Origin of the sequence: Nonomuraea sp. NPDC049625 (assembly GCF_040675285.1) — a bacterium.
Classification (GTDB): Bacteria; Actinomycetota; Actinomycetes; order Streptosporangiales; family Streptosporangiaceae; genus Nonomuraea; species Nonomuraea angiospora_A.
Map to the genome: position 1 here is coordinate 173015 of NZ_JBFAOQ010000004.1, position 57671 is coordinate 230685.

At 70.5% G+C, this 57671-nt stretch carries 45 protein-coding genes and 2 pseudogenes (2 of these 47 running past the window's edge); 14 read left to right on the forward strand and 33 right to left on the reverse strand.

Annotated elements, in window-relative coordinates; translation table 11 throughout:
• Window positions 1-106, reverse strand: partial view of a type VII secretion-associated serine protease mycosin gene (gene mycP / locus AB0J87_RS19240; RefSeq protein ID WP_363966872.1) — the 5' portion only. 1055 nt of this gene lie to the left of the window's left edge; only the first 106 of its 1161 coding nucleotides appear in the window; it begins with the start codon at window positions 104-106; its stop codon lies off the left edge, out of view.
• A gap of 127 nt (window positions 107-233) precedes the next feature.
• Between mycP and AB0J87_RS19245 the strand changes: the two genes are divergently transcribed.
• Genes AB0J87_RS19245 through AB0J87_RS19255 form a run of 3 tightly spaced genes read left to right on the forward strand, consistent with a single transcriptional unit; the run spans window position 234 to window position 3767 of the window.
• Window positions 234-866, forward strand: coding sequence for a hypothetical protein (locus AB0J87_RS19245; RefSeq protein WP_363966874.1), 633 nt, complete (start codon window positions 234-236; stop codon window positions 864-866).
• Between the two features lie 10 nt (window positions 867-876).
• Window positions 877-2073 (forward strand): hypothetical protein, encoded by a 1197-nt coding sequence (locus AB0J87_RS19250; protein WP_363966876.1) that lies wholly within the window; start codon window positions 877-879, stop codon window positions 2071-2073.
• Window positions 2070-3767: a protein kinase gene (locus AB0J87_RS19255; RefSeq protein WP_363966878.1), complete on the forward strand. Its 1698-nt coding sequence runs from the start codon at window positions 2070-2072 to the stop codon at window positions 3765-3767. The genes AB0J87_RS19250 and AB0J87_RS19255 overlap by 4 nt, the downstream gene beginning before the upstream one ends.
• 6 nt (window positions 3768-3773) lie before the next feature.
• Here the strand turns inward: AB0J87_RS19255 and AB0J87_RS19260 are convergent, their stop codons facing one another.
• The 4 genes from AB0J87_RS19260 to AB0J87_RS19275 form a co-directional block, all read right to left on the reverse strand.
• A complete protein-coding gene (locus AB0J87_RS19260; protein ID WP_363966880.1) occupies window positions 3774-5981 on the reverse strand; it encodes a transglutaminaseTgpA domain-containing protein in 2208 nt (735 codons plus the stop codon).
• 170 nt (window positions 5982-6151) lie between these two features.
• A complete protein-coding gene (locus tag AB0J87_RS19265; RefSeq protein WP_363966882.1) occupies window positions 6152-7276 on the reverse strand; it encodes a DUF58 domain-containing protein in 1125 nt (374 codons plus the stop codon).
• Window positions 7273-9429: a hypothetical protein gene (locus AB0J87_RS19270; protein WP_363966884.1), complete on the reverse strand. Its 2157-nt coding sequence runs from the start codon at window positions 9427-9429 to the stop codon at window positions 7273-7275. Before AB0J87_RS19270 ends, AB0J87_RS19265 begins: the two co-directional genes overlap by 4 nt.
• A 93-nt stretch (window positions 9430-9522) precedes the next feature.
• Window positions 9523-9939, reverse strand: a complete 417-nt coding sequence (locus tag AB0J87_RS19275) for a YbaB/EbfC family nucleoid-associated protein (RefSeq protein WP_350733978.1) — start codon at window positions 9937-9939, stop codon at window positions 9523-9525.
• Between the two features lie 145 nt (window positions 9940-10084).
• Between AB0J87_RS19275 and AB0J87_RS19280 the strand changes: the two genes are divergently transcribed.
• Window positions 10085-10366, forward strand: a complete 282-nt coding sequence (locus AB0J87_RS19280; RefSeq protein WP_355201210.1) for a hypothetical protein — start codon at window positions 10085-10087, stop codon at window positions 10364-10366.
• Window positions 10366-11496: a hypothetical protein gene (locus tag AB0J87_RS19285; protein ID WP_363966887.1), complete on the forward strand. Its 1131-nt coding sequence runs from the start codon at window positions 10366-10368 to the stop codon at window positions 11494-11496. The genes AB0J87_RS19280 and AB0J87_RS19285 overlap by 1 nt, the downstream gene beginning before the upstream one ends.
• Here AB0J87_RS19285 and AB0J87_RS19290 read toward each other — a convergent pair.
• The 12 genes from AB0J87_RS19290 to AB0J87_RS19345 form a co-directional block, all read right to left on the reverse strand.
• Window positions 11493-12215 (reverse strand): class I SAM-dependent methyltransferase, encoded by a 723-nt coding sequence (locus AB0J87_RS19290; protein WP_363966889.1) that lies wholly within the window; start codon window positions 12213-12215, stop codon window positions 11493-11495. The genes AB0J87_RS19285 and AB0J87_RS19290 overlap by 4 nt on opposite strands.
• Before the next feature lie 52 nt (window positions 12216-12267).
• On the reverse strand, window positions 12268-12591 hold the full coding sequence (locus AB0J87_RS19295) for a transcriptional regulator (RefSeq protein WP_363966891.1): 324 nt from the start codon (window positions 12589-12591) through the stop codon (window positions 12268-12270).
• On the reverse strand, window positions 12572-13051 hold the full coding sequence (locus tag AB0J87_RS19300) for a hypothetical protein (protein ID WP_363966893.1): 480 nt from the start codon (window positions 13049-13051) through the stop codon (window positions 12572-12574). The genes AB0J87_RS19295 and AB0J87_RS19300 overlap by 20 nt, the downstream gene beginning before the upstream one ends.
• A 54-nt stretch (window positions 13052-13105) precedes the next feature.
• Entirely contained in the window at window positions 13106-14137 is a 1032-nt protein-coding gene (locus AB0J87_RS19305) for a LacI family DNA-binding transcriptional regulator (RefSeq protein WP_363966895.1), read from the reverse strand.
• 5 nt (window positions 14138-14142) lie between these two features.
• A complete protein-coding gene (locus AB0J87_RS19310; RefSeq protein ID WP_363966897.1) occupies window positions 14143-18072 on the reverse strand; it encodes a carboxypeptidase regulatory-like domain-containing protein in 3930 nt (1309 codons plus the stop codon).
• A 58-nt stretch (window positions 18073-18130) separates the two neighbouring features.
• Window positions 18131-18955, reverse strand: a complete 825-nt coding sequence (locus AB0J87_RS19315; RefSeq protein WP_363966899.1) for a cupin domain-containing protein — start codon at window positions 18953-18955, stop codon at window positions 18131-18133.
• Complete coding sequence (locus AB0J87_RS19320; protein ID WP_350733993.1) at window positions 18952-19857, reverse strand: PmoA family protein; 906 nt, start codon at window positions 19855-19857, stop codon at window positions 18952-18954. Before AB0J87_RS19320 ends, AB0J87_RS19315 begins: the two co-directional genes overlap by 4 nt.
• Window positions 19854-20951 carry a Gfo/Idh/MocA family oxidoreductase gene (locus tag AB0J87_RS19325; protein WP_350733994.1) on the reverse strand — a complete coding sequence of 366 codons (1098 nt, stop codon included), beginning with the start codon at window positions 20949-20951 and terminating at the stop codon, window positions 19854-19856. Before AB0J87_RS19325 ends, AB0J87_RS19320 begins: the two co-directional genes overlap by 4 nt.
• A 25-nt stretch (window positions 20952-20976) precedes the next feature.
• A complete protein-coding gene (locus AB0J87_RS19330) occupies window positions 20977-22257 on the reverse strand; it encodes an extracellular solute-binding protein (protein ID WP_363966902.1) in 1281 nt (426 codons plus the stop codon).
• A gap of 22 nt (window positions 22258-22279) precedes the next feature.
• A complete protein-coding gene (locus AB0J87_RS19335; RefSeq protein ID WP_350733998.1) occupies window positions 22280-23107 on the reverse strand; it encodes a carbohydrate ABC transporter permease in 828 nt (275 codons plus the stop codon).
• Window positions 23100-23996, reverse strand: a complete 897-nt coding sequence (locus AB0J87_RS19340; protein ID WP_350734011.1) for a sugar ABC transporter permease — start codon at window positions 23994-23996, stop codon at window positions 23100-23102. Before AB0J87_RS19340 ends, AB0J87_RS19335 begins: the two co-directional genes overlap by 8 nt.
• A gap of 318 nt (window positions 23997-24314) precedes the next feature.
• Window positions 24315-25307, reverse strand: coding sequence for a LacI family DNA-binding transcriptional regulator (locus tag AB0J87_RS19345; protein WP_363966904.1), 993 nt, complete (start codon window positions 25305-25307; stop codon window positions 24315-24317).
• A gap of 254 nt (window positions 25308-25561) precedes the next feature.
• Between AB0J87_RS19345 and AB0J87_RS19350 the strand changes: the two genes are divergently transcribed.
• Window positions 25562-26881, forward strand: coding sequence for a serine hydrolase domain-containing protein (locus tag AB0J87_RS19350; protein WP_363966906.1), 1320 nt, complete (start codon window positions 25562-25564; stop codon window positions 26879-26881).
• A 124-nt stretch (window positions 26882-27005) separates the two neighbouring features.
• A complete protein-coding gene (locus tag AB0J87_RS19355) occupies window positions 27006-27416 on the forward strand; it encodes a hypothetical protein (protein ID WP_363966908.1) in 411 nt (136 codons plus the stop codon).
• 172 nt (window positions 27417-27588) lie between these two features.
• On the opposite strand, the gene AB0J87_RS19360 is transcribed toward AB0J87_RS19355, so the two are convergent.
• From AB0J87_RS19360 to AB0J87_RS19380, 5 genes are all read right to left on the reverse strand, one after another.
• A complete protein-coding gene (locus AB0J87_RS19360; RefSeq protein WP_363966910.1) occupies window positions 27589-28194 on the reverse strand; it encodes an NAD(P)H-dependent oxidoreductase in 606 nt (201 codons plus the stop codon).
• A 37-nt stretch (window positions 28195-28231) separates the two neighbouring features.
• Window positions 28232-29206, reverse strand: coding sequence for an alpha/beta hydrolase (locus AB0J87_RS19365; protein ID WP_363966912.1), 975 nt, complete (start codon window positions 29204-29206; stop codon window positions 28232-28234).
• A 128-nt stretch (window positions 29207-29334) separates the two neighbouring features.
• Entirely contained in the window at window positions 29335-30378 is a 1044-nt protein-coding gene (locus AB0J87_RS19370) for a ferritin-like protein (RefSeq protein ID WP_363966914.1), read from the reverse strand.
• A 34-nt stretch (window positions 30379-30412) separates the two neighbouring features.
• Window positions 30413-30643, reverse strand: a complete 231-nt coding sequence (locus AB0J87_RS19375) for a hypothetical protein (RefSeq protein WP_363966916.1) — start codon at window positions 30641-30643, stop codon at window positions 30413-30415.
• 14 nt (window positions 30644-30657) lie between these two features.
• Window positions 30658-31398, reverse strand: a complete 741-nt coding sequence (locus AB0J87_RS19380) for an SDR family oxidoreductase (protein ID WP_363966918.1) — start codon at window positions 31396-31398, stop codon at window positions 30658-30660.
• A gap of 262 nt (window positions 31399-31660) precedes the next feature.
• Between AB0J87_RS19380 and AB0J87_RS19385 the strand changes: the two are divergent.
• Both AB0J87_RS19385 and AB0J87_RS19390 read left to right on the forward strand, forming a co-directional pair.
• Window positions 31661-31816 (forward strand): annotated as a pseudogene (locus tag AB0J87_RS19385) (aldehyde dehydrogenase family protein); the annotation flags it as partial.
• A 68-nt stretch (window positions 31817-31884) separates the two neighbouring features.
• Complete coding sequence (locus AB0J87_RS19390) at window positions 31885-32826, forward strand: RNA polymerase sigma-70 factor (protein WP_363966920.1); 942 nt, start codon at window positions 31885-31887, stop codon at window positions 32824-32826.
• On the opposite strand, the gene AB0J87_RS19395 is transcribed toward AB0J87_RS19390, so the two are convergent.
• From AB0J87_RS19395 to AB0J87_RS19420, 6 genes are all read right to left on the reverse strand, one after another.
• Complete coding sequence (locus AB0J87_RS19395; RefSeq protein WP_363966922.1) at window positions 32790-34031, reverse strand: low temperature requirement protein A; 1242 nt, start codon at window positions 34029-34031, stop codon at window positions 32790-32792. The genes AB0J87_RS19390 and AB0J87_RS19395 overlap by 37 nt on opposite strands.
• A 306-nt stretch (window positions 34032-34337) precedes the next feature.
• On the reverse strand, window positions 34338-35558 hold the full coding sequence (locus tag AB0J87_RS19400) for an amidohydrolase family protein (protein ID WP_363966924.1): 1221 nt from the start codon (window positions 35556-35558) through the stop codon (window positions 34338-34340).
• A gap of 126 nt (window positions 35559-35684) precedes the next feature.
• Window positions 35685-38573 (reverse strand): M36 family metallopeptidase, encoded by a 2889-nt coding sequence (locus AB0J87_RS19405; RefSeq protein ID WP_363966925.1) that lies wholly within the window; start codon window positions 38571-38573, stop codon window positions 35685-35687.
• Window positions 38574-38808: 235 nt separating this feature from the next.
• Complete coding sequence (locus tag AB0J87_RS19410; RefSeq protein ID WP_363966927.1) at window positions 38809-39759, reverse strand: DUF6569 family protein; 951 nt, start codon at window positions 39757-39759, stop codon at window positions 38809-38811.
• A complete protein-coding gene (locus AB0J87_RS19415) occupies window positions 39756-41156 on the reverse strand; it encodes a vWA domain-containing protein (RefSeq protein ID WP_363966928.1) in 1401 nt (466 codons plus the stop codon). Before AB0J87_RS19415 ends, AB0J87_RS19410 begins: the two co-directional genes overlap by 4 nt.
• A 38-nt stretch (window positions 41157-41194) precedes the next feature.
• The gene (locus AB0J87_RS19420) at window positions 41195-42142 is read right to left on the reverse strand and encodes a hypothetical protein (protein WP_363966930.1); all 948 of its coding nucleotides are present in this window, start codon (window positions 42140-42142) and stop codon (window positions 41195-41197) included.
• Window positions 42143-43081: 939 nt separating this feature from the next.
• Between AB0J87_RS19420 and AB0J87_RS19425 the strand changes: the two are divergent.
• Window positions 43082-44025: pseudogene (locus AB0J87_RS19425) on the forward strand (IS5 family transposase).
• Between the two features lie 748 nt (window positions 44026-44773).
• Here the strand turns inward: AB0J87_RS19425 and AB0J87_RS19430 are convergent.
• Window positions 44774-45703 carry a hypothetical protein gene (locus tag AB0J87_RS19430; protein ID WP_363966932.1) on the reverse strand — a complete coding sequence of 310 codons (930 nt, stop codon included), beginning with the start codon at window positions 45701-45703 and terminating at the stop codon, window positions 44774-44776.
• 4 nt (window positions 45704-45707) lie between these two features.
• Here AB0J87_RS19430 and AB0J87_RS19435 point away from each other — a divergent pair, with 4 nt between their 5' ends.
• The 4 genes from AB0J87_RS19435 (at window position 45708) to AB0J87_RS19450 (ending at window position 54699) form a co-directional block, all read left to right on the forward strand.
• Window positions 45708-52910 carry a LamG-like jellyroll fold domain-containing protein gene (locus AB0J87_RS19435; RefSeq protein ID WP_363966934.1) on the forward strand — a complete coding sequence of 2401 codons (7203 nt, stop codon included), beginning with the start codon at window positions 45708-45710 and terminating at the stop codon, window positions 52908-52910.
• Between the two features lie 29 nt (window positions 52911-52939).
• Window positions 52940-53263, forward strand: coding sequence for a hypothetical protein (locus AB0J87_RS19440; RefSeq protein ID WP_363966936.1), 324 nt, complete (start codon window positions 52940-52942; stop codon window positions 53261-53263).
• A 496-nt stretch (window positions 53264-53759) separates the two neighbouring features.
• Window positions 53760-54200 carry a hypothetical protein gene (locus tag AB0J87_RS19445; protein WP_363966938.1) on the forward strand — a complete coding sequence of 147 codons (441 nt, stop codon included), beginning with the start codon at window positions 53760-53762 and terminating at the stop codon, window positions 54198-54200.
• A 247-nt stretch (window positions 54201-54447) separates the two neighbouring features.
• The gene (locus tag AB0J87_RS19450) at window positions 54448-54699 is read left to right on the forward strand and encodes a hypothetical protein (protein ID WP_363966940.1); all 252 of its coding nucleotides are present in this window, start codon (window positions 54448-54450) and stop codon (window positions 54697-54699) included.
• A 184-nt stretch (window positions 54700-54883) separates the two neighbouring features.
• On the opposite strand, the gene AB0J87_RS19455 is transcribed toward AB0J87_RS19450, so the two are convergent.
• The 4 genes from AB0J87_RS19455 to AB0J87_RS19470 all read right to left on the reverse strand — a co-directional run.
• Window positions 54884-55390, reverse strand: coding sequence for a hypothetical protein (locus AB0J87_RS19455; RefSeq protein ID WP_363966941.1), 507 nt, complete (start codon window positions 55388-55390; stop codon window positions 54884-54886).
• Between the two features lie 222 nt (window positions 55391-55612).
• A complete protein-coding gene (locus tag AB0J87_RS19460) occupies window positions 55613-56236 on the reverse strand; it encodes a response regulator transcription factor (RefSeq protein ID WP_363966943.1) in 624 nt (207 codons plus the stop codon).
• On the reverse strand, window positions 56233-57363 hold the full coding sequence (locus AB0J87_RS19465) for a histidine kinase (RefSeq protein WP_363966945.1): 1131 nt from the start codon (window positions 57361-57363) through the stop codon (window positions 56233-56235). Before AB0J87_RS19465 ends, AB0J87_RS19460 begins: the two co-directional genes overlap by 4 nt.
• Window positions 57364-57432: 69 nt before the next feature.
• A protein-coding gene (locus AB0J87_RS19470) for a response regulator transcription factor (protein WP_363966947.1) crosses the window boundary here: on the reverse strand, window positions 57433-57671 show its end. It continues 400 nt past the right edge of the window; 239 of the gene's 639 nt are visible here — the last part of the coding sequence; its start codon lies off the right edge, out of view; its stop codon occupies window positions 57433-57435.

A 57671-nucleotide genomic window follows, 5' to 3' on the forward strand; every position in this document is an offset into this window, starting at 1 on the left:
CCACGCCGGGCTGGGGATCACACGTGACCGCGCGCGAGGGTGCGGGGGTGGGGGTGAGCGTCAGCACCAGGCCGATGGCCGCGGCGCCGTACCAGGAGAAAGGCACGGTAAGGCAGTCTGCCGACATTTCCGATTTGGGGCTTGTCTCTTAGAAATATCTTGAAATGACGCGCCGCCGGGTGGAGCGCGAGATAGGCAGGTGCCGGTACGTCCTTCGACCGCGGAGAGGAAGCATGTCGACACCTGAGGCCGAGGGAGGCGACGCGCACGGCACCCCCAGGCCGGGCCTCGGCCTGTCGGTATACCAGCGGCCGCAGATCAACCAGACCTACGAAGGCGGTTTCAGCGGCACCGAGTACGACTTCGATCCGGACAACATCGAGGAGTCGTACGCCGACCACATCCACTTCCACCGCAACGGCGACTATCCCCCCGAGGCGCCCCGGACGCCGACGGACGCCGACCGCGAGGCCCTGCTCGCCCGCAACCCGGTCGACCCGGGGACGGCGAAGAAGGAGATGTTCATCAAGGTCGGCGAGTACGAGGACCCGGCCACCGGCAGGCCGCTCCCGTCGTCGCCCGTGGAGCAGCTCCGCCAGGACCTCAAGCGCCTGCAGGGCGAGGTGGGCGGCCAGAGCCTCAAGGTCCGGCTCACCCTCGCCGGGCTGTCGGACCGCGACCTCGGCAGCTGGCAGGCCGCCGCCGACATGAAGGCGACCACGGACAAGGCGCAGAGCACGTTGGACGCCGCCATCAACCGGGTCTACTCGGTGTACGCGGCCGTGGTGCAGGCGCTCGACGACACCGTCAAGACCGCCAAGGGCGCCGACCAGTCCATCGCGGGCGGCCTGCGCACGCGTACCTGACGGGGGACGAATGACCGACTACTGGACGGACGCGCTCAAGGACACCCGGGCGCCGCAGATCGACGACATCGCGCCGACCGGCAACGGCGACTCCGACAGCAGCGACGGCGTCGCCGCCCTGATCCAGGGCACCAACCCGGGCCGCGTCGCCGACGCGGGCAAGCGGTACAAGGAGATTGCCGAGATGTGCGCCGAGTCCGTGGAGCTCCTGCACAACCAGGCCGGGCGCATCGCGGAGACGCTGGGCGGCGAGTCCCTGCAGAAGATCTTCGAGACCGTCGGCGAGCTGCAACGCGACCTCGCGCGCATCAGCATCGCCGCCGATTCGGTCGGCACGCCCCTGGAGTGGTACGGCGCCCAGGTGCTCCCCTGGTTCCACAACAACGTGCCGCGGACGGGCAGCGTCGGCCTCGACGACGACATCGGCGACGCCTTCGGCAGCGACACCAACGGCCACGCGCTCGCCCGCCATCACCTGCGCCAGCTCAACAGGTTCATGGGGGACGTGTACGGGGCCATCGCGGGCTACGTGGAGCAGCGGTCCTCGGCTCCGCAGGCGGGGATGACCGACCCGTCCCTCCCGCTCGGTCCCGGGATGCCGAGCGGCCTGACCGGCGACCCGTACAAGGGCTCCAGCCTGGGCTCCCCGTACGGGACCCCCGGTCTCGGCCTGCCGGGCACCCCGTCCGGCCTCGACACCCCCGGCCTCCAGAACCCGTCACTCCAGGACCCGTCGCTGAAGGACCCTTCTCTCCAGGACCCGTCCCTGAAGGATCCGTCGCTCAAGGACCCGTCACTGCAGAACCCTTCACTGAAGGACCCCTCGCTCCAGACCCCCCAGACCCCGGACCTGAAGAACCCCGAGCTCAACACCCCCCAACTGCCCCAGACGCCCAGGACGGACCTGGCGGCCGTACCGCCCCAGACGGCCCCGCCGCAGACGAACCTGCCGCCCGGCGCACCCACCAGCGGCGGCCCCAGCACTTTGCCCGGCAGCGTCCCGGCCACGCAGCTCAGCGGCTCGGGATCGCCCGCGGGCAGCGCGGGCCGGCTGGGCCCCACCGGCATGGGGATGGGCATGATGCCGCCGATGATGGGCGGCGGCCAGAACGGGACCGAGCGGGACCGCGACCGGGCCAGGTTCCCGCTGGTGGAGGACGAGGCGTTCGAGACCGATGACATGGGCGGCCCGTCCGTGATCGCATGACGGTGACGACCGAGCGGGTCCGCGGCTACCGGCTGCTGGAGCGGGCCGGCCAGGACGGCCCGTGGACCGCGCACCTCGCGCAATCCGCGGCCACGGGGGCCGAGGCGCTGGTCAAGACGCTCGCGTGCCACCGGGCCGACCGTCGGGCGCTGAAGCGGATCGTCCGCGGCTTCGGCTTCCCGGAGGCGCTGGCGGCCCACGAGGGCGTGATCCCGGTGCTGGAGGTGGGGGCCACCGGTGACGGGCGGCCGTACCTGGTGACGCCGCCCCACGGCGGTCTCACGCTCGCCGAGCGGCCGGGGCGGAGCCTGCCGATGCCGCTCGACGAGGCGCTGGGGCTGCTGCGGGCGGTGGCGGACGCGCTCGCCGCCACGCACGCGGCCGGAGGCGTGCACGGCCGGGTCACGCCCGAGAACGTCATCGTGGCCGGTCGCGGGGTGGCGCTCACGGGGTTCGGCATGTCCGCGCTGATGTCGATCGTGGAGCTGCCCGACGGCACGCTCCCGTCGGCGCACGCGGCGCCGGAGGAGCTGGAGGGCCACCCGCCCGTGCCCGCCTCCGACGTGTACGCGCTCGGGTCGATGGTGTACGAGCTGCTGGCGGGCCGGCCCGCGTTCCCGCTGGACGGGACGGGGGGCACGGCCAAGTTCGTGCTCGGGGTGCTGACGGAGGCGCCGCCGCCCCTCCCGCCGGGGGTGCCGCCGGACCTGGCCGAGACCCTGCTGAAGGCGATGGCCAAGACCCCGGACGCCCGCCCGGCCGCCACCGACCTGGCCACCGTCGCCTCCCGGCTCCTGACGACTCACGCGCCCGCCGCAGGCCCGGCCCAACCACCGACCGCCCACCTCCCCCTCGGGACCGCGGGACAGCCCCTCACCGCGCGTCTCCCCTCCCCCTCGCCATCGCTCGAGGACTCGGGAGCGGCGGCGCGGTCAGGTCCCCGTGAGCTGGTCTGGACGGTGGATCCCGACCGTTCCCAGGTCAGGCCGCCCGCCGGCCCCCAGCCCTTCTCCCAGCCTCCCCCCGAGGTCTCCGCACCCCACGCCCCCGCCGCCGCGCCGGACCGCCGCAGCCGGGTCCCGCTGCTGGTCACCACCGCCTCGGCGCTGGCCGTGCTGGTGGGCGCGGGCAGCGTGGCACTGGCCATGAACGGCCGGCCCGGCGCGCCGCAACCCGCCGGCGCGACGGCCGCCGCCCTCGACCCCACGACCCCCGGCACCCCACCCCAGGCCGACCAGCAACCAAAGGACCAGCCGACCGGCCGGCGGACGCCACCGAGCGAGCCGCAACCGCAGACGAGCAGGCCGTCCGAGCCGCCCGCGCGCCGCCAGACCGTCGATCCCGCCGCGGTGGCCGCGTACCGTCCCAAAAGCCTCAAGGTCGTGTCCGACAACGGCGCCACCGTGACGCTCGCCTGGAAGGCGGTGCGCAGGAGCGGCTATCCCGTGGTGATCCAGCAGGCCCCCGGCAACCGGCTGGTGCCGGCGGCGAGCGGCAGCAACACCTACACCCTGGGCGGCCTCGACCCGGTCACGGGCTACTGCTTCAAGGTCGGCACCGTGGTCGCCATCGGCCAGCCCTCGTCCGTGGCGTGGTCGTCGGCCCTGTGCATCCGCGGCGCCGCGGAGACGAACCAGGACGACCAGGTCCAGCCCCCGATCGTGCTCCCCCTGGCCACCCCGCCACCCTCCTGAGACCGGCTACCCCACCAGGGATCGCGGCGACAGGCGGTGCGCGAGCCTGCTCGCGAGGCCGACCTTCCGCCGCACCAGCGCGTCCACGCCGCCGAAGTGGCGCCAGGCGAGGTCGGCGTCCGCCTGGTCCACGGGCGCTCCCCCGAACGTCGCCAGGTTGGCCAGGTCGGCGAGCGTCGTGAGCGGCTCGCGCGCGGCAGGACCCAGGACGGACTCGGCCAGAGACGCCACCTCGCCGGCCGTCAGCGCGTCCGAGCGCACAGGGATCCCGGCCACGCGCAGCCTGGCCACCGTCTGCCGCCACGCCCCCACCACCCGGGCGGCGGGTGCGGCGGCCCGGCGGCGGCGCATCCGCCTCAGCGGCGGCACGACGAGCACGGCCAGGAGATACACCAGGAGCGCGGCGGCGGGCACGGCCGCCCAGACGAGCGGGCCCGCGGAGCCGCCGGGACGCGGTGACGGGGTCGGGGTGGCCCGGTTGGCGGCCGTGGGGGTCGGCTTGGGCTCGGAGGAGTCGCTGTTGATCGCCTGCTCGATCTCCCGCGCCTGCTTCGGCGCGCCCTCGGCCACGTCACCGCCCCCTCCCGAGCGCGTACGCGACGGCGTCGGGTAGAACGGCACCCACCCGATCCCCTCGAACTCGACCTCGGCCCAGGCCAGCACGTCCCCACCCCGCACCTGCCGCACCCCGCCAGCGCCGGAGCCAGGGCCGGAGCCAGGGCCGGAGCCGGTTCCCGGGCGGAAGCCCACGACGATCCGGCTCGGCAGCCCGATCGCGCGGGCCAGCAGCGCGAACGAGGCGGCGAACTGCTCCGTCGTCCCCCTGCGCGACTCCGTCAGGAAGAACTCGATGCTGCGGTAGCCGTGCCCGGGCGGCGCGTTGACGTCGTTCACCGCGTGCTTGCGCAGGTAGGCCGCCAGCCGGGCGGCCCGCTGCGTCGGGCTCTGCGCCCCGGCCGTGGCGCGGCGGGCGATGGCGAGGAGGCGGGCCCGCTGCGGCGGCGTGCGGCCGTCCGGCCCGTCCGGCAGCCGCAGCGCGGCCGGGTCGGCGGCGGGGACGGCCGCGCGCAGGTCCTCCGCCGTGTAGCGGCGGATCCCCGAGGTCACCTCGTACGTCATGCCCTCGCGCGCCTGCGTGCCGGCCAGCATGCCCGTCGCGGGATCGACCACGATGCCCGCGCCCTTCACCAGCAGCGGCCGGTCGGCGGCGGGCAGCCACGGACCCGGGAGCTTCCGCAGGGTGAACCGCTGCGTGACCAGATCCCCGCCGCCCTCCTGCCCCGGCACCCGCCCGCCGGTGGGGACGAACCCCGCGCCCGACGTCCACGTGACCCCGTCGAAGGTGTCCAGGACGGCCAGGCGCAGGTTCGCCTCGGAGGCGGTCCCGACCGTGAACAGCTCGCGCTGCGGGTTCTGCAGCCACGCCGACACCTGGTCGAGCGCGCTCACGCCGTTGATCGGCCGCGGCGGGGGCTGCTCGACGAGCCGGCGCACGTCGTACGGGCGCTCGGCCATGGGCAGGGCGGGCGCGGTGACGACGGCGGCCAGGACCAGGCAGGCCAGCAGCGGCACGCCCACCGCGATCGTCCCCGCCGACCTGGCCGCCCTGACCAGGCCGAGCAGCAGGGTGAGCCCGGCGAACACCGCCGCGTACGGCACCACGGACCCGGCCCCGGCGACCCCCAGCACGACCGCGACGGCGAGCACCGGGAGCGCGGCCAGGGCGGGCAGCATGACGGACCTGGACCGCAGTGCGATCTCCGCCCCGGCCAGGGCGGCGGCCCAGACCAGGAAGCTGACCAGCACGACGGCCGTGCTGTCGGGCGCCGCCGGGAGGATCGTGGTCAGGAGCCGGCCGCCCGCGTCGCGCACGCCGAGCAGCGCCGCGCGCACGGCGGCCGGGCCGGGCAGGAACCCGAGCCAGGCCTGCGACCTGAACAGGGTCGCCGAGACCGCCACCAGCCAGCCCAGCACGCTGACCGGGATCGTTCCCCAGAGCGGCAACCGGCCGTACAGCGCCACCGACAGCACGCACGGCACCCCGACCGCCAGGCCGACCACGGGGAGCAGGGCGGCGAACGGGAACACCCCGTCGAACGCGAGCCCGGCCGTCGCGGCCAGCAACGCCACGACCCCCACGGACACCAGCCCCCGCACCGGCCCCGGTCCCGGCGCCCCCACCGGCTCGCCACCCGCCGACCCGCCGCCCGACACGGACCCGACGCCCGACGCCGATCCGACACCCGACGCTGGTCCGATGCCCGACGCTGGTCCGACACCCGACGCTGGTCCGACACCCGAGGCGCCTGCCGGCTCCGGGGCGGGGTCCGGTGGGGTCGCGGTGCGCCCCTGCGGCACCGCGACGTCGGGGGGCGGCGGACCGGCTAGCGAGGCCATGCCGCCGCCAGTTCCGCCAGGTCGCTGACCTCGATGACCGTCACCCCGGCCGCCGCGGGCCGCCCGCCCTCCACCGGCTCGCCCACCCGCACGAACAGCACCTCGTCGAAGCGCCGCCGCACGGCCGCCGCGTCCGCGAGCCCGTCGAACGAGCCGCTGACCAGCACCAGCGCCCCGCCCGAGCCCGCCCGCCGCAGCGCGTGGAGCGGCGCGTCCGCCTGCTCGGAGCGCTCCACCACGGCGAGCCGGTCCAGGACCTCCTCGGTCTCGCCCGGCCCGCCCTTGGAGTGCAGCAGCTCCCCCGCCCCCGTGAGCAGCCGCACGGGGAAGCGGTCGCGCGCCACCGCGCAGGCCACCGACGCCGCCACGTCCACGGCCAGCTCGAACTCGTCGTCCCCTTCGTACGACGAGTGCCGCGTGTCCAGGACCGTGACGGTGCTCGGCAGGTTGACGTCGGTCAGCTCCTTGACCATGAGGACGCCGGTGCGGGCCGTGGAGCGCCAGTGGACGTGCCGCAGGTCGTCCCCGATCACGTAGTCGCGCAGCCCGTTGAAGCTGATCGCCCCGTTCGGCGCGGAGCGCGAGTCGAGCCCGTCGAGGTGCCTGCGGCGGCCGGCGTGCGGGGGCGCGAGCGGCACCGTACGCGGCCGGACCAGGAGCAGGTCGGTGCGCCCGTACGCGATCGAGCGCCGCGCCAGCCCGAACGGGTCGGTGCGGTCGAGCAGCAGCGGCCCGACGGGCGTCTCCCCGCGCCGCCGGGTGGGCAGCCGGTACGACACCGTCCGCGCAGTGTCGCGCGCCAGCGCCGGCACCTCGACCGTGACGGACGTCCCCCGGCAGGTGTCGCGGGCCACCAGCCCGGCGTGGCGCCGGCGGCCGGTGTTGCGCACGTGCAGGAGGGCCACCGCGGGGTCGCCCCTGGCCACCTTCACCGGCGTCAGCTCCCGGCGCACGTCCAGCCCGGCGCCGCGCAGGGTCCACAGCGCGCCCGCGCCCACGGCGGCCAGCCCCGCCACCGCGAGGACAGCCGCCTGGGCGTACCCGAACGGCGCCCCCACGGCGTAGACCAGCACCGAGGCCGCCGCCAGGCCCCACCCCGCCCTGGTGATCATTCGCACTCCCAGAGCGGGGCCGCGGGGAAGCCCCCCTTCGGGGTGTCCATCAGCACGTCGTTGAGCCACCCGTTGCCGCGGCCGGACTCCACCTTGTTCCAGACGTCGCTGCTCATGCCCGTGTCCGTGTCGGTGAAGGCGGCGCCCTTCTGCTGGCAGAGCACGGTCATCGTGATGTACTCGCCCTTGGGGATGCGCCCCGCCTCGGCGCCGGCGCTGGGCCCGGAGCGGATCAGGGTGTCCCTGTTGTTGTTGTTGGCGTTCCTGAACTGGGCGGACGGCGGGCGCAGGTCGGCCGTGGCCTCCGCGCGCTCCTCGCTCTCGCCCGCCGCGTTCTTGGCCCGCAGCGTCCAGGTGTAGGACTGGCCGTTCTTGAGCCCGGTGACCTCCGCGCTGGTGCCGTCGGGCGATCCCGGGTGGTTGCCGGGCCCGTCCAGCGTGTACGTGACGCCGCCGTCCCGCGCGTTCTCCGGGGCGGACCAGGTCAGGTCGGCGCCATGGTTCTTGCCCTTGGCGGCGAAGCCGGACGGCTGCCCCGGCGCGACGCACGGGCGCACGGGCACGGACGGCTGGGACTCCACCTCGCCGCCGGACCACTCGGCGACCACCCGGAACGTGTACTCCTGGTCGCACCGGCCGCCGTTCACCCGGAACTGGTACGGCCCGTCGGGCTGCACGCGGGACGGCGTGACGTCGGCCGCGCCCTTGAGCGTGTACGCCTTGACCGTGCCCTGGCGGGACGGCGTGAAGGTGACCTCCATCCAGCCGGGCCCGGACTTGGCCGTCACGGATCCCGGCGGATCGGGGGTCTGGGTCGGCGTCGGAGTGGGCGTCGGGGTCGGAGTCGGCGTGTCCGTAGGAGTGGGGGTCGGGGTGGGGGTCTTCGTCACGGTCACGGTCGGCACGGCCGTCTTCGTCTTCGTCGGAACGGACGTCGGCTTCCCGGTGGGCTGCCTGGTCGACCGGGTGGGCACCAGGGTCGGCTGCACCACCGAGGGTGTGTAGGTCGGGATCGGCAGCGGCGTCGGCGTGTCCTTCTGGCCGAGCGCCTCGTCGTACTTGCCGACCCGGTGTCCCCTGCCGTCCTGCTCGATGACCAGGGCGGTCTCGCTGAACTGGTCGTTCACCCAGAGCAGCCCGTCCTTGACGAACACCTCCAGCGGTCCCGCCTTGCCCGTGACGACCTTCTCGGGCTCGAACGCCTTGGCCACCGTGTCGTACACGATGAGCCGGCCCTTGCTCTCGTCGGCGATGTAGACGCGCCGCCCGAGCGCCTGCGGCGCCCCCAGCTTGCCGCCCTTCACCGAGACCGTGGTCAGCCCGCCGCCGGCGGTGTCGACCAGGACGAGCGCGCCCTTCCTGGGCTCCAGGATCGGCACGATCTGGCTCTCGGCCACCGCCGGGACCAGCAGCCCGCCGCCGCCCGCGCCCGTGACCGTGCTGGGCAGGGACACCTGGAGCCGGGTGCCCGCCGGGCCGATCAGCATGGCGGAGGCGGCGGCGGAGTTCGTGACCAGCGGGGCGCCGTTCGCGAGCGTCAGGGTGAGCGGGTCGCCGGGCTCGCCGACCGTCACGGCCTTGACCTGCCGGCCGTCCTTCACCTGGACCAGCGTGCCCTCCTCGGGCACCGGCACCCACAGCGTGCCGTCCTTGCCGAGGCCGGCCTGGCCGAGCGGCGCCTTGAGGGTGAGCGGGGAGCCGATCGTGCTCACCGTCAGCGGGTCGAGCTGCTGCACGGTGCCGGCCCGCGGGTCGACCCCGTACGCCTTCCCGCCGCCCATCACGATCTGCATGCCGCCCGCGCCGAGCGTGTTGGTCTGGGCGACCTCGAGCTGGGTGGGGTCGATGCGGCCGACCTTGCCCGTGGAGTCCATGACGAGCACGTTGTTGCCGTCCTGCACCACCTTGAGCGGCTCGCCCTCGGCGGAGGCCAGGTCCACGCGGCCGTCCAGCTGCCCGGACAGGCCGTTGGCGTGCACCACCTCACCGTTGAGCGCGCTGCCGAGCCACGCCCCGACGTCGGCGAGCTTGGGGCGGGCGCTGGAGACGCCCTGGCCCAGGAACAGGCCGACGCCGACCAGCACGGCGACGAGGGCGCCCGCGACGATTCCCGCCGCCCGCCGTCCCGCCGCATTCCGCCACCGAATGGCCACCGACTCACATCCCGTACGTGTACGTGCCCGCGGACACCCTAGGGGGGCGTCCGCGGATCGCGAGGTTCCTTCAAATAACCTGGAAGTGTCCGATCACCGGCTGTCACGCGTCCGATCGTCGATGGCCCGCAACTGCTCGTCCATGGACGACTCGAACGACTCCAGCACGCTGCCGAACTGCTCGTCGAGCAGCTCCCTGCCGGGCAGCGCGCCGCCCAGCGTCTCCGCCATGACGGCGTCGACCTTGGCGGCGACGTCGTCCTGGGCCTCCTGCGCGGCCCGCAGCACGGCCTCGGCCAGCTTCTGGCTGTCCAGCCGCATGGCCCTGGGCGCGAGGACGACGTCCATGAGCCGGCCCGAGGCGCCGGCGGTCACGCGTACCTGACCGTCCGCCGCCTCGCCGTGGCCGACGACCACGTCGATCTCGCTCCTGAGCTCCTCGACGCGGGCCAGCATGTCCTCCGCCCGCGCGGTGATCCGTTCCAGCTCTTCGGGGTCGAAGTCGTTCACCGTACCTCCCGGGTCTCTGCGACGGGAGAGTACGGGGGAGGCCCGCCATTTCGGAAAAAGTTGAAGCATGCGAAGTTTCATTGCTCTGACTAATGGATTAATGGCAGATTTCTCAGCGGCTAATCCGTGGGAAAGGTGCCATTTCATGAGCGGTGGAATCCGGATCGATCCGGGCGCGCTCCTGGCCGCGGGAAAGCGGTGCGAGGACGCGCGGGACGCGCTGAAGCCGTTGCTGCCCGACTTCGAGCGGAATGCCGCGCCGGCCGACGGCTGCTTCGGCCTTCTGGAGCGCGGCGGCAAGGAGCTGGAGGAGTCGTACCGGGAGTACCACCAGGAGTTGCTCGGCTTCGCCAAGGACCTGGTGGCCAAGCTCGACGACACCGCCACCGGGCTGCGGGAGAGCGCTGAGCGGCTGGGAGGCGGCTGATGTCCGGGCCCTTCGCCCCCGTCGTCGACCTCGTCAACACGCTGAAGAACACCGTCGCCTCGATCGGCGACGACGAGCAGGAGCAGCGCCTGCTGGCCATGGCCGCGGCCTGCCGCCGGCTCAAGAGCGGCATCGAGGGCCTGGAGCCGGCGCTCTCCCCCATCCCCGGCTCGCTCCAGGGGTGGATCGGCGGCGACGCGGACATGTTCCGGCAGAAGTGGCGCGGCTACCTGGCCCCCGAGTTCCGGGCCACGGCGGCCGAGCGGCTCGGCGACGCCGCCGACGTGCTCGACCAGGCCGTGGAGGCGTCCAGGAAGACCAGGGAGGCGCTCAACCAGCTGATCACCTCGCTGATCGCGTCGGTGTCCGCGGGTGTCGTCGCGTCGCTGGCGGCGGCGGGCCTGAGCACGTTCGCGGTGTGGGCGTCCAGCGCCGCGACCGCCGCCCGCGGGGCGGCGACGGCCACCGGCATCCTGAGCCGCTTCGCCGCGGTGCGCGCCGCCGCGGCGGCGGCCATGCGCGGGTTCACGACGATGATGGGCAGGTCGGGCCTGGTACGCGGCCTCAGCATGTACGCCGGCGGCGGCTTCCGCCAGACGGCCCTGGCCGCCCTGGGGAAGTACGGCCAGATCCACGGCTGGTCGTTCGGCGGCAACCTGCTGGCGGGCGGCGTGGCCAGGGGCGTCTTCGGCCAGAACCCCCTCGACATCTCCATCCTCTCCCTCGCCCAGACCGCCAACGCCTCCACCGTCGCCGGCTTCACCGGGCCCCTCGGCCAGACGAAGTACTTCACCGGGCTCGCCGCCAGCCGCCCGCTCGTGAACAACGTGGCCATGGGCGCCCTCGCGGGCGGCGTGCCGGCCTTCTGGAACGCCAGGGTGGAGGGCAAGTCGTGGAGTGCCACGCTCGGGGACGTGGCGCTGTTCAGCGGCATCGCGGGCGGCTTCAACGGTGCGGTCGGGCGGCTGTTCAACCCGGCGCGGGGCCAGTGGGGCGTGCCGTCGCCCGCCTGGTTCAAGAAGCTGCCGCCGATGGCGCAGAGCTCGCTGCTGGGCTTCGCGCCCAGCGTGGGGCTCCGGCTCGCGGTGCCCTTCGCCCCCTCCTCGCCGCCGCCGCAGCTTGACCGTTAACGGTGCCGGGCCGTCAGGGCGAAACGGCGGGCGGTCGCTTGGAGCGGCATGTCATCGTGCAGGGCGCGGAGGCGGTCCTCGTACGCGCCGGCGTCGAAGCCCGGGACCTGCCAGGAGACGACCCGCAGGTAGAGCACGAGCGCTCCGACGTCGTGGAACACGACCGGGTAGCCGGCTTCCGCGCTCCAGGTGACCTCGAGTCCGGCGGCGTCGAGCGCGGCGGCCGCGCCGGCGAGGTCCCAGGCGTGGTCCTCGTGCGGCGGGCCGCCCAGCGCCGCGTTGAGCTCCTCCAGGTCGCACCCGGCCACCTGCTGGGTGACGAACGTGCCGCCCCCGGCCAGGAGGCGGCGGATCTCGTGCGGTTCGTACGACTCGTGCCGGTTGATGATCAGCTCGAACGAGCCGTCGGGGAAGTGCCCGGCCGACTCGGTCACCTCGACACCCAGCGGCTCCAGGCGGTCGCGGGCGATCGGGAGGTTCGGCGGGTAGCCCTCGGTGGCGGCGGTGCGCGGCGGGAGCGGCGCCAGGGACGCCAGCAGCTCGCCCCCTCCGGTGCCGAGGTCGAGCAGCGACGGCGTGCGCGGGAGCCGGTCGCGCACCAGCCGCTCGTAGTCCCAGGGCAGGTCGCCGGCCGTGGTCATCCGGCCGCGGAACACCGCCCAGTCCCACCCCTCGAACGGCGTGGCCAGCGCGTCGCGGATCAGCTCCTCATACTCCATGGGCATGATCGTGCCCGGGGGACCGGCCGTTCCGCACGTCCTTTTCGCCCGGTCACTCGGGCGGGGGCGGCCCGTCCGGCGCGGGCATCCGGGAGAGCGCGACGATCCGCTCCAGCGCCGCCGCGTGCCGCTGGAACGCCAGCCGTCCCGCGGGGGTCAGCCGCACGTACGTGCGCCGCGCCCGCTTGTCCTGCCCCTTGTGCACCTCCACGTACCCGGCGCCGACCAGTGCGGAGACCTGCTTGGACAGCGCCGAGTCGCTGGTGCCGATCGTGTCCCTGACGAACCCGAAGTCGACCCAGTCGGCCGGCGCCAGCACCGCGACCACCGACAGCCGCGCGGGCACGTGCAGGAACTCATCGAACTGCGGGTCCATGAGCCTGCAGCGCAATCGACGTGATGATCCTGCGAACCACGGGCATGACCGCGATGTACACCACGGCCGCCAGGGCACCGCCGACCATGGCCTGCGACAGGAATCCCTGCGCCGGCAGACCGAACAAGGCGAAGCCGGCGATCCGGCCGATGACGAAGAACACGAAGAGAATGGGCGTCATGCCGATGAAGACCCCGATCATCGGAGCCGTGGGCCTCGGCTGGACAGTGACCCGGAACGAGTGCAGGAGTCCGGAGCCGATGAACACCGCGAGCCCCAGCCCGCGAGCGAGGGAGTCCCAAGGCTGCCCGAGATCGATCGACGTGAACACGGCGAAGAGCCCGAGCGCCGAGACGATCACAAAAGACCAGGGGAAGATCTTGCGGACCATTTCCTCTCGGGTCCTGTCCTGGAAGGCCCGGATTTGGTTGAGCGAAGCCTGGGCATCCTGCGGATTCATGAGCCACCCCCGTGGTCGACTACTTTCCTATGAGGAAAGTACCATCTACTTTCCTCATAGGAAAGTGGTGCCGGGTGTGCTCTCGCGCAGGACGACGCGGGCCGGGAGCCGCACATCGTCCGCGCTCTCCTCGTCCGACAGAGCGAGCCGCATCGCGCTCAAGCCCGCCTCCCGCAGCGGCACCGCCACGGAGGTGAGGGCGGGCACCACGTCCAGCGCCGAGGCGATGTCGTCGAAGCCCGCCACCCCGATGTCCGCGCCCGGGACCACCCCGGCGTCGCGGAAGGCCGTCATGGCGCCGATGGCCATCACGTCGTTGACCGCGAACACCGCCTCCACGTCCTCCAACCCCCGCTCCACCAGCCGGCGCGCCGCGTCGTAGCCGCCCGCGTGGGTGAAGGCCGTCTCGATCGCCAGCGGCTCGGGCACGCCGGGGCCCAGCCCGGCGCGGAAGCCCTCGTGGCGGTCGCGGGACGTGCGCAGCTCGCCGGGGGCGTGGAAGACGGCGAAGCGCCGGTATCCCACCTCCACCAGCGCCCGCGCGAGGTCGCGGGCGCCGCCGTGGTTGTCGATCGTGACGGTGCCGAACGGCAGGTCCCGCTGGCTGATCATGACGACCCGCCCGCCCGCCGTCCGGTACTCCTCCAGCTCCTCGATGAGCGTGTCCCGGGTCGCGGAGCCCGCCACCCGGCTGCCCGCGACGATGATCACGCGCGGCCGCTGGCCCCGCAGCGTCCTGACGATCTCCAGCTCGCGCTCGGGCGACCCGTCGGCCACCGCCATGGTGACGATGAGCTGCGCGGCCTCGGCCGCCTGGGTGACCCCGGCGGCGATGGAGGAGAAGTAGGGGTCGGCCACGTCGCGCACCACCAGCGCGACGGTCCTGGTCGAACCCTTCGCGATGGCCTGCGCCGACAGGTGCGGCTCGTAGTTGAGCTTGGCCGCCGCCGCGCGCACCCTGGAGACGTTCTCGGACCTGACGTTGCGCGTGCTGCCGTTGAGCGCGCGCGACGCCGTCGCGATGGACACGCCCGCCTCGCGGGCGACGTCGTGCAGGGTGGGCGGGGCCGTGGACCCCTCCTCCATACGGGTCATTCTGTCACCAGAGTCAGCGGGTCGCTCCTGGTCACCCCCGCCGCGTTCGCCAGCTCGGCCACGTACGTGCGCGTCCCCGCCGGCCGTCCGGACAGGACGGTGGCGGCGCTCTGCGCGGCCGGGGTGGCGGCGTCGAGCTGCCGGCTGTCGACGAGGACCCCGTCCTCGTAGAGGCGGTAGGAGGTGGCGTTGGTGCCCCACCACATGTTCATGCGGATGGTGTACTCGCCGTCGCCGTCCCAGTTGTCCGAACTGAGCACGGGTTCGCCGGGGTTCGCGTCGGTCACGACGACCCGCACGGACGTGGTGGCGGTCCGGCCCGCCTGGTTCAGCAGCTCGCCGGTGTAGACGTAGGTGCCGTTGGGGCGGCCGGTGACGGGGACGGTGGCCTTCTGGGCCGACGGCGTCCTCGGGGCGAGGTCGCGCCTGGCGATCTCCTTGCCGTTCTCGTACAGGACGAACACGCTGGCGTTGACGCCGTACCAGAGGTTCATGGTCACGTCGTAGGTGCCGTCGTGGAGGCCGTTCCGCCACCCGCTCGTGGTCGAGAGCGCCGCCCGCGCGGGCGGCGCGGTGGCGCCGTCCTGCGGCAGCTGGGGCTCGGGGCGGGTGACCTTGATCCGGTACGTGGCGTCGGCCGTGCCGTCCTCGGCGACCACCTTGACCGCGACCTCGGTGTCGCCGACCGGGAGCGGCACGGGCGGGGCGGCGGCGCCGCTCGCGACCGGCTGCCCCTGGACCGTGATGGCGGACTTCGGGTTGAGCGCGGTCGGCGTGAACACGACCCGGTCCCCGGGGACGGTCAGGGCGTAGGCGAGGACGTCGGGGTCGAAGGCCGGCTCCAGCGTGCCCGCGTCCGGGACGAGGCCGGACAGGGTGGTGTCCTGGGCGAGCGGGCGGCGCCTGATCTGGAGGGTGTGGGTGGCCTCGGTGCCGTCCTCGGCTGTCACCACGACGGGCACCTCGGCCCCGGTCGCGCCCAGCGTGACCTTCCGCGTCGCCTGCGCGCCGGCGGTGCGCTCGCCGGAGATGCTCACCGACCTGGCGAACGGGCTGCGGGCCACGGCGGTCACCTCCACCTCGGTGACCCGGGCGGGCACGTCCAGCACGTCGCCGTCGGGCGCGCCCTGGCTGGTGTCGACGCTGAGCAGGCCCGTGTCGTCGCGGGCGAGGCCGACCCCCTGGGCGACCCGGAGGTCGTCGAGGTGGATGCCGCCGTAGTTGGTGCTGTTGGCGTAGTAGTCGATCTGCGCCACGGTGTCCATCGCGGTCCTGAACGCGGCCCCTTCGAGCGCCTTCCGGCCGTCGATCAGCAGGTCGAAGCGCTGGTTGACGGTGTCGATCACGGCCTTGACGTGGTACCAGCGGCCCGGCTCGTACGCGCCCACCGTGCGCGTGGTCGTGCCCGCGTAGGCGACGATCGTGTTCTTGGTGAAGGCAAGGCTGACGGCGTTCTGACCGCTCGCGTTCCTGACATAGGGGACGGACCACCAGTGGTTGCCCGAGGTGTAGGGCTGCTCGCTCATGACGCGGGCCTCTACGGTCACGACGCCCTTGAGCGCGAACGTCCGGGAGACACTGGTGCTGCCGCTGTTCGCGGTGCGGGTGAGCTTCAGGCTCTTGCCGCCCGGCGTCTCGACGACCTCGACGCTCCCACCCGTGGAGCTCACGGTGAGGCCGTCACCGCTGGTCAGCGGCCCGGTCGGCAGGTCGTCGAAGTCGTGCACGGCCACGTAGTCCGGGATCGGGCGGACGAGGAGCAGCGCGCCCGCGTCGGTCGCCGTGGCCGCCTCCACGGTCAGCCCGGACCGGCTGGCCGTCACGTATCCGCCGGACGCGGCCTGGACCAGATAGCCCTCCCCCACCGGGACGTCCTCCACGGTGAAGGCGCCGTCGGGGCCGCTGGTCGCGGTGGCGAGCGCCTGGCCGCCGTCCTTGACGGTGACCGTGGCGCCGGGCAGCGGGCGGGCGGCCTGGTCGAGCACGCGTCCGGCGACCGAGCCGACCGTGCCGGCCGAGGCCATGGTCAGGCGGACGGTGACGGTGTTGCCGGGGCGCACGTTCACGGTCTCGGTGGCGCTCGCGTAGCCGTTCCTGGCGGCGGCCACCTCGACGCCGTCGGCGAAGGGGAGGTCCCTGATCGCGAAGCGGCCGTCGGCGCCGGTGGTCGCCGTCCTGCCCGCCGCCGTCACGGTCGCGCCCGCGACGGGGGCGCCCGAGGGGGTGCGGGCGGTGCCGGTGACGGACTCGGTGGTGGCGTCCTGGGCGGTGGTGTACTCGAAGGCGCCGATGTCCGCGCCGCCGTTGTAGAGCGGGGTCCCGGCGTAGTCGCGGCCGCCGTTCCCGGTGATCTCGGCGCCCGCGTCGATCGCGTACGAGCCGGAGGAGACGCGCAGGCCGTACGCGGTGTCGAGCCGGGGGCCCGACTCCGGGGTGCCGTACGGGCCGGTCGGCGGCGCCTTCGCGAACAGCGGGTCGGCCACCACGGCGCCGGTGTCGCCGTCCGGGACCGCGAGGTCGGCGCCGCCGTACAGGTTGTGGCTGTAGGCGATGGTCGGGCTGGTCGTCAGCGTCGCCGGGCGCGTGGAGTACAGGAGGTTGTTGGAGATGTCGTAGCGGGCCTCGATGTAGGAGCCGTACCCGTAGATGAGGTAGTCGCTCCTGTCGTTGTAGATCGTGTTGTTGTGGACCTTGGCGGTCGCGGCCCGGTCGGAGTGCAGGTAGATCTGGTAGCGGGTGTTGCTCGCGATCACGTTGTTCCTGACCACGGCGTCACCGAACGCGAACTGGCACAGCAGCACGCCGTCGCCGTTGCCGTGCAGGTAGTTGTACTGCACGACCTGGCGGGTGGTGCCCTTGTCCGGGTCGATCCCGTTGGAGTCGGCGCCGCCGGCCTTCTGCTGCGTCTCGTACACCTCGTTGAACTGGAACGTCACGTCGTCGGCGTAGTACGACTCGATGCCCGAGGTGCCCGCCCGGTAGACGACGTTGCGCTCGACCAGCGCGCCCCGGACGTTCGTGAGGTACATGCCGTTGCAGCCGTAGGCCGTGTCGGCCTGGGTTACGTGGTTGTTCCTGATGACGATGTTCGTGTGCGGGGTGAACTTGGGGTCGTCGGCGTTCTGCCGCGTGCCCCAGCCGGTGGCCGTGGCGATCGTCTCGCCCGCGTCGTTCTTGCCGTCCCCGGTGTACTGCTTGAACACGATCCCGGCGAACGAGGTGTTGGCGACCGTGGAGTTCTGGATGACCACGTCGTTCAGCACGGTCGCCCTGTCCGGCGGCGTGTGGATGTCCGGCACCGTCGTGTCGAACACGATGCCGCCCGTCTTCTTCGAGCCGTCCCACCCGGTCTTGAAGCGCACGCCGGGCGCGTTGTTGTCGGTGCTGCCGCTGATCCAGTTGACCTGGCCGGTGACGTCGTGCACGGCCACGCCGTCGATGACGAAGCCGTCGAGGGTCTGGCTGTTGTCGCCGGAGACGTGGATGCCGCGCAGGTCGCGCAGGTTCTCGCCGGGGGTGCCCGTCGGCGGGACCTCGTTCGTGACCTCCAGGTTGCGGATGGTCCAGAACTCCTGGTTGAACAGCCGGACGGCGTCGCCGACCTGGCCCGCGCCGTCGATGCGGGGCTTGCCGCCCTCGCCGTACCTGTCGACGGTGATCGGCGCGCCGCTCTCGCCCGAGCCTTTGGGCCAGAGCTGGCCGGTCCACCGCTGTCCGGCGCGCAGCAGGATGCGGTCGCCCGGACGGAACGTGGTGTCGTTCACCTTGCCCAGGCTCCTCCAAGGGTGTGCCTGGTCGAGGCCCGAGGCCGAGTCGTCGCCCGTCGCGGCGTCTACGTAGTACGTGGTGCCCGCCGTGGCCGTGACTGTGGCCGTGGGCGGGGTGGATATCAGGATCATGGCAGCGGTCAGCAGTTGGGGGAACATCGCCGGGCTCCTGGGGGGTGATTTCGGCGCGCCCCTCGCGGGACGCGCCGGTGGGCGATCAGCTCGGTTCTGGGGTGTGGATGATCGGGTGGGCCACGTCGTGCGCGCGGAGGTTGCCGCACATGCCCCACCGGTCGTGCGGCGGGCTCTCCATCAGGGCGGAGCGCCGCAGGTGCGCGCCGTCGCCGCGCTCCAGGGCGTCGAGGATCCCGGCGGTGCGGCGGGTCTCCTCGGCGACCGTGCCCTCCCAGATCGTGCGCCAGGCCGCGGCCTTGGGGCGTACGAGCGCGATGGCGTGGTCGTAGAAGCGGTGCAGCGGGGCCAGGTCGCCGTCGGCGGCGGCGTCGGCCAGGCGCAGGAAACCCTCGACGGCCAGCTCGCGCCGGCGCCGTACGGCCTCCTCGATGTCACGGAGCGCGCCCGCCGCACCGGGCGCGAGTCCTTCGGGGGGTGTGGAGGACGCGGGAGGCCCGCCGGTCGGGAGCGCGCCGGACGGGGGCGACGGGGGCAGGGTGGCGGCCTGGCGGTAGCGCTCGGGGTCGGCCACGATCTCCGGGGGGAACGTCATGACCGCGTCCCCGGCCTCGGGCAGGCCCGCGTTCGACATCACGACCACCACCTCCAGGCCGCCCCCATTTCCGGCGCGGTTGACCGCGCGGTGGATGGTGCCGGGCGTGAACCACACGGTCGTCCCGGCGCTCAGCGCGGTCTCGCGCAGCCCGTTCACGTCGAGCGTCTGCAGCGTGCCGTGCCCGCCGATGACCACGTACGCCTCCGTCGAGGCCGTGTGCAGGTGCGGCGTGCCGCCCTCCAGGCCGTCGGCGCACGGGCTGCCCGAGTAGACCGACAGGCGGCTGACGGACGTGCCTCCGGGGAACGTCATGCCAGCGCCGCCCTCCCCTGCTTGGCCAGCAGTTCCGTGCCCTCCTCGCCCCGGTCGCCGTCGGCGATCACGACCGCGTACCGGAACCGGAGCGACTGCCCGTCCGGCAGCTCGACCTCCTCGCTGAAGAACGGCGCCGGGCACAGGCAGGCGAAGTCCTCGCTGCGCGCGAACCACTGCGGCGGGTGCTGCGGGTTGTCGGCGGCGTCCACCATGACGACCGTCGAGTGGTCGCCGCTCTCGTCGTGCCGGCCGCGGAAGCCGAACCACTCGGCGCGCGTGCCGCGCAGCTCGTCCCCGCCCGCGCCGGCGGGCGACTGGATGATCCCGCCGGTGAACGACCGGGGCCCGCGCCAGAAGAGCCCGCCGTACCCGGCGTTCTCGCGGCCCTTCGTGGTCGGGGAGCCGAACGCGAGCGTGCCGCCCGACACGTTGGTCATCTCCGTGTCGAACACCAGCGCCCACGTGGCCTCGTCCACGACGTGCGCGGCCAGCGAGCGCCGCTCCTCGATGACCGGGTCGCCGGCCTGCGCGGCCCAGTCGAGCGTGTGCCCGAGCTCGACCCGCTCGCCGGTGGCCGCCAGGGTGGTCATCTCGCGGTGCGTGGCGCTGCCGTTGTTCTCGAGCTGCACGTAGAACCGGCCGTGCACGTACGTCGGCCCGCCCCAGAAGTTGTGCTCCCCGACGTGCGGCAGCGACCAGGCGATGCCCTTGTGCCAGACGTGGTCGTGCGGCCTGAACAGCGACACGAGCCGGCCGCCGAGGGTGCGGATCGGGTGCAGGTACGGCTTGGGCGACTCCAGCACCGGCGTGTCGGGGCTGTAGACGTAGGTGAACAGCTCGACGTCACCGGCCGCGACGGTCACCGACCGGCCGAGCGCGTGCGTGGCCTGCAGGGTCACGGGTTCCTCACCTTTTCCCAGGGGGCGCCCGTGCCGTCCATGCGCCGGGCGAACGGGCTGTCAGCAGTGATCTGTCCGGCCTGTACGCGTTCGCCGGTGAAGGCGGAGGTGTACAGCGCGGCGATGAACTCCATCGTCCGGCGGGTGTCCTCGGCGGTGACCGGAGGCGCCTCACCCCGGTCGAGCGCGTCGAAGACGGCGGCGAGCCAGCCGTCGTGGCCGCTCGACGTGGTCGTGCGCCCCTGCGCCCACAGCTCCGACACGCTCTCCTGGCCCGGCGCCGGGGTCACGGTCCAGTCGTCGTCGGTGTAGCCGTACAGGTGCTCCACCTCCACGGTGGCGCGCTCGTAGTCGAAACGGAGCTGGGAGGTCTGCCTCGGGGACACGACGGAGTTGACGATCGTGGCCACGGCGCCGTTCTCGAACGTCACCAGCGCCAGCGACACGTCCTCGGTGTCCACCGGGCGCGCCTGGCGGGCGGCCACGGCCGTGACCTCGCGCCACGGGCCGAGCACCGAGAACAGCAGGTCGAACTGGTGGATGCCGTGCCCCATCGTCGGGCCGCCGCCCTCCGACTCCCACGTGCCGCGCCACGGCACCGCGTAGTACGCCTCGTCGCGGTACCACTGGGTGTTGCAGGTGGCCAGCAGCGGGCGGCCCAGCTCGCCGGCCTCCTGCAGCCGGCGCAGCCGGAGCGCGCCCGCCCCGAAGCGATGCTGCAGGACGGTCGCGACGTGCGCCGTCGAGCGGCGCTCCGCCTCGATCACCGCGTCGAACTCCGCGAGCGAGAGCGTCGGCGGCTTCTCCACCAGCGCCGTGACCCCGGCCTCCAGGCACGCGATGGCCAGCGGGGCGTGCAGCTGGGGCGGCGTGCACAGGTGGACGAGGTCCACCTGCTCCTCCCGCAGCAGGTCGTCCAGGCTCGCGTGGGTGCTCGGCCCGCCGTACTTCCCGGCGAACTCGCCCGCCCGCCCGGCGTCCACGTCCGCCACCGCCACGAGCTCGGCCCGCCCCGACCCGAGCAGGGCCTGCGCGTGCGCGTGGGCGATCGCGCCGGTCCCGACGATCGCGGCCCGGTAGTTCCGTTGACTCAAGATGTTGCTCCTATGTGGGGGTCTGTCAGGCGCCGTCGATCTCGGCCTGCAGTTCCGTGATGAACGACTTGGCCGCCTGCTCCGGCGTCTCCCGGTCGAACAGCACCTCTTCCGTGTGCCGTTTGATGATGGCTTCGAGATCGCTGGCGCCGTTCGGGGTCACTCTAGGGGCTTGCCCTACTTTGGCGGCGTCCAGATACTCCGCAGCGGCTTTGTCCGTTTCGGTGAGCTTCGGGGTGATGGCCGCGCGGATCTTCTTGTTCGCGGGGACGCCGCGGTCGGTCAGCAGGATGTCGGCCGCCTCCTGGCTGTTGGCCAGGAAGTCCACGAACAGCGCGGCCTCGGCCGGGTGCTTGCTGCGCGCCGAGATCGACCAGTACATCGAGGACTTGAAGTACGCGCCGGGTGACTTGGCCTGCGTCTCGCCGGGGAGCCTGAGCAGCTTCAGCTTGGCGCCGCTCGCCGTGGTCAGCGAGCTGAGCTGGGTGTTCCACCAGGTGGCGAAGACCGAGGCGTTCGTGGCCGTGCCCGACTGGTCGAGCGAGCCGCCGGCCCGCTCGATGGTGACCGACGGCGACGGCGTGACGCCCTGCTTGGCCAGGTCCTTGACGTAGGTCCAGTACGAGGCCAGCACCTCCGGCGGGACGGCGACCTTGCCGTTCGCGTCGAACAGGGCCGCGCCCGCCTGCCTGGCCCAGATGTTGAGCCCGCCCGCGTCGAAGCCCGGCGACTGCAGGCCGGTGACCTTGCCGCCGCCCGCCTTCGACACCTCGTCGCCGACCTTCTTCAGGTCCTCCCACGACCAGGTGTCGTCGTCCGGCAGCTTGATCTTGAGCTGGTCGAGGAGGTCGGTGTTGGCGACGATCGCGTACGTGGACAGGCCGACGGGGAGCGCGTACTGCTTGCCCTTGACCACGCCCGTGTCCAGGGCGGACTTGTCGAAGTCGGCGGTCTTGAGGTGTTTGCTCGCGGTGCCGAGGTCGAGCAGGGCGCCGCGCTCGGCGTACGAGGAGAGGTAGAGCTCGTCCATCTGGATGACGTCCGGCGCGTCGTTGGCCGCCACCGTGGTCGCGAGGCTCTCCCAGTAGCCGTTCCAGTCCTTGAACTCGCCCTTGACCGTGATGTTCGGGTACTTCTTCTGGAAGAGGTCGATGACCTGCTGGGTGCGCTTGTGCCGTTCGTCCGCGCCCCACCAGGTGAAACGGAGGGTGACCGGATCCTTCGACAGCTCCTGACCGGCGCTGCCGCCACTGCCGCACGCGCTGAGCATGAGCACCGACGCCATGGCGAGGGCTATTCGTCGCATGATGATTCCTCTTCGCGGGGGGTTACTTGCCGCCGGTCGTGGCGATGCCTCGGATGAGGTAGCGCTGGCCGACGAGGAAGGCGATGAAGACCGGGGCCAGGGACACCACGCTCATGGCGAACATGGATCCCCATGAGGTCGAGACCGTGGCGTCCACGAACGAGCGCAGCGCCACCGGCACCGTGTACATCTCCGGGTCCGTCAGGTAGATGAGCTGGCTGAAGAAGTCGTTCCAGGTCCAGATGAACGTGAAGATCACCGTGGTGGCGAGCGCCGGGAGCATCAGCGGCAGGATGATCCGCAGGAAGATCCTCGGGTGGCCGCAGCCGTCGATCCTGGCCGCCTCGTCCAGCTCGCGCGGCAGGCCGCGGATGAACTGCACCATGAGGAAGACGAAGAACGCGTCCGTGGCCAGGAACTTCGGCACCACCAGCGGCAGGAACGTGTTCACCCAGTCGAGCTGGGAGAACAGGATGTACTGCGGCACGATGATCACGTGGATCGGGAGCATGATGGTGCCGAGCATGATCGCGAACCACAGGCGCTTGCCGGTGAACTCCAGCCTGGCGAACGCGTACGCGGCCATCGAGCAGGACACCAGGTTCCCGATGATGCAGGCCAGCACGAGGATGGCCGAGTTGGCCAGGTAGTGGCCGAACGGGGAGGCCAGCGCGGTCCAGCCGGCGCCGTAGTTCTGGGTCTGGAGCCCGTCGAGGATCAGGCCGGGGCGGCGGAAGATCTCGTTGTCGGGCCTCAGGGAGCTGACCACCATCCACAGCACCGGGTAGAGCATGACCAGGGCGAGGAGGATGAGGGCGGCGTGCTTGATCAGCTTTCGGAGTTCAGTCATCGTAAACGACCCAGAATTTGGCGGCCCAGAAGTTGACGGCGGTGAAGCCGGCGATGATCACCAGGAGCAGCCAGGCGAGCGCCGAGGCGTACCCCATGTCGAAGTTGTGGAACCCGCGTTGATACAGGTAGAGCGTGTAGAACAGGGTCGAGTCGGACGGCCCGCCGGTGCCGCCCGAGACCACGAACGCCTGCGTGAACGACTGGAACGCATGGATGATCTGCAGGACCAGGTTGAAGAAGACGATCGGTGACAGGAGCGGGATCGTGATGCTCCTGAACTGCGTCCACTTCCCCGCCCCGTCCGTGGCCGCCGCCTCGTAGTACATCCTCGGGATCTGGCGCAGCCCGGCCAGGAAGATCACCATCGGGGCGCCGAACGTCCAGACGTTCAGGATGATCAGCGTCGACAGCGCGGTGTCCGGGTCGGAGATCCAGCCGCGGCCCTCGATGCCGAACAGCTGGTTGACCAGGCCGTCGGCGCCGAAGATCTGCCGCCACAGCACCGCGATGGCCACGCTGGAGCCGAGCAGCGACGGCAGGTAGAACGCCGACCGGTAGAACGCCAGCCCGCGCAGCCCCTTGTCGAGCAGCAGCGCCAGCCCCAGGGCGGCGGCCAGCTGCAGCGGGACGGAGACGACGACGTAGATCAGCGTGACGCCGAGCGCCCGGTGGAGGCGGACGTCGGTGAGCATGCGGGCGAAGTTGTCCAGGCCGTTGAAGGTCGGGGGCTGGATGAGGTTGTAGTCGGTGAAGCCCAGCACGAAGGAGGCCACGATCGGGCCGGCCGTGATGAGCAGCAGGCCGACGAACCAGGGGGCGAGGAACGCGAAGGCGGCCTTGTTGTCCCGATTGCCGCCGCCGAGGGGTCCGCGGCTGCCCTTGCGCATGCGCTGGAGCTCGCCGAGAGCACTCACACGTGACCTCCTGGGGTTGCTGGAAAACGTATTCCGTTGGAAAACGTATTCCGCAGTTTGCACGCGCGTTACCTACGCGTCAAGGGTGTTACCGACCGACTACAGCGCCCGAGCGCGCCCGGTGCGGCGACCCGTTCGCCACCGCCATGGGCGGCACTCACGGCCCCGGCACCACCACCATCGACCGGCGCCCCTGGGACCGAGCCCCAGTCGCGAATCCGCCAGCGGATCACAACTCGGCGGGCCCGGTGCCGCCACCACCACCCCCGGAAGCGGGCATAAGCGCAGGGGTTATTTCCTCGGGCGGGTGCTTTCGCGCACGATCAGCCGCCCTTCCAGGGTGAGCCGCCGCCCCGCACCCACATTTCCCAGTGCGAAACGGATCGCCTCCACCCCCGCCTGCGCCAGCGGAAGCGCGACGGTCGTCAATCGCGGCGTCACATCCCCGGCGAGCGGAATATCGTCGATGCCCGTCACGGAAACGTCCTCGGGAACCGCCAGCCCGGCGGCGCGAAATCCCGACATCGCGCCGATGGCGACGGTGTCGTTGACCGCGAGAACCGCGTCCGTGCCGGACATCCCCTCCCCCGCCAGCCGCCGCGCCGCGTCGAATCCGCCCTGGCGGCTGACTTCGCAATAAACGATCCGGATATCCCGATCGTCAAGGCCCCCGGCGCGAAGTCCGGCCATGAAACCGGCCGTACGCGAGCCCATGTTGCGAAGCTCGCGAGCGCCGCCGAATATCGCCACCCGCCGGTGCCCGGTTTCCGCGACGAATGCGCCCGCCGAGTGCCCGGCCGCGAAATCGTCGAATCCGATCGCGTCGAAAGTCATGTCCGTCTCGCCGACGATGACGACCCGGCCGCCCTCCCGTTCGTACGAACCGAGCTCCTTCAGCAGTCGCCCGCCGAGCGCGTTCGCCATGAACCGGCTGGAGGTCAGCACCAGCGCGCGCGGCCGCAGCGAGCGCAGCACCCGGACCGTCTCGAGCTGCCGCTCGACCGCTCCCATGGTGGACGAGACGGTGACGAACGCGCCGGCCGTGCGGGCTTCCCGTTCCATCGCGGCCACGACCACGGCCATGGACGGCGTCGTGAGGTCGTCGGCGACGAGCGCGATCGAGTCGCTGGCCCGGCGCATCGCCCTGGCCGAGGCGTCCACCGTGTACCGCAGGGCCGCCGCGGCGGCCAGCACGCGGGCCTCGTTCTCGGGCGCCACCTTACGCGTGCTGCCGCCCAGGACCCTGGACGCGGTGGAGATCGAGACTCCGGCCGCCGCGGCCACGTCGTGCAGCGTGACCGTGGGCCTCGCCGCATGGGGCATCCGCAGTGTCCTTTCCGACGGTGAACAGACCGGTTTAGAAGAGTACCCGTACCGGATCGGCGGGCCCGCTCACCCGCCGGGCGCATCGTCCGTAAGGCCGAGAGTGTCATGGGTTCGGGATGACCCGTGTCATGGGGACCCGGTGACACGGCTCATGGGGACCCGGTGACACAGCGGACTAACCTCGCGAGCCCGGCTCAATCATGCTGACGACCATGACATCCCTCCGATTCAGGACACTGCTATCGACCGTGGGCCGTGCCGGACGGCTGGCCCTCGCGACCGGGATGGGGGCCGTGCTCGCCGCGGCGACCCTCACCGCACCGGCCGCCGCGCAGACGACGAGCGCCACCGGGACGAGCCAGGACGGCGGGCTGGACCGGCAGGCGCTCCGGAAATCCCTGGACGCCGTCCACGAGGCGGGCATGTACGGCATCTACTCGCAGGTTCGCGACCAGGGTCAGACCTGGCAGGGCGCGTCCGGCGTGGCCGATGTCGACACGCGCCGCCCCGTACGGCCCGACATGGTGCACCGGGTGGGCAGCATCACCAAGACGTTCGTCTCGGTGGCCATCCTCCAGCAGGTGGCGCGCGGCGCCATCGACCTGGACGCCCCGATCGGCCGCTACCTCCCCGACCTCGTCCCCGGCGACCGCGGCCAGCGGATCACCGTACGGATGCTGCTCAACCACACCAGCCACATCGGCGACTACATCGGCTCGGCGTTCCCGTCGCTGCTGGAGGGCTCGGGCAAGAGTCTGGACGACAATCGCTTCCGTACGTTCACCCCGAAGGAACTGGTCGGGATGGGCCTGGCCGCCGCCCCGACCGGCGAGCCCGGGGCGATCCCCGGGTCGTACTCGAACACCAACTACATCCTGGCCGGCCTGCTCCTGGAGAAGGTGACGGGCACGGACGCCGAGCGGTACATCACCCGCAACGTCATCCGCAAGGCGGGCCTGCGGCACACGTCCTTCCCGCGCACCCCGGTCATCCCGGGGCCGCACTCCAAGGCGTACGAGTCGCTGTTCGGCCTGATCGACCCGCCGCGCGACTACAGCGTCTACAACATGTCGTGGGGCGGGACGGCAGGCGCGATCGTGTCCACGATGGACGACCTCAACCGCTTCTACCGCGCGTTGCTGCGCGGCGAGCTGGTCGGCGCCGCGCAGGTCGCCGAGATGCAGAAGACGGTGACGGTGCTGGCCGGCGGGGCCGCGATCAACTACGGCCTCGGCCTCTACTCCCTCGACCTGCCGTGCGGCCGCTTCTGGGGTCACGACGGGGGCGTGTTCGGGATGATCACGCAGTCACTGTCCAGCCCGGACGGCAGCCGCCAGCTGTCCTTCGGGATCAACCTCGCGAAGTACCAGCGGATCGACGAGAACGGCGAGATCGTACCGAGCCCGATCGACTTCGCCCTGGTCGACCACCTGTTCCTGGCCCTGTGCGGCACCACCGCGCCCCAGGCCAAGTCCTCCCGGCTCCCGCTCACCCCGTTCCCGGCGGACAGGCTCGCTGCCGCAGTCCGTTGATCGCCTGGCAGGTGTGTTGCCCATCACTCTCGGAGTGCGGATTTGTCCACAGTTGATCGCATGGAATCTCCGTAATGTCCCTGCTGCCGGATCAACCGGTGCACGACAAACGGGGAGGAACCCAATGCGTAAGACTCTTGCGATCGCGGCTCTGGCCGGTTCGATGGCCGTCACCGGCCTCGCCCTGAGCCCGGTCGCCGCCCAGGCCGCCACCGCCACCACTGCTGCCACCACCTCGACGGGGACGAGCTGGGGGAAGTTCTTCTCCAGCGACCGCAAGGCCTACACGTTCGGCAAGACGTGGAAGAGCGGCCACGTGGTCCACACGAAGTGGTACGGCGTGGACAAGGTCGGCGGTAAGAAGGGCTGGGTGTGGTTCGAGTTCTACCAGAACGGTAGCTGGCACAAGTTCAACCGCTCGTTCGACGGCAAGGTGGTCGGGAGCTGGAGCGGCAAGGGGATCAAGAAGGTCTACACGTTCACCTGCTGGGCCGGCAAGTTCGACAACTGCGGCCGCAAGTACCGCATCTACTAAACCGCCTGATCTCCTGACCCACCTCCACACGCGGTCCCCAGGCCCGGCGCCCCGCGCGCCGGGTCTTTCCGCGCTTCAGCGGGCCCGCCGCTTCGTCGGTCAACGGGCGGGCGCTCGGTCGCCGCAGCCGCGTTGGGGACTTCGAGGGCGGTCCCTGACCCACCGCCGCTGGTCAGAGGGACCGTGCCAGCTCGGCCGCCCGTGCCAGGTGCCCGGCTTTGACGGCGGCCCAGTGATCGGGATCGCCGGCGCCCTCGCCATCGCGCAGCACCGAACCCCCGAACACGACGAGCTCGCTCGCCTTCGCCCGCTCGCCGATCCGGTCGGTGAGCATGGTGGTCCTCATCGCCTGGTGGCAACCCGACGCGTCGAGCTCGGCGACGCTGTACCCGGCCGTGCACAGGACGAGCGCCTGCCGAGCCACTCGCACGCTTAGGGGCTTGTACGCGAATCCCGTCGTCCACACGCGGTCGAACCAGCCCTTGAGCCGCGCCGGGCAGTCCGTCCACCACACCGGATAGACGAACACCCACACGTCGGCGGCATTGAGCCTGGCCTGCTCAGCGGCGACGTCATCGGGGACGCGCGCGTCAACGCGGCGGCCGGACTCACGCTCGTACTCCTCCAATGTGAGTTCCGAGCGGGAGTCCATCGCGTAGAGGTCCGAGACCGTACGCGTGTGGCCGGCGTCGTCGAGCCCGCCCAGGAACGCGTCGAGAACTTCGCGCGTGAAGCTTCGCTCGCTCGGGTGCGCGTAGACGATGTGGACGTGAGTCACGCACCTATTCTCGTGCGCTCACGCAACTCCTGGATCCTCACCCGGTGAAGGCCTCTCCGAGGAACGCGGCGATCTCCGCCCGCGCGGCCTTCGCCTGCGGCACCACGCCCGGCATGCTGAGGAACGCGTGCGTCGCTCCGGGTTGTTCGGTGAGCCGCGCGGGCGTCCCGGCCGCCCGCAGCCGTTCGGCGTAACAGCGGCCGTGGTCGGCCACCGGATCGATGGTCGGCACCACCACGAGTGCCGGGGCCAGCCCGCCCAGGTCGCCGGCATACAGCGGCGACACCGTACGGGGATCCGATCCGGGCGGAACGGCGAGCCGCTGGAACAGCCGCATCTGCGTCATGGTGAGGCCCGGGCCGTGGGCGTGCCGGCGCATGGAGGCGAGGTCGAACCCCGCCGAGGTCAGGTCGACAGCGGCGTTGACCAGCACCTGCGCCCGCAGGGGCAGGCCGGACTCCCTGGCCCGGATCGCGGCCAGGGCCGTGACCAACGCGCCGGTGCTCTCACCGAAGACGGCGACCCGTGCCGGGTCGACTCCCCACTGCCCGGCGTGCCGCACCACGTGCCGGAGCACGTCCCAGCCGTCGTCGACGACCGCCGGCAGCGGGGTCTCCTGGTCGAGGAGGCGGTGCTCGACCGAGACGACGACCGCGGGCAGCCGCGCGGCGAGGTGGCTGTTGACCCAGTCGCTCTGCACCGCCGTACCCACGAACCCGCCTCCGTGCACGTGGAGCACAAGGGGCAAGCCGGCCTGCCCGGCCGAGGGCCGGTACACCCGGACCCGGAGCCTGCGGTCGTGCAGCGCCACCTCCTGCCACCGGATCGTGGCGCCGCGGTCCGGAAATCCGGTGATCAGCCGGGCCAGGCGGGACGACCGCTTGCGGTTCACCGCATCGCGCAAGACGACCAGCTCTTCGGCCGTCATCGCCAACCAGTCCGGCTCCTTTCCCAGGGCATGCATCAACCGGATGCCCAGCGGCGGCCGCTCCGTTGCGGTGACCTCGCCCATGTGTCCCCCCTAGTTTCGCTACCTCAAGTATCGATACCAAGGGTAGCGCAATAGGCTTTCGTGTGAGCAGGACCTGAGTGAGCGCATCCGCCGGCCCCGGTTCGCCTGGGCGGGGTGCCGCCTGCGCTTCACCGCCGCAGTTCGGGCACCACGTATTCGAAGGTGGGACCGGCGGTGGTGCCGTCTTCGTCGGGCATCCGCATCAGGGCCTGGGCCTGGCCCTTGAGCGCGTACATGGTGCCGGTGGCGGCCCCGAGCAGCTTCGGGCTGCCGTTGAAGGCCTGCTCGAGCTGGCTCAGCAGGGTGCAGTAGGTGTGGTTGAACTCTTCCTGCGCGGTCCTGATCGCGTTGCCCGGCTCGTGGTCGGACAGCCGCGGGTTGCGCCGCATCGGGGGTACGCCGGTCAGGTTCACCTGGATGGCCTCGCCGGTGGGCCCGCTCTGCGGGGTGTCGCCCCGCTGGTAGCGGCGGCCGAGCTTGAGCTCCTGGAAGCGGTAGTAGTGTCCGACTTCTTGGCGTTCGGGGTGGAAGACGTCCTGGTCGCCGTCCCAGACGCCGCCGCGGGCGGTGCCCTCGCCCTGCTCGACGATCTCCTCCAGCGCCGCCAGCGCCGAGGCGAGGTCACCGACCTGGACCAGGTGCCCGGCGGTGTGGCGGAAGTGGTCGGCGCTCACCTGGCGGGCCGGGTCGCCGCTGAAGACCGCCTGCTCGCCGAGCCGTTCGCACAGGTGGCGCAGGCCCTCCTCGATGGCGGCGTAGAACTGGCCGATCGTCTCGTAGCCGTCGGCTTCGGCCGGGGCGCCGGGCGGTGCCGGTTGTTCGATCCGCAGGAACATCTCGAGGGCTTCCGGCCCGAAGGGCACCAGGGACAGCTCCAGCGAGCCGTGGGGCAGGGGGCGGGGGTGCGGCGGCAACATCCCCGGCGTGTCCAGCCGCGGCCGGCCGCCGACGGCGTTGAGCAGGTTGGCGGCCAGCGCCAGGTGCAGCATCTCCTCAACGAAGACACTGCCCACGACCTCGACCGCTTCGGGGTTGCGCTCCGGGTCGAGCGAGTACAGCGCGCACAGGTACGGCGGCAGGGTCGCGTGTTCCAGCTCGATCGCCCACTGCAGGTGCTCGCGCAGGCTTTCGAGGGTGTCGATCCGGGTTCGCTGGGGTTCCAGGTGTTTCATCGGTGTCCTGACTCGGTTGTGGGAAGGGGGCGTGTCACGCGACGTGATCGCCGGGCCGGGAGCCGTCCTCCAGTGCCTCGACCGCGTCGAGCAGGCCCCGCAGGCCGATCTCCTCGCGCTCGGCGTCCGTCGGGTCGAACAGCCACTCGGTGACCGGCAGCTCAGCGACCTCCTCCGGATGGCTCGCCTCGATCAGGGTCACCTCGGTCTCGACCTCGATCTGGAGCTCGTACAGGAAGTCGTCCTCGCTGTTGGGAGCGCTCATCTTTCCTCCATGCGTTACTTGCCGAGCCATTCGCGGTAGTGGATGGTGCCGAGGATCGCGTCCTCACCGGGCACCAGCGTCCGCTCGCCCGGCACGCTGCCGTAGTAACGGGCCTGCGGGTCGGCGACCACCGTGCGCGGGTCACCCCAGGCGGCCAGGGCATCGCGGAAGAACTCGTCCATCCGGACGTCATCAGGGCCGCCCACCTCGACCCGGCCGTTCAGCGGCTGCCCCACCGCGACCCGGCCGACCGCCTGGGCGACCTCCTCACCCGCGATGGGCTGGAACCGCACCGGCGCGATCCGCACCGTGTCGCCGTCCGTGGCCTCCTCCGCGATGGCCCGTACGAACTCGAAGAACTGCGTCGCGTGCACGAGCGAGAACGGGATCCCCGACTTCTCGATCAACCGCTCCTGAGCGATCTTCGCCGCGAAATAGCCGTTCTCGGGCATCCGTTCCGTGCCCACCACCGACAGCGCGACATGATGACCGACCCCGGCCACCGCCTCCGCGGCCAGCAGATTGCGCGTGGAGGTCTCGAAGAACTCCATCACCGCCGCGGGCTCGAACGACGGCGAGTTCGACACGTCCACCACCACCTGCGCACCCGCCAGCACCTCCGCCAACCCCTCACCGGTCAGCGTGTTGACACCGGTGCTCGGCGCCGCCGCCACCGCCTCGTGACCGTGCTCCCCCAGCATGGCCACCAGCTTCGACCCGATCAGGCCCGTCCCGCCGACCACGACGACCTTCATGGCGCACCCTCTCTGTCCCGCCGGGGCATCCGTGTGCCAGCCGGTCGTCAGCTAAGACAGGGCAGCCTCCGGGCTTGTGACAGCAGCCGCCGAAATTCCTTCGACCTCAGTGCTGGACCGTCGGCGCGGCCATCGCGGCGCATCCCGGCATCGACATGCTCTTCACCAACGGCGGCCAGGTCTGCGGTGCGTGGCCGCGGATGCTGGTGCCGGCGTCGCGCCAGGAGGAGGCGGTGGAGCTCGCGGTGGCCGCCGCGGCGGCGTACGTCGTCGGCTGCGTACCGGCCAGGTGGACGTCAACGGCGCCGGCTGGAATGCGCTCGCGCCGTTCGGCGGTTACAAGCAGTCGGGCAACGGCCGCGAGTCCGGCCGCCACGGCTTCGAGGAGTATCTCGAGACCAAGTCCATCCAGAGCTGACCAGCGGAGATCTCCCGGTACTGTTACCTGCCGCGGGCTGTCCTCGCTGCTCGAGGGGTAGGCGGTAGGTGGCAGTCGAGGGGCAGGGGGAGATGGCGGTGGCCGATCTGGAGCAGGCGGCGGCGGTGTTCGCCGGGGTGCGACCACGCCTGTTCGGGATCGCGTACCGGATGCTCGCCAGCGTCACCGAAGCCGAAGACCTGGTCCAGGACGTCTGGCTGCGCTGGCAGGCCTACGACCGCGCCAAGGTCGACGACCCCGCCGCGTTCCTGGCCACCACGACCACCCGGCTGGCGATCAACGCCACCCAGTCCGCCCGCGTCCGCCGCGAAACCTACCTCGGCCCCTGGCTGCCCGAACCCGTCGACACCGCCGCCGACCCCTCCCTCGGCGCCGAACGCGCCGAAGCCCTGGAGTTCGCCGTCCTGCTCCTCCTGGAACGCCTCTCCCCCACCGAACGCGCCGCCTACGTGCTACGAGAGGCGTTCGACTACCCCTACCGGCAGATCGCCGACATCCTCGAACTCAACGAACCCGCCGTACGCCAGCTCGTCAGCAGAGCCCGCAAACGCGTCCTCATCGCCCGCCGCACCCCCGTCACCCAAGCCGAACAACGCCGCCTCCTCACCGCCTTCGTCGCCGCCGCCCGCTCCGGCGACATGACCGCACTCGAAGAGCTCTTCGCCGCCGACGTGATCAGCTACTCCGACGGCGGCGGAGCCGTCCGCGCCTCCCGGTTCCCCGTGGTGGGCGCGGAGCGGGTGGCGAAGTACGTGAGGGCGTTCGCGAGCCGGTTCTGGGCCGGGGTCGAGGTGGCCTGGGCGAGCACGAACGGCCAGACCTCAGCGCTGCTGAGCCGCGACGGACAGGTGTTCACGGTCCTCACCGTCAACGCCTCGGACCAGGGCATCGACCAGGTGCTGTGGATGATGAACCCCGCCAAGCTCATCGCCATGTCCACCGCCGCCGAAGGTCACGACTCGCCGGAGGTGGACAGCAGCGGGCCCTGACGACGCCTCCCGGCGGCCGCGGTCGTGATCGAGACGGCGACCAGCAGCACGCAGAGGGCCGTGATCGCCGCGACCACGGCGGCCACCCCGATCCAGGGCGCCGCGAGCGGCAGCAGCAGGACGGCGGCGACACAGCCCAGGACCGCGGCGGGATAGATGACGGGCTCGGCGGCGACCAGCGCGTGCGCGGCCCACAGCAGCGCGAGGTACACACCGACCGGGATGGCGACCGCGTAGCCGAGTGCCTGCGGCGACGCCGCGACCGCGTGCCCGCTCTGCTCCACCGCCACCTCCAGCCCGGCGCCGAGGGACGCCAGCGCCGCGAAGATGCCGTAGTGGCCGTACCCCCACAGGTACGAGCGATGCCGGCGGTCGCTGAGCCCCTCCCCCGCCTCGATGAGGAAGTACAGCCACCAAAGCGCGAACAGCAGCACGAGCCCGCAACCGGCGATGACGACGAAGGCTCCCCTGATCTGGCCCGCTTCGAGCGCTCCCTCGACTCCCCTGCTCGCGGCCAGCACGCTCTCACCGAGCAGAATGATCGTGAACAGGCCGTAGCGCTCGGCGATGTGGTGCGGGTGCCAGGTGGTGGGCCTGGCCTGTTCGGCCCACCGCGGCACCGAGAGTTCCAGTACGTCCAGGAGGACAAGGACCAGCAGTCCGACGAAGGAGGGCAGCAGGCCCAGCTCCGCGAACAGGTAGCGCAGCGCCCAGCCCGCCGTCACGAGGCTGATCCCGGCGGCGTAGCGCAGCGCGGTGCGGCGGCCGGCCGGGTCTTCGAGACCGGCTCGCAGCCATTGGGCGACGAGCCCGATCCTCATGATGACGTAGCCGAGGGTGATGATGCCGTAGTCGGAGTGACTGAACGCGGCGGGCACGCCGGCGGCGAGGGTCAGCACGCCGGCCATCTGCACCATCGTCAGCAGCCGGTAGGCGACATCGTCGGTGTCGTAGGACGAGGCGAACCAGGTGAAGTTCATCCACGCCCACCAGATCGCGAAGAACACCTGGAGGAACGGGACCAGTGCGGCGAGGCCGTGACCGTCGGCGAGGTTGTGCGCGAGCTGGGCGGTGACGGCGGCGACCGCGACCACGAAGGTGAGGTCGAACAGCAGCTCGAGCTGGCTCGAAGCGCGGTGCGGCTCGTCGATGGGGCGGGCGCTCATCCGGACCCGAAGGCGGATGGTGGTGCCGGTGGGTGGCAAGGTCTCGCTCCTGTCGCTGCGCAACGTCCGGTCCGTCTGTAAGACAGGGCGGCGGCCCGGTCTGTGACAACTCGGCACGACAGCGTCGACCTGGCCACCGGCGCCTGCGACTCGCCCCACCCGCGCTCACGACCGTCGGCCGACACTCGCACCAGGCCGACCCGGATCGGATCACTGAGCGCGGCCGTCACCTCGGTCAGGCCGATCTCGCCCAGCCGGCAAGCGTCGTGGGGCCGACATGGGTAACGACCGATCGAACAATCACGCGGTCAATCGACCGGGCTGATCCTTTTGGCAGGGTGGGTGTCAGACGGCCAACCTACGTCGTACGCCGCCTCGCCACACCTCCTCGATGGCCCGGGACGCCGTGATGTCCGTGGTCGGGTCGCCGTTCACGAGCAGCAGGTCCGCCCGGAGGCCAGGGGCGATGCGGCCCCGATCCGTCAGGCCGAAGAGGCGGGCCGTGGTGCCGGTGGCCGCCGCCAGCGCCTGCTCCGCCGTCCAGCCCGCCTCCGTCAGCAGGAGCAGCTCGTGGTGCAGGCCCGCCCCGTGCACCGGCCCGAACGGGGTGCAGTCCGTGCCCGCCAGCACCGGCACCCCCGCTCGCCGCAGGGCCGCGGCCGCGTGCGAGGCGTTGATGGCGCCCTGGGAGTGCATGGGGATGTCCGCCCACTCCCGGCCGAACGTGGCCTTCGAGCGGTCCGACATGCGCGCGGCGATCCGCGGGTCGCGCAGCAGTTCCCGACCGTTCGGGTCGCCGGTGACGGCCTCGATGTAGGTGATCGTGCTGATCACGAACGCGTCGTACGCGGCGATCCTGGCCGCCATCTCCTCGGCCTGCTCCTCGTTCACGTCGGAGTACAGGTGCGCGAGCCCGTCGGCGCCCGCGTCCAAGGCGATGAGCGCCTCCCTGGCGGTGACCGTGTGCGCGATGACCCGCAGGCCGGCGGCGTGCCCGGCCTCGACCAGGACGGCGGCGAGCTCGGGGCCGAGGGCGGGCAGCCGCATCCCGGACGACCCGCCGTCGTCGATGGCGATCTTGAGGTAGTCGACGCCTTCGGCCAGCCGGGCCTCCACGAACGCCTTGGCCTCGCCCGAGTCGGCCACCGTGTCGAGGGTGCGGTCCGTGCCGAGGGCCTTGAGCACGTCCGCGGTCATGATCTGGGTCGGGTGCCCGTGCGGGGCGGTGGCGATCATGCTGGAGCTGCGGATGTCGGCCACGTCGTCGCGTTCGGCGGCCTGGCGGCGCTGGGCGGCGAGGAGCGGCGGCAGGTTGTTCATGTCGAGCTCGGTGGTGACGCCGAACGTCAGCGCCTCGGCCAGGTCGCCCTCGAAGGCGTGCGTGTGCGCGTCGATCAGGCCCGGCAGCAGGGTCTTCCCGGCGCCGTCGATCACGGCGTCCACGTGGCCGGCGACCTCGCCGCCGATGGCGACCGCGCCGATGCGGTCGCCGTCGATCACCACGTCGGCCGCCGGCACGGTCCGCTCGCCGTCGAAGACCCGGACACCACGAATCAGGGTACGCATACTTCTCCCCCAGATAATTCGACATCTAACTAGATCTGCCCCGAATAGTACGACCTCGAACTACCAGAGAGCAAGCACGCGAACGGCCCGCGCCCAAGAGGACGCGGGCCGTACAGAATCACGACCTCAGTGCGAGAACGCCTGGAACTCGGCCGCCCTCACCTGCTCCCGCTGCGGGCTGGCCGTGGCGCAGTCCGTCGCGGAGTTCGGATCCTGGTCCTGCTCACCGGCGTACAGCGGATTGCCGGTGCACTGCGTGCTGAGCACCCGGAACATCAGATGCGTGGCACTCGTGGCCCGCACGTCGAACGACTTGAAGATCATGTCGGCGCCCCGGGGACGCGGCAGCCCCGACTTGAAGGCGTCCGAGGGGCTGGTGTAGATCTTCGTGAAGTTCGCCGGGTCGGTGCAGCCCGAACCGCAGGCCAGCACCTCGAACGAGCGCACGCTGGAGAAGCGGTTCTGCCCGCCCGGGTCGGCCGCGTCGTTGACGTTGGGCCGCAGCATCGCGCTCACCTGCACGCGGCGGACCTTGACCGGCGCGTCGCCCGCCAGGTCCACGACGACCGACTTGCCGGCGGGCGCGCCGGTGAGCGAGGCCCAGTTCGTGGCCTCGGTCTCGTCGATCAGCTTGGCCTGGTTGACGCCGTCGCCCGTGGCCGTCGCGCCGCCCGCCGCCGAGGCGAGGTTGCGGGTCAGCGGCAGCGGGAGCGGCAACTGCACGCCGCCCACCACCACGAACTTCAGCCGCGTGTGCCCGAACCCGTTGCCCGCCACGATGAACGAGTACACGCCGGGCGTCATCTCCACCGTGTCGCCCAGCGGCGTCGCCGGGTCGGTGTCGGCGACCGGGACCGCGCGGCCCTCGTAGTCGCCCACATACAGCCGCAGCGCCGCGCCCTTCGCCTCACCCAGCGGCTTGAGCTGCAGCGAGCCGTTCTTGCCCGCGGGGTTGACGAAGCTCGGCGTCGGGTCCGCGTCGTTCGCGCCGGTGCTGGCCGCGCCCTTGCCCAGGCCGTGCTCGGCGAACGCGCGCCACATGATGTCCTGGTTCTTGCCGCCGAACCGCATCGCGTCGGCCGCCAGCAGCGCGTCGCGGTGGTCGACGTAGCTGACCGCGCCCGAGGCCATCAGCAGCAGGGCGTCGAACGACAGCTGCGCCCAGCGCCGGTTACCCGGGCACCGCTCGACCGGCGTCTGCCCGTCCGCGCAGGCCCGCTGCTGCCTGGCCGTGCCGTCGCCGTACCGCTTGACGAACGCCGCGCGCACGTCGAACTGGGTCGCCGACCAGATCTCGCCGTCCGCGTGCACCTGCTGGCCGACGATGTCGTACGCGACGTCGCTGTAGTTCAGCGGCGACTTGGACATGTCGTAGTTCCTGATGCCGCGTTCCTTGTCCCCGGTCACGTAGCCGCCGGTCACGTACGGGGTCAGGCCCGAGGGGCGGAAGCCGTACTCGAAGAGGTGCTCCATCGCGAACAGGTCGGAGGTGCTCTCGTTCATGGCCCCGGCCTGGGCGCCGCTCCAGCCGGCGTTCGGGCCGCCGATCATGCGGCCGGAGATCGCGTGCGTGTATTCGTGGCCGATGACCGACATGTCGTAGTCGCCGTCCACGCAGGGCGAGTAGAACGAGCCGGCGATCGGCTGCCACAGGTACATGTTCGTGATCGGCGCGAGCCCGTCAGGGCCGGTGATCTGGTTGGCGTTGTCGCGCACGGACAGCACCCGCGCGCCGGCCTGCGCGTTCCCCTGCTCGGCGTCGCCGCCGAGGCCGCCGCGGGCGCCGTTGTCCGCCTGCATGTTCCAGGCCGTCTCGGTGAAGCCGAGCCGATACGACCAGTCGTGCATCCTGTTGTGCATCGCGTTCAGGTTGGCGATGGCGGCTTCCAGGTCGGCCTCGCCGGCCTGGTCGAACACCGCCGGGTCGCACTTGGACTCGTGCCAGGTGTTCTTCCACGGGAAGAGGTAGTTCCTGCTCGGGGTGAGCACGTTGGTGCGGGTCCCGACGGAGAACGGGTCGCCGTTCGCCCGGTTCTCGGTCGTCTTGGTCGCGTTGCCGGCGCTGGTGTTCGTCGAGGCGTCCGTGGTGTGGTCGACGTCCCACGCCTTGCCGGTCGCCGGGTCGCCGCCGGTCACGTAGTCGCAGCCGGGGCCCGCCGCGAAGCACCAGGTCTGGCGGGTGTCACGGGAGGAGTAGTCGTCGCGCGGGTTAGCCGGGAAGGCCTTCCAGCGCGGGTTCTCGGGGTCGAAGTGGTCGACCAGGTTCTCCCGTACGAGGATGGCGCCGCTGACGGCGTCCACGTGCGTCGTGTACCCCGCCGCCTCGCCGCTCGAGCCACCGATCAGGACCACCTGGTACGCGCTGTGCACCCCGTCGGGAGCGGGCACCGCCACCGGCGTGGCCTGCTTGGTGGCCGCCGTGGCCAGGTCGATGCCGCCGTCCCTGGCCGCGATCTCCAGCGCCTGCTGCGCGGTGATCGTCGCGGCCGGCGGCGCCTCCGTCTCGCGGGACAGCGAGGAGGTGACGTGCCTGATCTGGCCGTTCACCACGCCGATCGCGACGAGGCCGTCCACGCCGGCCGGCAGGTCGCCGAAGCGCTGGCGCAGCAGCACGGCGTGACCCGCGCCGACGTGGTTGACCGCGACCCGCTCCAGCGCGTCCACCGCCTGCGCGGACAGGCCGAAGACCGCGGGGTTGTCCTTGAGATACGTGCGGGCGGCCTGCTCGGGATCGGACCCGAGTCCTTCGGCCAGCGGTTCGGCGCTGGTGACGGCCGCGGGGGTGCCGAGAGCGTTCCAGCGGATCTCGGCCGCCGTCCCGGCGCTGCGGGCGTTCAGTCCGGCGGGCGGGGCGACCCTGCCCTGCCGGTTGTCCACGTCCGGCTTGCCGTGCTCTTCGGCCTGGAAGTCATGGATGGGGGCCTGCCCGCCGGGTTCGCCCCGGGCGGGCCCTGCGAGAGGTAGTGCCGACGCGGCGAGCGCGACGGCGACGAGTGCACTGCGTAACCAGGACAACGGTTCCCTCCTGCGTCTCAGGGATGCGCGGATTGCACGCATCCCGCAAGAGGTAACACCGAGTCCGGGGGCTGGCAAGATCTCAGTGCGGGACCGGTGGCCGGCGCCTCGGCGGACCATAGAGCCGTTCTCAAAACGACGCCCTTACATGGCATGAGGGGTTGAGCCCGCCGTGCCCGGCGCAGTTCCCGCACTGATCATTCAACCTGTCGTCGTGGACCCGCCGCAACCGGATTTACCGGCTCGCGAACAGCGACGCGTACACCGGCCGCCCGTGCTCGGTGACCACCTGACCGGCCAGCCCGTCGCCGGTCACGGTGGACAGCCGCAGGTCGAGGTAGCGCTCCTCCTCGACCATGCGCACGTCACCGGCCGGCGCGGGCAGCCAGGAGGCCACCTCTGCCTGACGGGCGGCCCGGTCGCGCGCCAGCTCCGCGCGCAGCTCGGCCAGGCTGCCCGCCTCGTACGGCTCCGCGTCGACCCGCTCGGGCTCGGCCCGCCAGGCGGCGACCCCGTACGCGAAGCAGACCAGCGCCATCCACATCTCGGCGAAGTACACCGGATCGGGCGCCAGCTCCAGCCCCGCGAACCTGTCGCCCACGAAGAACAGCGCGCCGAGCTGCCCCGGCAGCAGCTCCAGCCGGCTCTGGAACTGGGTCAGCGTCGCCCGCTTGCGCGACAGGATCTGCTCCAGGTGCCCGCGCGACGGCAGCCCGCACGCGGCGTTGAGCTCGGAGATGTCCGGCCACAGCTTGGCGTAGTCGTGGTGCCCGCGCAGCTCCAGCGCCTTGGCCCGCAGCTCCACCGGCAGCACGAAGAACCACTGGTCGCGGCCCTCCAGGTAACCGCCCTGGCCGGCCTGGACGCAGCAGGCGTCGTCGAACCGCCTCGTCTGCCCGGCGCCCATCAGCGCCGCGGAGCACAGGGCGTGGTTCTGGGCGGCGTCCTGGATGTAGCCGATGTGCAGCGGCACGATCGCCACACCCTCGCGGGCGCCGTTGAGCAGCTCGACCCGGCCGTACCCGACGACCCGCTCGAGCTTCAGCCCGGAGCGGGGCGGCACGATGCCGGGCCGCTCGGGGCCCCAGATCGGCACCATGGTCAGCGCCCCGGCGCGCTGCGGCGCGCCCGCGCGGTAGCCGCGCAGGTCGAGCGGCGCGGGCAGGAGCGTCTCGAGTGCGGTCATGTGCGTCCTCCTTCCAGTCGGCTCAGCATGGCCGTACGGATCCAGTCACGGCCGGGCGCGCAGTGGCCGAACAGCCACGGCAGCAGCCCGGCGAAGTCGTCCTGATGCCAGAACGGCCGGCGCGGCAGCAGCGGCGCCGGGTCGCGCAGGGTCAGGTCGTCGCCGGCGGTGAACGTGGCCTGGCAGAGCACCACCGGAGTGGTGACGCCCGCTCGGGGCAGCGTGGCCGCCACCCTGGCCAGGTCGCCCGGCAGGACGTTCTCGTAGCCGTCGGTCACGATCACCACCAGGTCGGGGCGGGTGTCCAGGGCGTCGAGCAGCCGGGTCGCCAGGTCGGTCGCGCCATCGACGGTCTCGCCCGCCGTGAGGCGCTCGCGGACCTCGGGGCCCTCGGCGGTCTCGATCACCGTGAGGCGCTCGCAAACCTCACCCGTCTCGACCACCGTGAGGCGCTCGCGGACCTCGAGGGCCTCGGCGGTCTCGATCACCGTGAGGCGCTCGCAGACCTCGGCCAGGACCAGCCTCAGCGCCGCGGCCTGCGACATGACCGCCCACTCTCGATCGCCGTACCCGCGCATGGAGCCCGACGTGTCGAGCACCACGGCCACGTGGCCGGCCAGGCGCGGCAGCCCGCGCGTCGCCTCGGCCACGTAGCCCGCCAGCGCGGGCCGCAGCTCGGCGGCCGGCCCACCCCGGTAGAGGTGCACCAGCGTCGCGGCGATGTCGCCCCGGTTGGTCGGCGTGACGTTAGGCGGGCGCTCCCCGACCTGGTCGAGCGGCGCCGGCGGCTCCTGCGGGGCCTCCGCGCCGTACGTGCCGGGCGCGTAGAGCGCGCGCACCCGCCCGATCGCCACGGCCGGGTCGGAGGTGAAGCGCAGCAGGCTCCTGCGCAGCCGGCCGGACCCGGTGTCGCCCTCCGCGATCAGGCGGGCGCACCCGCGCGCGGTCGCCTTGCCGAGCGCGTGCTCGAAGCAGTCGACCAGCGCCGGCCGGCGCGCCTCGATGAGCGCGTCGGCCTCCGGGTGCTCCAGGACGAACGCGACGACGGCCCGCGTGGCGTGCTTGTGGTTGACGCGCAGCCGCCGCAGCGCCAGGAGCGCGGTGACGGCGTACGCCGGCGGCAGGCCGAACATGAGCGCCCTCGTGACCTTGGCCAGGGTCGCGCGGGTGCGCTCGTCCAGGCCGTCCTGCGAGGCGGCCAGCGTGCACAGCAGCACGCGGGCCCGCTGCCAGGGGAGCACACCGGGCACCAGCGCCAGCAGCGCGTATCCCTCGGGGTCGCTCAGCCGGGCACTGCGGTGGAGCTCCGCGTCGTCCCAGACCAGATCGCCGCCCCTGGACAGGACCAAAGGGGCGTCGTGCGTCCTGAAATGCTGGAGAAGAGTCGGGGTGTCCACGAGATCGAGATTAAGGAATCCGGCCCGCCGGGCGACACTTATTTTTGCCGGGTACGTTTCTTCCCGGCCTTCCCGGCCGGAGAGATATGCGCGGACGCGTCAAGTGCTTTTTCGCAGACCGCCAATTCCGCGTCGGTGTAGGCCAGCAAATAGACGGTTTCGACGTGCCGGGGACGGCCGTCGGTCAGATGGGCGACAATGGCCGTCAGCATGCTCTGGACCGTGGACTCGACGTCGGCCGCCGCCTCGCCGGTCCCGAAGATGGGAAACACGATCGAGGCGGCCCGCCGCCCGCCGTCGGCGATCTCCTCGGCCCGCAGGAACACGTTGCGCACGCACGTACCCAGATTGTCCACCCGGCGGTACCCGACGCCGGCGGCCCCGTGGACGGCGGCGGCGTGCACGATGCCCATGACGCCGTTGCGCTCGGCGAGCTGGTGCGCCCCGGTCACGATGGCGGTTCCGGGCTCCACGGGCACGTTGGCGCCCACCCGCCGGCCGAGCTCGTCGGCCACGCAGTCCTCGACCACCCGCTCGGTCAGGGGATCGCGCCGCGCGCCCTCGTACCGGATGACGGCGGAGATCGACCGCTCATGGAACCTGGACATCTGCATGTCGGTGTTCTCGGAGTTCACCCAGACGTCCACGTCCTTGACGTTGCGCAGGTCGCCGGTGATGAGCACGAGCCGCCGCGAGGGCCGGCCGTGGACCGTGTATTCGTACGTCCGTGTCTCCTCGATGGGCTGCGGCTGCCGCATTTTCGCGTGCGTGTCGATCTGCTCCCGCAGCGCGCGGATCTCCTTCCGGTATTCGTCGGCCCGGCCCGCGGTGCGCAGGGAACGCAGCCCGTACCACCAGATGAACGCCCACAGCCCGACGGCGCCCGTCATGGTGGCACCCTTGATCTCGGCGGAGAATTGGCTCTGCGGGAAGAATGAGAACAGGAGCGTGACGGGAAAGAGCGCGAGCAGGGTCCAGGAGATCATGTGCACCCGCTCGTTTCCGCCATCCGGCGCGCGCCACTGCCAGGCGAAGGCACCGAGACCAAGGACGAGACTGAACACCGCCGTAAGCAGAACAACGGGATCGGCCTTCATTCGCTCTCCCATCCGAAAAAACGGGACGCGATTATCAGGCTAATACGTCAGCGAAGTTGACGGGGGTAGGTGGGCCGAGAACCACCCACCCGTTGCCCAACTGGATGGTGGGCCTGCTGACACCCACCCCGACCACAAAGGGCCTCGCTCCGCTCGGACTGCCCTTCCCGGGGCGCGCCTGACGGCGCACCCGCGCCTGACGGCGCCATCGAACCCACCCGTTGACCTGCGAAGCGGTGGGCCGCCTGATGCCCGCCCCGGACCAGGCGCCTTCCGGGCCAGGCTCGCCGATCAGGCATCGTGCATTTGCCCACCAGCGAGACATTGATCGCCCATTATCCGATCTCCCGTTCGCTCCAGGGCGCACCGTATTAGGAGTCCGACCGGCGACACGGGGCGATCATGGTTTAACCTGCGGATACACATATGTCGCAGCAAATCGGCACTCCCAGCGGGAAGGCATTGGGAAATGATCGCTGCTTGTGTGCTGCTTACGGCATATCCACAGCACCTGCCATCTGGCTAACAGCAAGCATTTCGACTGCCCGATTCGTGGATCGAGGAATACGCCGCCATCCTGCAGGGTGGTGCCCTGCACAGGGCCGGAGCCCAGGACTACTGACGGCCCGGGCAGCAGGCGCTCGCCGAACGCATACCCCCGACAGTACCAAGCGGGGCCGCTGAGCCGATCTGTCGCCGCGGTTGTGTCGACTACTTACTGGCGGCTGGTCTGACGCCGGAATCGTGATGTTGAGAGCGATCTGAACGCCCTAAGAGCTGTTTCTTAGATCTGCTGACTAATCGTGGTGATGTTGTCACGATCAGTTCATGGGACGTGGTGACTTAACGAACGCCGAGTGGGAGCGGCTCCGGCCGTTGCTGCCTGAGGGCGGCCAGCGGGGTGGACGATGGAATGACCACCGCACGACGATCGACGGCGTGTTGTACCGGGCACGGACCGGGCTGCCCTGGCGTGACCTGCCCGAACGGTTCGGCCCATGGATCATGGTCTACAAGCGGCACCGCCGCTGGTCGGCCGACGGCACCTGGCAGATGCTGCTGACTGCAATCCAGGCCGAGCAGGACGCCGGGGGCCGGGTGGACTGGGACATCGCCGTGGACTCCACCACTGTCCGGGCGCACCAGCACGCGGCCGGCGCGCCTCGCACACCACCCCCGCCGCCTCCCACACCAAGGGGGCAAAAGGGGGACGCCGCCGGGACAAAACGGGGCGATCCGGTACTGGCCACGCTGGCCGCCCGGCTGACGGAGGTGGTCAGACTGGGGAGTGCCTAGGCCGCTCCCGCGGCGGCTTCACCACCAAGATCCACCTATCGGCAGACGGCCGCTGCCGGATGCTGTCGCTGGTGCTGACACCGGGCCAGTACGGCGACAGCCCGCAGTTCCGGCGAGTGCTGGGCACCATCCGCGTCCCCCGGCTCGAGCCGGGCCGTCCCCGCACCCGACCTGACAGCCTGACCGCGGACAAGGCCTACTCCTCCCGCGCCAACCGCGCCTACCTACGCCGCCGCAAGATCCGCCACACCATCCCCGAACCCCGCGACCAGCGCGCCAACCGGCGTCGGCGCGGCTCAGCAGGAGGACGGCCCACCGGCTTCGACGCCGAACGCTACAAGGCACGCAACGTCGTGGAACGGGTGATCAACCGACTGAAGAACTTCCGAGCCGTCGCAACGCGTTATGACAAACGCGCCTACATCTTCCTCGGCACCGTCACCCTGGCCGCCCTGATCATCTGGCTCCGCACCTGATCTAAGAAACAGCTCTTAGTGGCGCGGCGTCTGTAGGCGACATCGATGCTGTAGATCCGTACACGACCTGAGCCTGTCCCGCCCATCACCTCGCCCCACAAGAGCTACTAGCTGCCGTGCACGATGAGCACCAGCGTCGCGCTGGCCTGTCGCTCCGGCCGGAGGGACATCGAACGAGCCGCCTGCCCCGAGCATATTCAGCGCCATCGGGTTGGGAAGCGTCACCCCTGAAAGCTGGACCTTTCATCCGGTACGTCACACTCCGTGCCTGTTATATGGCGAAATTCGCTCTTGTTGCTTGATCTTGCGATAGTTACGCTTTGCCCGTTTGGTAACTGCTCCGAGCCGCACGAGTCAGGACGCTCGTTCCTGCCGGGTGGGGTGGAGCGACGTCTGACACCCCGGGTGGGTGTCCCTCGTTGTGGGTCGGAGTGTGACGGCGTATGCGCCGGATTTTGGCATGGGCTCGTTCTGGCCGGGCATCGGCTGTGACCTCAGCCGTTCTGCTGGGTTTGCTGCCGGGCTTGTTGTCGTTGCAGGTATTACCGGCCTCCGCTGAGGCGAGCACGGCGCAGACGGCGGTCATGCAGGAGTCGCCAGAGACTCCGAAACAGGCCTATGGGTCGACGAAGGGCCTGCCTTCGTTGGTGGAGGCAGGCGTCACTCGGACGTCGGCTACCTCTGCCAAGCACGACCCGAAGGCACCCCGGAAAGCGATGCCGCGGGAGAAACGGCATTCGATCGCAGATCAACCGGTCGATAGAGGCCTGAAGACGCCTCCGCCCCTCCCAGGAGGCGAAGACACGGTCAAGGTCGACTCGCTGGAGGCGGTCTCGCCAGGGCAGGAGCCGTGGCCGGCCTCCGAAGATCCGGCGGTGACCTCGAGCGACGCGCGGAGTGTGGCGGCCGTTGGACCGATTGTGTCGTCGTTGTCGGTGTCGCCGGCGACGTTGTCGTCGGGCACGTGGGTGACGTCGAAGTTGCAGCCGACGTTGTCGGCGGTGGTGACTGACCCGGAAGGCCGCGGTGTCGGGGTCAATGTGCAGATCCAGCATGATCCGTCGGTACCGGCGCAAGGTACCGGGCTGATCTGGTCGACGATGACCGCTGCCGGGTGGACGTCAGGTTCGCGGGTGTCAGTCGACGTGCCGTCCGGGAAGCTCCAGGATGGCTGGTTGGTGCAGTTCCGGATCCAGGGGTGGGCAGCCTCGACGAATTCGGACTCGGGGGCGTGGTCGGCGTGGCAGTCGATGCGGGTGGACCGGGCCAAGCCGACCGTGTCGTCGTTGTCGGTGTCGCCGGCGACGTTGTCGTCGGGCACGTGGGTGACGTCGAAGTTGCAGCCGACGTTGTCGGCGGTGGTGACTGACCCGGAAGGCCGCGGTGTCGGGGTCAATGTGCAGATCCAGCATGATCCGTCGGTACCGGCGCAAGGTACCGGGCTGATCTGGTCGACGATGACCGCTGCCGGGTGGACGTCAGGTTCGCGGGTGTCAGTCGACGTGCCGTCCGGAAAGCTCCAGGATGGCTGGTTGGTGCAGTTCCGGATCCAGGGGTGGGCAGCCTCGACGAATTCGGACTCGGGGGCGTGGTCGGCGTGGCAGTCGATGCGGGTGGACCGGGCCAAGCCGACCGTGTCGTCATTGTCGGTGTCGCCGGCGACGTTGTCGTCGGGCACGTGGGTGACGTCGAAGTTGCAGCCGACGTTGTCGGCGGTGGTGACTGACCCGGAAGGCCGTGATGTCGGGGTCAAGGTGGAAATCCAGCATGATCCGTCGGTGCCGGCGCAAGGTACCGGGCTGATCTGGTCGACGATGACCGGTGCCGGGTGGACGTCAGGTTCGCGGGTGCCCGTCGATGTGCCCTCAGGCAAACTGCGCAACGGATGGTCGGTGCAGTTCCGGATCCAGGGGTGGGCAGCCTCAACCGATTCGGTGTCCGGAGCCTGGTCTGCATGGCAGTCGATGCGGGTCGAAGCCCTGACTATGCAGTGGGCAGAGCCGTTGGACAACTCCCAGGTCGGCTCGCTCACACCGACACTGGCCGCCTATGCCAAGCCGGGTGATGCGACGGAGTCGGTGTCGTACTGGTTCCAAGTGTGCGCGGGCACGCCCGGCAACTGGACATGGTGCGAGAGTCCGAGCGCGTGGGGACTGTCCAATGCCTGGCAGGTGCCGGCGGGCAAGCTCAAGTGGGGAGAGACGTATTACTGGCAGGTCCAGGCCACGGCCAGTGGCGTCACCGAGACCTCGCCCTGGAGGTCGTTCACGACCACTCCCGAGCAAGGCACGATCAATGCGCTTCTGGCTTCCGGCGTTGATGGCCGTGAATTCAACCACACCATCGGCAACTACACCCAGACGGTCACTGACGCTGCCATCGCGAGCGCTGGAATACCGCTGGCGGTGACGCGCACGTACAACAGCCTCGATCCGCGGGCCGATGGCCTGTTCGGTGCCGGATGGACCACCCGCTGGGACATGCGCATCCAGGACGAGCCGCAAACAAAGACGGTGCTGGTCACCTATCCGGATGGGCGGCAGTACCGGTTCGCCGCCAGAGGTGACGGCACCTATACGCCGCCACGCGGCAATTACGCCAAGCTTGCCTTCACCTCAGGGGAGGGATGGCGCCTCATGGACCAGTCCTCCACCTCTTACTGGTTCGACACGACGGGCCGTCTGACCAAGATCAGCGACCGTAGGAACCGAGCTCAGGAGCTGACCTACGGCACGGACGGAAAGCTGGCGAAGATCACCGCAGTGGGTGGCCGTTCACTGGCATTCGCTTGGACGGGCGCTCATGTGACGAGCGTGTCCACGGACCCCGTCGACGGGAAGCCGCTGACATGGACCTACTCCTACGACGGCGACACCCTGACGAAGGTCTGCCCGCCGGGCGAGCAGACCGCGTGCGCCACCTACACCTATGTCGGCGGCTCGCGTTACCGCAGCGTCGTGGCCAACACCAAGCCGAGCGGGTACTGGCGACTGAGCGAGGCACAGACTGCGTTGGGCGGCAAGATCGCCAGCGCAGCTGGGTGGAACGTCGGTAGTGACGCTGCGACCTTGGCAGGTTCGACGCTGGACGCCACGTTCGGCGTGGAGGGTGCACTAGCCGGTTCGCCGAACACGTCGATGCGCTTCAAGGGCACGGCCACCTCCGCCTATGTCCAGCTTCCCACAGCCTCTATCAGTGGCCGAGGCGGCAATCTGGCGGTTGAAGCCTGGTTTAGGACGACCGGCTTCGGCACCGTGATCGGCTACAACAACACCACCGGCGGCGCGCACACTCCGGCCGTTTACGTCGGCAAGGATGGCAAGCTGCGCGGCCAGTTCTACTCCGGGGAGGCCAAGCCGATCACGTCCACCGGCGCGGTGAACGACGGCAATTGGCACCACGTCGTACTGTCGGGCTCGGAGACCACCCAGACCCTGTTCCTGGACGGCGCGATCGTCGGCACCCTGACGGGCACGATCACCCATGAGGACCAGAGCCGAGCCCAGATCGGCTACGGTTACGCCTCCGCGCCCTGGCCGTCCACCCTCACCACCAGCGGGCCGTTCCCGTTCACCGGCGACATCGACGAAGTGGCGGTGTACGGCAAGCCGCTCGGTCTGGCCGAGGTCCGTACGCACTACGCGGCCCGTGCAGTACAGCCGCAGTTGACCAAGGCCACTCTGCCGTCCGGGCGGATCTGGGCGGTCAACACGTACGCCGCCGACGGCGGCCGCCTGCTGACTCACACCGACAACGATGGCGGTGGATGGAAGCTTGCGGACGCGACCTACAGCCAGGTCGGTTTCGAGGGCGGGGTGCAGGCGACCACCACGGTCACCGACCCGCAGCAGGCGACGCTCGCCTACATCGACGACGCCGACCGCGACTACAGGACCGTCTCAAGGACAGACCAACTCGGCAAGACCACGACGTTCGCTTACGACACTGCTGGGCTGCTCAGCAAGATCACTGATCCCAATGGCAATGCGGTCGAGTTGTCTAATGACAATCGCGGAAACCTCCTGTCCCGCAAGACCTGCCGCACCAGCGGAAGCTGCCAACGGCAGTACTACTCCTACTTCGTGGATGAGAATGACCCTTTCAATCCACGCAACGACCAAGTCACCGTGATCAGGGATGGACGTTCTACTCGCGAGTCCGACGACACCTACGCCACCAAGATCGAGTACAGCCAGTACGGCGAGCAGACCAAGCAGACCACCCCGGCTACCCTTGACTTCCCCAACGGCCGCGCGGCCACCATTGCCTACACCGACGGCTCCGAAGCAGCGGTCGGCGGCGGCACCACCCCGGCCGGCCTGATCGCGTCTCAGACAGATCCTCGGGGCAACACATGGACCTATCGCTATACCGCTGCCGGTGACCTGGCTGAGCAGCGCGACCCCGAGGGGCTCTTGGTCAAGCTGAGTTACGACGCGTTGGGCAGGCCGCGAGAAAGGTCGGAGGTGTCGCAGGCTCAGCCGGATGGGGTCAAGACCGTCATCACCTACGACGAGGTAGGGCGAGTGGCGACGCAGACGGAGCCCGGTGTGAAGAACGAGGTGTCCGGCGTCACCCACACCAAGCGCACCACGTACGCCTATGACTCTGATGGCAATAGGCTCAGCGAGACCATCAGCGATCTGACCGGCGGGGATGCCGAGCGCGCCACTGTCTACACTTACGATGCTCACGGCCGGGTCGAGACCGCCACCGACCCCGAGGGTGGTGTGGTCCGCCAGAGCTGGAGCACCATCGGCAGCCTGGCCACGATGACCGAGGCCAGAGGCGCGGTCATCGACTACGGCTACAGCCTGCGCGGCCAGCTGACGTCGAAGACGCTGAAGGGCTGGACCGGTAGCCCGGTCAACCCGCAGCCGGCCAAGGACGTGGTGCTGGAGTCGTTCAGTTACGACGACGGCGGCCGCCTGGCAGCGCGGTTGGACGCCATGGGCCGTAAAACCAGCTTCACCTACTTCAACGACAACTCGCTGGCTCAGAAAATCGCTGACGACGTCAAGCTGAACGGCTCCGCCACCGCAAAGGATGTGGTCCTGGAGGACCACACCTACGATGCCGCGGGCAACCAGACCAAGCTGGTCACGGGCGGTGGCAAGGTGACGACGGACTACGTTTACGACGCGGCCAGTCGGCTGACCTCGCAAACCCTCGATCCCAGCGATCTGAACCGCAAGAACATCTTCACCTACGACGCCAACGACAACACGATCAAGACCGCTCGTACCGGTGCCGGATCGTCCCGTACCGAAATCACCGAGTACGCCTATAACAAGGCGAACCTCCTCACCAAGACGACCGTCGAGAACGGCGACGTGGACCTGGTCTCCACCGTCACCTACGACGACCGCGGCCTGGCCATCACCTCCACCGACCCGCGCGGCAACGCCGACGGCGCTGACAAGGCCGGCTTCACCACCGAAATGCGCTATGACGCGCTGGGACGCCTGATTGAGGCGACTGGCCCACAGGTCAAGGTGGATAAAGCCGGTACGGCTGCCGACGCGCACCCCACGGTCCACTTCGGCTATGACACCCTCGGTGCCAAGACCCACGAGACAGACGCCGAAGGCCGCACCGTAACCTCGGCCTTTGACAAGGCCGGCCGCCTGATCAGCCGACGCGCGCCCGGCTACACTCCACCTGGTGGCACCGCGGTTACCCCGACCACCTCCTATGCCTACGACGCCGCCGGGCAACAGATCTCCACCACCGATCCGCGCGGCTACACGACCAAATCCGACTACGACAAGCTCGGCCGCCAAGTCCGCGTCACCGACCCAGCTCCGGACGGGCAGCTGGCGGGCACGTGGGTGACCGAGTACGACCTGGCCGGAGAGAAGCTGGCGACCGTCGACGCGAACGGCGTGCGCCGTGAGGCCACCTACGACGACCTCGGCCGCCAGATCACCGCCACGCAGATCGAACGCAAGCCCACCAGCGCTGCCTACACCATGACCATGGAGTACGACGACGCCGGACGTCTGCTCAAGCAGACCGCGCCGGGCAGCAAGGTCACGTCGTACACCGTGAACGCTGCGGGCGAGGTCAAGACCATGACGGACCCGCTGACCAACAAGTCCACCATGGACTACGACCTGGTCGGCCGCCCGATCAAGACCACCGACCCGAACGGCAACGCCACCACTGCCGAGTACGACCTCGCCGGGCGCAAGACCGCGGCCAAGGACCTGGACTTCTCCGGCGCGGTGCAGCGCACATTCGGCTACGGCTACGACCTGGCAGGAAACCAGACCAGCGCCACCTCACCTGAGGGCCACGTCACCAAGCAGACCTTCGACGCGCTGAACCGGCCCACTTCGCTGGTGGAGCCGGTCTCCGCCGACAAGTCGATCACCACGAGCTTCGGCTACGACGCCACCAGCGCCCGCACCCGCCTCACCGACGGCCGCGGCAACGCCACCTGGACCACCTACAACAGCCTCGGCCTGGTAGAGACGGTGACCGAACCGTCCACCACCGCCCACCCGAACCCAGCCGACCGCACCTGGACCCAGATCTACGACAAAGCAGGCAACCAGGTCGCCACCATCCAGCCCGGCGGCGTACGCATCGACCGCACCTTCGACCACCTGGGCCGCCTCACCAAGGAAACTGGCGCAGGCGGCGGCGCCACGAGCGCCGAACGCACCTTCGGCTACGACCTGACCGGCCGCCCGATAACCGCAGGCGACCTGACCGTCGACTTCAACGACCGAGGCCTGCCGCTGAAGGTCTCCCGCGGCTCCACGCAGGAGACCGCGTACAGCTATGACGACCTCGGCAACCCCACCCAGCGCACCGACGCCGCTGGCACCGCCACCTTCACCTGGGACAACGCCAGCCGCCTCCAAACCACCACGGACCCGGTCACCGGCCGCACCCTCACCTACGGCTACGACCCGGCCAGCCGGCTGAAGACCATCACCGCCACCAGCGGCACGGCCAGCACCCAGACCATCGACTACGACAACATGGACCGGGTCACCGGCCAGACGCTGAAGAACGGCTCCGGCACCCAACTCGCCAAGATCACCTACGGGTGGGACAAGGACGACAGCCTCACCACCAAGACCACCGCCGGCACCGCCGGGGCAGGCACCAACACCTACGGCTACGACCACGCCGGGCGGCTCACCTCCTGGACCGCCCCCGGCGGCGCGATCACCGCCTACGAGTGGGACGCCGCCGGCAACCGCACCAAGGCCGGCAACACGACCTTCACCTACGACGAGCGCAACCGTCTCACCAACGGCGACGGCACCGACTACACCTACACGGCACGTGGCACCCTGGCCACCAGCGCCAAGGCGGGCGCCACCACCAGCTACACCTTCGACGCCTTCGACCGGCTCATCGCCGACGGCGACAGTCTCTACAGTTACGACGCCCTCGACCGAATGACCAGCCGCATCCGCGGCACCGCCAAGCACACCTTCGCCTACTCCGGGCTCGGCAACGACCTGGCAGCCATCACCGACAGCGGCGGCGCTGTCCAGGCCAAGTACGCCCGCGACACTGTCGGCGGCCTGCTCGGTCTGAAGGAGGGCACGGGCGCGGCGGTGGCGGCGCTGAGCGACCTGCACGGCGACTTAGTGGCCACCTTCACCACCAGCCTGCAGACCTCCACCGCCTACGACCCATTCGGCACCGTCACCGCCCAGACCGGCACCAAGGCCAACCTCGGCTACCAGGGCGAATACACCGACCCGGACACCGGCAAGGTCAACATGCACGCCCGCTGGTACCAGCCCGGCACCAGCACCTTCACCAGCCGCGACACCGCCGATCTCACCCCCGACCCGTCGGTTCAGGCCAACCGCTACACCTACGCTAACGCCTCACCCCTGACCGGCACCGACCCCACCGGCCACGCCACCGTCATCGACAGCGGCTCGCTCTCCGGGCTCTCCGGGTCCGGTTACAGCAGCGCCGGCTACGGTGGCTCCGGATCGAGCGGCTACACCACCATCCCCGCAGGCGGCTACAGCAGTTCCGGATCATCAGGCGGCGGGCAATGCATCGGAGCCTGCGGCCGAGAAGACACCGGCGGCGGAGCCATCGCCTGCATGATCTGGGGCTGCGGCGGAGCCATCGTCGATCCCAGCTGGGTCCAGCGGATCCAATGGAACCCGGGATTTTCGGATGAAGAAGCGGCACGCATTGGCGTCTATGCAGAAGGGGTGGGCGCGGGACGCCCAGCTCCGGATGGCTACTGGGACGTCTTCGGGGTGGCGGCCAAGAAGGCCCGCAAGGTCCAGGCCGACATGTACAGCCCGCACCTGACCGACAAACAGCTCGAAGACATGTGGAAATCCATCAGGACGGGGCCGAATAAGCAGGGCTACTATAATTTGGGTAACGGCTGGTTTGCTAAGCCGATGTATGACCCGAACCCTGAGGTGTACTACGATTTCCTCTTCCGAATCGGAATTCGGCGCGGCGTCACCGCGCAGGAGGCGACGACCTGGATCAGGAACAACTTCGAGAAGGTCTTCCCCTTCGGCGGCTGCAAGTCACCCATTGTCGTCGGGGCGCGATGCGATCTCACCGGTCTTCCCGGCTGGAGCGCTCTCGGTAAGAAGGCGCCGCTCAAGGTCGTGAAGGTCACCCCCCAATCGTGGATGTTCGAAGCGCTCGATGGGCATATCGACCCCACCGGAGCCCTGATCAGGTTCACCCTCAAGAACGGCACTGCCGACAAAGACACAGGATACGGAGACTGGCTCTGGCTGAATGTCAAAGCATGGGGCCCAGAGGAGGGGATCCACTCGCTGGGAGTCGAATGGTTCGCCGACCTCATGGCGAGAGAGTCCTGGGTGGTGTTCGCGCGGAACATCGCCACGCGAATGCCCTATGACCTGTAAGATCATTTCCTAGAAGGCGGCGTGGGGCGATGGAAGACGTCTTCCATCGCCCCACGCTCTCATCGCAAATCAAAAAAGTCGGATCCGTGGGTAGCGGAAGTGAAGAAATGACATCCCGAAACGCAGTCATGGTCGCCACCGGATTCTTTCTGACCGGGGTAGGATCGCTGCTGTTGCTGGCATTCATTGGCTTTTCCCTCGGCATACAAGTAGGGTTTTCACTGGGCTGTATCCTTCTTGCAGCAATAGGAACCACTGGAATACTCAGAACGCGCCACAAGTACTTCTTCGCGGGCTGGCTGTCATGGACCTGCATCCTTGCGATCGGTCTCATCATCGTTCTCTTTCTCTAGCGCGGACTGCGCTCATGAGGACGGCAGCGGCCCGCCCGAAGATCAAGGAAGTGGTCCACCGGCTCCAGTGGCTCGGCGGCTGCACTGACGTGCGCAGTGCTTTGACCTGTTCGACGACGGGCAACGGATCCTCGCCTTCCTGCCGGGCGACGCGGCTCCCCGGCGGATACCGCCTCACGGGCCGCCTCCCCGGCGCCTTGCCAGCGATCAGCGCCACGCGGTCACCCAACATCGTGGCCGGCCTCCCTCACCGAACGGTCTCGAGTTTGGCTCGATGAGCCCGGCATCACCTCCACCTGAATCACGTGCTGGAGCTGGACTGCGTCAACCTTGAGGGGCCCGAAACCCGCGGCGCATTCCATCGCTGGCCGGGTCGCACCCTGTGGGGCTCAAGAACACGAATCATCGCCAGCGCTGGCCGTCGCCATGTAGGATCGGGTACTCCTCAGGTCGGTGAGCGGCTGATACGGGTTGCCTGAGAGCATCTTTCGTGCTCTTGTCCACGGTGTACGTCGTAACCCGAGGTCTGCTGTCCCTGCCCGCACTGTTACTTCGGAGCGAGGTCTCCACGAAGGCGGAACTGCTGGTGCTCAGGCATAAGAACGCGGTCCTGCGCCCTCAGGTTCCACGTGTGCGCTACGAACCCCCCGATCGCCCGTGGCTGGCGGCACTCTCGTCCCCGATACCTCGCCATCGCTGGGCAGAGATCTTCTCGATTACTCCGGCAACGCTGCTGGTCTGGCATCGCCAACTCGTGGCGAAGAAGTGGGACTACAGCCAACGTCGTCGCCCCGGATGGCCTTCGACCGCAACCGCGGTCAAGGCACTCGTTCTGCGCATGGCCACCGACAATCCCACGTGGGGCCACAGGCGGATCCACGGCGAGCTGACCCGCCTCGGCCACACGATCGCCGCTCCACCGTATGGAACATCCTGAATCGGGCCGGGACCGACCCCGCCCCGGAATGGGCCAACGTGGAAGCAGTTCCTGGCGGCTCAAGCCGAGCACATCGTCGCCCTTGACTTCTTGCACGTGGACACCGTCAACCTCAAACGCCTCTACGCCCTGGTCATGATCGAGTCACGGCAGCCGCCGCGCCCACCTGCTCGGAGTCACGGCCCATCCCGCAGGCCCGTGGACCGCTCAGACTATGTGGGCTCGACCGTGACTGTGGCACTCGCTCGTGGCTACACCAGCGACACCGCGCAGCACGTACGGGACTTTGCTCGGCCACTACGACCCGTCCCGCGCGGCATCTACCACTATCCGCGGCTACTACGGCGCCGACAGCGCCGAGAAGGCCGCCACCGAGAGCCGGTTCATCCGCAACCTCGTCCGCACCAGCGACAACTCCGCCGATGCCGCAACCGACTTCATGATCTGGTTCGGCGAGGCCTACCGGCGCATCCTTTCCCAGGAGGCACACGCACGATGAGCAAGCCCGTCTCCATCGTCGCCGACATAAGCGGGGACAGGAACCTGGAGCAATCGGTGGCGTACGTCGAGGCTCACACCGGAGAGAACTGACGGGCCTACCGGCCCAGGTCCCGGGGGCACGCCGGCAGACGTCGCCCCCGCAACGCCACTCAACGTCTCCCTGACGCGTACCCCAGGTCAGATCACCAGGGCGTCGTGCAGACCGCACGGCTGCCGGGGACTCCCGCCGGGGCACCGCAGGCGCGGAACTTCAGGTTCGGGTCGCTCGACGTACGCGCGGCCGGCGTTATGACGATCTCGCCGTCCCAGCGCGCCTCGAACGGCCCGCAGTACCCCCAGGTCCTGCCGCCGTCGGTGGTCACGTCCAGCGTGACCCAGTCGCCCTTCTTGGCCCCGGAGAGCTGGGCCCAGCCGTGCTGGATGCCCTGGATGTAGCCGGACATGACGTTGAACTGGGGACGCCCGTTGGCGCCGCCCCACCGCACCATCCGTACGGACTGCGGGTTGTTTCCGGTGTAGTGCCACCAGCCGCCGCAGTCGATCGGCCCTGCCGCCGCCCGCGCCCCCGTCGTCCCCGCCGTTGTCGTGCCCGTGGTCGTCGCCGCCCCCGCCGCGGCCGGGGCGGTCAGGAGCGCCCCCATGACGACGGCCGCCGAAGCCACGACCAGGCCGAGTTGCCTTCCACGCATGTGTTTTCCCCTCCGTGTCGAACCGGGTCCCCCTTACACGGACACGTTAGGAAACGGACCTGTCGTGGCGCTGTCGTGGCGTTGTCGTCGCGCTTTCGCCGGGCCCGGCGGTCCCCGGGATCGGGGTGCCGGATGAGCAGGTTCCGGTCAGGTGTGGCGTCGCGCTGTCGCCAGCTGCGCCCGGCCGCCCCCGGGATCGAGTGCCGGATGGGCAAGGGCCCGTCAGGTGTGGCGGAGGCCCTCGATCCAGCCGGATTCGGCGGCGATGCGGACGGCGTCGGTCCTGTTGCGGGCGCCGGTCTTGGTGATGGCGCTGGAGATGTAGTTGCGGACCGTCGCGGCCGACAGGTGGAGTTCGGCGGCGATCTCGCCGGTGCCGGCGCCCGAACCGACCAGGCCGAGCACGGCCACCTCCCGTTCGGTGAGCGGGGTCACCGTGGCGCTCATCGCGGCCAGGGCCAGGGAGGCGTCGATCACCCGCTCGCCCTGGGAGACCCGGCGGATGCTCTCGGCCAGCCGCTCCGTGGGGGCGTCCTTGAGCAGGAATCCGCTCGCTCCCGCTTCCATTGCCCGCTTCAGCAGCCCGACGCTGGCGAGGCCGGTGAGGATGAGCACGCGGCAGTCCGGCATCGCCGGTCTGAGACGGCGGGTGGCCTCGACGCCGTCGACGCCCGGCATCTCGATGTCGATGACGGCCACATCCGGGTTGCAGGCGAGAGCGCGCGGGACGACCTTGTCGCCTCGGTCGGCCTCGGCCACGACCTGGATGTCGCCCGTGAGGTTCAGCAGAGCTGTCAGGGCTCCCCTGACGACGCCGTGGTCTTCTGCGAGCAGGACGCGAATCACCGGTGACCACTCTCCCGATCGTGTACGGCGGGCAGGCACACCCGCACCTGGAACACGCCTTCCCCGGTGGCGCCCGCCTCCAGGGATCCGCCCAGTTTCTCCACCCGCCGGCGCAGCCCGGCGAGCCCCGAACCGGGTTGATGGCCCGTTTCGCGGCGAGTGCCGTCGTTGCGTACCAGCAGTTGAACGCGTCCGTCGACCTCGTCCAGCTCGATCAGGCAGTGCCGGGCGTCGCTGTGCCTGACGATGTTCGTGGCCGCCTCGCGTACTGTCCAGCCGAGTACGCCGCCGGTCTCCTTGTCGATCTCCTTGAAGCCCAGACGCAGGTCGCAGCTCGCGCCGGTGAGCTCGATCAGCGCGGCGGCCGCCGTCAGCTCCGCGCCCAGGTCGAGCGAGCGTTTGGCCTCCACGACGTCGCCGATCTCCGCGCGCGCCTCGCCGGCGATGGCGATCGTCCCCTCCAGCTCGGCGGCGGCCTGCCTGCGGTCCACGTCGACCAGGGCCAGGGCCAGTTCCGTCTTCAGGGTGATCGACGCCAGCGTCTGGCCGAGCAGGTCGTGCAGCTGCCCCGCCAGCCGCAGCCGGTCCTGGTCCACGGCCATCTCGGCCAGCGCGACCCGCAGCTCGCGCAGCTCCCGGACGAATCTCGCGTAGTGCACGATGCCCGCGGCGACCACCGAGGCGACGAGCACTCCGGCGCTCCGCTGCGCCGCGGAGGACGCCACGGGTGCCCACTCGGCGAGAGTCAGCGGGTACTCGGCGGCGGCCACCACCAGGAGCACGATGACGCCGTACCGGAAGGGCAGCAGGAGCAGCCCGGCGGTGGCGACGACGAGCGGCGTGTAGATCCACACCGATCCCTGGAACGGGATCGCCCCGTAGACGACGACGGCGAACAGCAGGAAGGTCCGCGCCCGGTGCGGCCCCTGGCTCGTGCCCGCGATGTGCCGGGCGACGATCCTGGCGTACACCACGAGCAGCCCTCCGAGCAGCACGAGCGCCATCAGGGCCCGGCCCGGATCGCCGTTGAGCAGGAAGGCGAGCGGGGTGAGCCCCCACAGCGCCCCGGTGACCGCGACGACGGCCGTCGTCAACCACCTGACCTGCGCCTCGCTGTCCTGGGCCACCGGCGGACTCCCACATGTCCGGATGCATCATGATTTCGTACTGATCGTGACGCCTTCCTGGCCCGCGAATCAACTACCGGCGGCCGCCGATCCCTCGTTCAGCCACCCGTTCGCCCGCGCGATGCGCACGGCGTCCTCGTCGTTGCGGGCGCCCGTCTTCAGGCGGGCGGCGGCGAGGTAGTTCCTGATCGTGTGGATCGACAGCCCCAAGGTGCTCCGCAGGTCGCTGCCCCGCCCACCGGCCGCGACGGCCGACAGCACGGCGATCTCCCGCGTGGTCAGCGGATTGGTGTCGATCTCCTGCTCGC

Bases quoted from the DNA above. Each gene is read 5' to 3' on its own strand.
- AB0J87_RS19440 (WP_363966936.1), top strand. From the start codon at position 52,940: ATGGAAGACGTCTTCCATCGCCCCACGCTCTCATCGCAAATCAAAAAA.
- AB0J87_RS19355 (WP_363966908.1), top strand. From the start codon at position 27,006: ATGCGTAAGACTCTTGCGATCGCGGCTCTGGCCGGTTCGATGGCCGTC.
- AB0J87_RS19335 (WP_350733998.1), bottom strand. From the start codon at position 23,107: ATGACTGAACTCCGAAAGCTGATCAAGCACGCCGCCCTCATCCTCCTC.
- AB0J87_RS19340 (WP_350734011.1), bottom strand. From the start codon at position 23,996: ATGCGCAAGGGCAGCCGCGGACCCCTCGGCGGCGGCAATCGGGACAAC.
- AB0J87_RS19280 (WP_355201210.1), top strand. From the start codon at position 10,085: ATGAGCGGTGGAATCCGGATCGATCCGGGCGCGCTCCTGGCCGCGGGA.
- AB0J87_RS19375 (WP_363966916.1), bottom strand. From the start codon at position 30,643: ATGAGCGCTCCCAACAGCGAGGACGACTTCCTGTACGAGCTCCAGATC.
- AB0J87_RS19285 (WP_363966887.1), top strand. From the start codon at position 10,366: ATGTCCGGGCCCTTCGCCCCCGTCGTCGACCTCGTCAACACGCTGAAG.
- AB0J87_RS19380 (WP_363966918.1), bottom strand. From the start codon at position 31,398: ATGAAGGTCGTCGTGGTCGGCGGGACGGGCCTGATCGGGTCGAAGCTG.
- AB0J87_RS19310 (WP_363966897.1), bottom strand. From the start codon at position 18,072: ATGTTCCCCCAACTGCTGACCGCTGCCATGATCCTGATATCCACCCCG.
- AB0J87_RS19350 (WP_363966906.1), top strand. From the start codon at position 25,562: ATGACATCCCTCCGATTCAGGACACTGCTATCGACCGTGGGCCGTGCC.
- AB0J87_RS19300 (WP_363966893.1), bottom strand. From the start codon at position 13,051: ATGAATCCGCAGGATGCCCAGGCTTCGCTCAACCAAATCCGGGCCTTC.
- AB0J87_RS19245 (WP_363966874.1), top strand. From the start codon at position 234: ATGTCGACACCTGAGGCCGAGGGAGGCGACGCGCACGGCACCCCCAGG.
- AB0J87_RS19255 (WP_363966878.1), top strand. From the start codon at position 2,070: ATGACGGTGACGACCGAGCGGGTCCGCGGCTACCGGCTGCTGGAGCGG.
- AB0J87_RS19290 (WP_363966889.1), bottom strand. From the start codon at position 12,215: ATGGAGTATGAGGAGCTGATCCGCGACGCGCTGGCCACGCCGTTCGAG.
- AB0J87_RS19455 (WP_363966941.1), bottom strand. From the start codon at position 55,390: ATGCGTGGAAGGCAACTCGGCCTGGTCGTGGCTTCGGCGGCCGTCGTC.
- AB0J87_RS19365 (WP_363966912.1), bottom strand. From the start codon at position 29,206: ATGGGCGAGGTCACCGCAACGGAGCGGCCGCCGCTGGGCATCCGGTTG.
- AB0J87_RS19330 (WP_363966902.1), bottom strand. From the start codon at position 22,257: ATGCGACGAATAGCCCTCGCCATGGCGTCGGTGCTCATGCTCAGCGCG.
- AB0J87_RS19295 (WP_363966891.1), bottom strand. From the start codon at position 12,591: ATGGACCCGCAGTTCGATGAGTTCCTGCACGTGCCCGCGCGGCTGTCG.
- AB0J87_RS19250 (WP_363966876.1), top strand. From the start codon at position 877: ATGACCGACTACTGGACGGACGCGCTCAAGGACACCCGGGCGCCGCAG.
- AB0J87_RS19370 (WP_363966914.1), bottom strand. From the start codon at position 30,378: ATGAAACACCTGGAACCCCAGCGAACCCGGATCGACACCCTCGAAAGC.
- AB0J87_RS19305 (WP_363966895.1), bottom strand. From the start codon at position 14,137: ATGGAGGAGGGGTCCACGGCCCCGCCCACCCTGCACGACGTCGCCCGC.
- AB0J87_RS19315 (WP_363966899.1), bottom strand. From the start codon at position 18,955: ATGACGTTCCCCGGAGGCACGTCCGTCAGCCGCCTGTCGGTCTACTCG.
- AB0J87_RS19265 (WP_363966882.1), bottom strand. From the start codon at position 7,276: ATGATCACCAGGGCGGGGTGGGGCCTGGCGGCGGCCTCGGTGCTGGTC.
- AB0J87_RS19410 (WP_363966927.1), bottom strand. From the start codon at position 39,759: ATGACCGCACTCGAGACGCTCCTGCCCGCGCCGCTCGACCTGCGCGGC.
- AB0J87_RS19400 (WP_363966924.1), bottom strand. From the start codon at position 35,558: ATGCGTACCCTGATTCGTGGTGTCCGGGTCTTCGACGGCGAGCGGACC.
- AB0J87_RS19420 (WP_363966930.1), bottom strand. From the start codon at position 42,142: ATGATCTCCTGGACCCTGCTCGCGCTCTTTCCCGTCACGCTCCTGTTC.